We start from the raw sequence: 55,909 nt of genomic DNA on the forward strand, positions 1-55,909 counted from the left end.
TCGCCGGAGAGCTGAGGTGGAGTTCGGTCCGTAGCAGGCCGGGAGTCACGGTGCGGCCGGCCGCGGCGGCCCGGACCATTGCCGCGAGGGCGTTGAGGTCGGTGCGGTGCAGGGCATCCCGTTCGCTGACCGCCTCGATGTAGCGTTCGCTTTCGACGACGAACTCCTGCAACAGCAGCATCAGCCGGTCTGTGCGCGGTTCCACTTGGCCCTCCTCTTCATCGACCCCCTCCACAGAATAGTTCACTCAGCGGTTATCTCTAGCGTGGAACTACTCTATAGTGGAGCTTGTTTTCGCTGCCTAGATTCCGAAGGACCGATTGCCATGGCCCGCTGGTTCAGAATGCTCCTTCCCGCGTTGGCGGTGGTGGCCTGGCTGGCCGCCGCCAGCCTCGGCGGGCCAACGTTTGGCAAGCTCTCCGACGTCTCCACCAACGACCAGGCCGGATTCCTGCCCGCCAGCGCCGAGTCCACCGCCGCCGGCGAATGGCAGCAACGCTTCCGTGATTCCGACGCCGTGCCGGCCATCGCCGTCGTCGAATTCGCTGAGCCGATCCAGCCGCAGCAACTGGCAGACTACGCGCCGCTGGCCGAACGGCTGGCGAAAGCGGCCAGCCTGGACAGCGGCGCTGCCAATCAGGTGGTGGGGCCCATCCCGTCCGAAGACTTCGAAGCGGTGCAGTTCATCGTGCCGGTGCCGGAGAACCTGGATGCCGGCGAGGTGGTCACCGAACTGCGCGCGGTGCTGGCGGCCGGGCTCCCGGACTCCGCCACCGGCTACGTGACGGGCCCGGCCGGGTTCATCGCCGGCCTCGTCGAGGCCTTCGGCGGCATTGACGGGTTGCTGCTGGGTGTGGCGCTGGGTGCCGTCTTCGTGATCCTGTTGCTGGTCTACCGCGCGCTCCTGCTGCCGTTCCTGGTGCTGCTGACCTCCGTCTTCGCGCTCTGCGCGGCCATTTTGGTGGTGTACTGGTTTGCGCTGCAAGGCTGGATCCAGCTCAGCGGCCAGAGCCAAGGCATCCTGTCCATCCTGGTGATCGGCGCCGCCACCGACTACGCCTTGCTGCTGACCGCCCGATACCGCGAGGCGTTGGGGGAGCAGGAGTCGAAGTGGGCGGCAATGAAGGCCGCCTACCGCGGTGCGGTCGAGCCGATTGCCGCTTCCGGTGCCACCGTCATCCTGGCGCTGCTGTGCCTCCTGTTCTCCGACCTGAACTCCAACCGCAGCCTGGGCCCGATCGCAGCCATCGGCATTGTGTTCGCGGTGCTGGCGGCGCTGACGTTCCTGCCCGCGGTCCTGCTGTTGACCGGGCGCAGCGCCTTTTGGCCGCTCGTGCCCCGCCCTGGGCATCGCGCGCACACCGCCCAGCCCGAAAACCCGGTGGCCGGAACCGAGGGCCTGCGCGGATTGTGGCTTCGGGTGGCCAATCTGGTGGCCACCAGGCCCCGGGCCACCTGGATGGTGTCGGTGCTGCTGTTGGCTGCCGGGGCGTTGGGCGTGCTGCAGCTGCAGGCGCACGGAGTTCCGCAGTCGGAGCTGGTCCTGGTGAAGACGGATTCGGCGGACGGACAGGACGCTTTGGTCCGGCATTTCGACGCCGGTGCGGGCAGCCCGGCCGTCGTCGTCGCCGACAGCAGCAAGCGGGACGACGTGCTGGACGTAATCCGGGGCAAGGAGCGGGTTGCCTCGGCCGAGCTCTTCACCCGTGACGACCAGGTGGTGGAGCTCGACGGCCGGGTGATGATCAATGCCACACTGCAAGATGTGCCCGACTCCGACGCGGCCGAGGCCACTGTTGCCGACCTGCGCACCGCTCTGGACGCAGTCGATCCGCAGGCCCTGGTTGGCGGCGTCACTGCAGTCGCGCTGGATACGAGTGTCACGGCGCAGGCCGACCTGTTGAAGATCGCGCCGAGGGTGCTCGGCGTCATCCTGGTCATCCTGATCTTGCTGCTGCGCTCCATCCTGGCGCCGGTGCTGCTGATCCTGTCCGTGGCGCTGTCTTACCTGACCGCGCTGGGCGTCTCCGCACTGGTCTTCAACCAGGTCTTCGGATTTCCGGGGGCGGATGCCTCGGTTCCGTTGTACGGCTTCGTCTTTCTGGTGGCACTGGGGATCGACTACAACATATTCCTGATGACCCGCGTGCGGGAGGAATCGCTGCGGCTGGGAACCAGGCCCGGCATCCTGCGCGGCCTGGGCGCCACCGGCGGCGTCATCACCTCGGCCGGCGTGGTGCTGGCTGCCACCTTTGCCGCGCTCGGCGTGATCCCGATTCTGTTCCTGGGCCAGCTCGCGTTCATCGTGGCGTTCGGCGTCCTGCTGGATACGGTACTGGTGCGCTCGCTGCTGATCCCGGCGCTGTCGTACGACATTGGGCCTGCCATCTGGTGGCCGTCCAAGCTCGCCCGGAAAGAGTCGCGGCAGCGCCACCTGGTCGGAGCAGGCAGCGGGCACTCCGCGGGCTGAGGCCGGGCGGCGCGGTGCGCTGGCGCGCGGCGTGGGCGAGGGGTACCACCCGCGGCCCCGCCGTCGTCGTCTCCCGGCCGGCGCCAAAGTTGAGCGAGGTGCGCTCAACTTGGTTGACAAAACCGAGGTCCTGAGTAAACTTGAGCGCAGAAGGCTCAATAGCCGCCGTTCCCGGCGGCGGCCGTCGGATCACCCGACGACCCGGGCCGCCACAGTGAACAAGGCCGCCGCTGCGGCCGCAAAGGAAGGACACGCGTATGTCTCGTGCAGTAGGTATCGACCTCGGAACCACCAACTCCGTTGTCTCTGTTCTGGAAGGTGGCGAACCCACCGTCATCGCCAACGCCGAGGGTGGCCGCACCACTCCGTCCGTTGTCGCTTTTTCCAAGTCCGGCGAGGTGCTGGTCGGCGAGATCGCCAAGCGCCAGGCCGTGAACAACATCGAGCGCACCATTTCCTCGGTCAAGCGCCACATGGGCACCGACTGGAAGGTCGAGATCGACGGCAAGAACTACACTGCCCAGGAAATCTCCGCGCGTGTGCTGCAGAAGCTCAAGCACGACGCTGAGTCCTATTTGGGTGAGAAGGTCACCGACGCGGTGATCACCGTGCCGGCGTACTTCAACGACGCCGAGCGCCAGTCCACCAAAGAAGCCGGCGAAATTGCCGGCCTGAACGTCCTGCGCATCGTGAACGAGCCGACCGCTGCCGCGCTGGCCTATGGTCTGGACAAGGGTAAGGAAGACGAACTCATCCTGGTCTTCGACCTCGGCGGCGGCACCTTCGACGTGTCCCTGCTGGAAGTCGGCAAGGACGAGGACGACTTCTCCACCATCCAGGTCCGCGCCACCTCGGGCGACAACCGCCTCGGCGGCGACGACTGGGACCAGCGCGTGGTGGACTTCCTGCTGCAGCAGGCCAAGGCCAAGGGCGCCGACCTGTCCAAGGACAAGATCGCCCTGCAGCGCCTGAAGGAAGCAGCCGAGCAGGCCAAAAAGGAACTCTCCTCTGCCTCCTCCACCAACATCTCGCTGCAGTACCTCTCGGTCACCCCGGAGGGCCCGGTCCACCTGGACGAGCACCTCAGCCGCGCGAAGTTCCAGGACCTGACCAAGGACCTGCTGGACCGGACCAAGAAGCCGTTCCACGACGTCATCAAGGAAGCCGGCATCAAGGTTTCCGACATCGACCACATCGTCCTGGTGGGTGGCTCCACCCGCATGCCGGCAGTGGTTGACCTGGTCAAGGAGATGGCCGGCGGCAAGGAGCCGAACAAGGGCGTGAACCCGGACGAGGTCGTGGCCGTGGGCGCAGCCCTGCAGGCAGGCGTCCTGAAGGGCGAGCGCAAGGACGTGCTGCTGATCGACGTGACCCCGCTGTCGCTGGGCATCGAGACCAAGGGCGGCATCATGACGCACCTGATCGAGCGCAACACGGCCATCCCGACCAAGCGGTCCGAGACCTTCACGACAGCTGACGACAATCAGCCGTCCGTGGCCATCCAGGTCTTCCAGGGCGAGCGCGAGTTCACCCGCGACAACAAGCCGCTGGGCACCTTCGAGCTGACGGGCATCGCCCCGGCTCCGCGCGGAGTGCCCCAGGTGGAGGTCACCTTCGACATCGACGCCAACGGCATTGTGCACGTCTCCGCCAAGGACAAGGGCACCGGCGCCGAGCAGTCGATGACCATCACCGGCGGCACCGCGCTGTCCAAGGAAGACATTGACCGCATGGTCCGTGAAGCCGAAGAGCACGCTGCCGAGGACAAGAAGCGCCGCGAGGCCGCCGACATCCGCAACTCGGCCGAGCAGCTGGCCTACTCCGTTGACAAGCTGCTCGCCGACAACGACGACAAGCTGCCGGAAGAGGTCAAGACCGAGGTCAAGGCCGACGTCGACGCTTTGAAGTCTGCCTTGGAAAAGCAGGACAACGACGACGAGGTCAAGGCCGCGTTCGAGAAGCTCCAGACGTCCCAGTCCAAGCTGGGCGAGGCCATCTACTCGCAGGCCCAGGCTTCCGGCGCAGCCGGTGCCGACGGCGCTCCCGCCGGTGAGGGTACCTCCGGGGCCGGCGCGGACGAGGACATCGTGGACGCCGAAGTGGTCGACGAAGAAGACGAGAAGAAGTAACCATGGCGGAAAACGGTAACGAAGAAGAACACCAGTCAGAGCCGGTGAACTTCCGCGACAACCGCAAGATCGATCCGGAGACCGGAAAGGTCCGCGGAGCTGCTGCCGGTACCGGCAACGGCAATGCGGACCAGGCCGCGGGAAAGACTCCCGCAGCCGGTCAGGGTGCGGACGCGGACGCGCTGGCCCAGGCGGAGGAGATCCTCAACGGGGCCGAGGTCCCGGCGGGGGAGTCTGTTGCCCAAGGCACCACGTCGCAGGAAGCCGAGGAGCTCAAGAACGATCTGCTCCGGCTGCAAGCCGAGTACGTGAACTACCGCAAGCGGGTGGAACGCGACCGTGCGGTGGCCGGCGAGATGGCTGTCATCGGCGTGCTGAACTCGTTGCTTCCAGTCCTGGATGACATCGACGCCGCGCGCCAGCACGGCGACTTGGCCGACGGTCCGTTCGCGGCCATTGCCACCAAGCTGGACAACGTACTGAAGACCTACGGCCTGGCCCGTATCGAGGAGACCGGCGTGGAGTTCGACCCGAACATCCACGAGGCCTTGATGCAGCAGCCCGACGCAGAGGTGGAAGTCGACTCGGTCAGCCAGATCCTGCGCCTGGGCTACAGATCGGGTGACCGCGTGCTGCGCGCAGCCCAGGTAGTGGTGGCAGTACCGGCTGAATGACGCCCCCGGGTGCCATGACGCTTGAAAACAGATGACGGGTTGGTTTCCGGTCCGCCGGAGGCCAACCCGTCATCGTCCGGGCCGGAAGGCCCATAGACTTTGTGAAACTGAAAGGAGGCGCCTGCATGGCTAGCCAGGACTGGGTCGAGAAGGACTTCTACAAGATCCTCGGTGTCTCCAAAGATGCGTCTGACGCCGACATCAAGAAGGCGTACCGCAAACTCGCTCGGACGCACCATCCGGACACCAATTCGGGCGACGCTGCCTCGGAGAAGAAGTTCAAGGACGTCTCCGAGGCTTACTCCGTTCTGTCCGACCCGCAGGAGCGCGAGCAATACGACGCTATCCGGGCGATGGGCAGCGGCGCCCGCTTCAGTGCCGGCGGGCCGGGCGCGGGCGGGCCGGGTGCCGGCGGCTTCGAGGACATTTTCGGCAACCTGTTCGGCCAGGGGGCCCGCACCCGTACCAGCTCCGCCGGCAACGTGCCGCCGGAGTTCGCGGACCTGTTCGGCGGCTTCGGCGGCTACCAACAGCAGCCCCCGCGCAAGGGCGCAGACCGCACCGCGAGCACCAGCATTTCCTTTGCCGGTTCCATCAACGGCACCACCATCGGATTGCGCGAGCCCAGCGGCGAAGTCATCGATGTGCGGATCCCCGCCGGCATTAAGGACGGGCAGAAGGTCCGCGTCCGCGGCAAAGGCCAGCCGGGTCCGGCCGGCGCCGGCGACCTGATGGTGACCGTCAACGTCAAGCCGCACCCCTTTTTCCAGCGCGACGGCGACAACATCCGGATCCACGTCCCGGTGACCTTCCCGGAGGCCGCGTTGGGGGCGCAGATCGAAGTGCCGACGCTTGCCGGTGACTTCGTCAAGGTCAAGGTGCCGGCCGGCACGCCGTCCGGTCGGACGCTGCGCGTGAAGGGGCGCGGGGTCAAGACGTCGAAGGCCACCGGGGACTTGCTGGTAACCATCGATGTGGTGGTCCCGCAAAACCTTGGCAAGGAAGCAGAAGACGCGGTCAACGCCTTTGCGGCGGCGACAGCAGGATCGGACCCGCGCGGAAACCTTGCCGCCAAGGCACGGTTGTAGCGGGTCGGATTTTCAGCAGACCGGAAGGACCGGGCGGTAAACGCGCGCAGCGCAGGAGGGAGAGCACCGTGGGTATAGATGTGAATGCGCCGATTTTCGTGATTTCTGTGGCCGCCGAACTGGCTGACATGCACCCGCAGACCCTGCGGCAGTACGACCGCCTCGGCCTGGTCTCACCGTCGCGTCAGCGGGGCAGGCAGCGCCGCTATTCCCAGCAGGATGTGAATACGCTGCGCGAGGTCCAGCGGCTGTCCCAGGAAGGTGTCTCGCTGGAAGGGATTAAGCGGATTCTGCAGTTGCAGAATGAGGTTGCTGCTCTGCGGGCCCAGGTCCGGGATTTGTCCGAGGAACTGATGTCCAAGCAGCGCCGCGCGGACTCCAGCCGCGTGTTCGCCGCCGGGTTGGCCGGAGACGTGGTCAGTCTGGTCCGCGGCCAGCGGCCGCGTCCGCGCAGCCAGGCCCTGGTGGTTTGGCGCCCGCAGCGCTGATCCGTTCGCGGGCCGCCGCCCGCCGTGCCAGTTCCATGGCGCCGGCAATCCGAGCGGCCAGCGCTCCGCCCACCCCGGGACGGCCAGCAACTCCTCGACCGACGCCGGCCGCAGCCCGGCCAGACCTCCCAGTTTCTTCAGAACCGCCTGCGCTAGTTCGATGCTGCTGGCCGTGCGGGATCCGGAGCCGATCACCAGTGCCATCACTTCGGCGTCGCGCAGCCGGCGCAGTCCGAAACGGGCAAGGCGCTCGCGAGGCCGGTTTTCTTCGGGCATCTCGGCAATGCTGGTATGGCTGTTCATGGCTTCACGGTAAGACCGCAACACGCCGGCCCGGAGGCCCGGGCCGGCCGGTTGTGGACAGCGGCTGCTTGAACCCGCTGGTGTAGGCAAGCTCCCCTGGCAGGGCATACCCCAGCGCCGAACCGGGCAGTGCTTGCGGACGGGCGGCGACGGAATAAACCCGCAGCTGCCGTGCCCCTGTTTGGGCAGCTGCGGGCGGATGGTGGCGGGTATTACTTGATCATGTCCCCGTTGGGGGCGACCACGTACCAGACCTCGTTCACGTCCTGCCCGGTGGTGTCGCCTGGGGATTTGTCCTTGGCCCAGTAGTAGATGGGCATGCCGTTGAGGGTGACTTGGTGCATCCCGTCGGGAGTCTCGATGAGCCCCACCTTGGCGGTAACCCCGTCCAATTTCGGCTTTGTTTCAGCCAGTACCGGCGGCCAGGCCGCCAGGCACTCGCCAGTGCAGGCGCTCTTGCCCGAGTTGGGAACATCTTTGGTGAAGTAGTAGACGGTCATTCCCTTGCCGTCCACCACGATCTTGCCAAGATTGGTCTCCGCGGTGGCCAGCGTGCTGGCGGCGCCGGCCGTTTCGCCGCCGGTCTGCCCAGACATCTGCGGAGAAGGCGATTCGCTGGCCATGCCGGATTCGCTCGCCGGCGGCGCCTGCGTCGCTGCGGGCTCCTCGGTACCTGAATTGCCGCCACAACCGGCCAGGACCAGCATGCCAGCGGCCAGCAGGGCGGCCCGGGCTGTCTGTGTGAATTTCATGTGGGTTCCTTTGCCGTCTGCCGGGCGCTGCCCGGAGTGCGGTGCCGCGGGGTGCGACCCGCTATTGGAAAAGACGCCGCACGAGCCCACAATGGTTCAACGCCGGACGGACGGCATTTGTCGGCACCATGCTTCTCGGAACGGATGAACCGAAAGGCCGCCGTCGTCGTCGTACTGGGTAGAAGAACCGGCCCGGAGCCGCCGGCTTCTGACGGTGCGGTTTCCCGCTCAGGGAGGAGGCAGCCATGGCCCTTGATGACGAGGCCGTGGCCCGCCTGTACCGCGAGCACGCCACAGCGCTGCGGCGGTTCGTGCGCGCAGCCACCTCCAACGCCGACCAAGTGGAGGACGTTGTCCAGGAAACCATCCTGCGGGTGTGGAAACGCGGCCCGGAAACGGAGAACATGCGCGGCTACCTGTACCAGACTGCCCGGCACGTCATCATCGACGGCTACCGGCACCGCAGCCGGCGGCCGGAAGAGGCCGAACTGGGTGAAGACGAGCTGGCCGGCGACGAAGACCCGTTTGATCGGCTACTGCTGCGTGTGGTGATGGAGGAAGCTCTGGCGCGAATCAGCACGGACCACCGCAATATTATTGTGGCTCTGCACTACCAGCGGCTCACGGCTCCTGAAGCCGCGCAATCGCTGGGCATTCCGCTGGGCACAGTAAAGTCGCGGGCGTTTTATGCGGCCAAGGCTTTGCGGTCGGTACTGGATGAGATGGGGGTGGGTCAGCCGTGAATACCAGAGAGGAACAGCACCAACTGCTCGGCCTCTACATCCTGGGCGGGCTGGATCGTCATGAACGGGCGTCGTTCGAAGAGCATCTGGCCGATTGCCCGGAGTGCCGCCGGGAAGCCGCCGGACTGGAATCGCTGCCGGACCTGCTGGACGCACTGCCGCGCAGTGCGGCGCTGGACCTGGAGTCCCCGCCGCCGCATGAAGTCGAGCAGCGCACCCGCGAACTGGTGGATGAATTGGCCCAGCGGCGCAGGAAAGAACGACGACGATGGACCGGGCTGGTGGCGGCCGTGGCGGGGGTGTGCCTGGTGGCCGGGGCATCGGTCGGGCCGCTGCTGGCCCAGCAGCAGCAACCGCCGTCGGATACCTACACCCTGACTGCCGACGGCGGCCTGCAGGTTGACGTTGCGCTGGTGCCCAAGACCTGGGGGACGGAGATGGAAGTGGCTGGGCAGAAGCTGCCGGAGAGCGGCATCCTCACCCTGTGGGTGACCGGCAAGTCCGGCTACACCTATCAGGTGGCATCCTGGCAGGCCACTCCGGCCGGCCGGGCCACCCTCACCGCGGCCTGCGCCATGGACACCGACCAAATCGCCTTGGTGGAACTGCGCAACGAGTCGGATGCCACGCTGGCGGCGGTGACCACCAACTGAGCCCGGGCGGGCAGGAGCGGATCGGTTCCGGCGGGGATCAGTTCCGGCGGTAGGCGAGGTCGAAGATCATCCGACCCGCGTCGTGTGCCTTCTGCTCGAAGCTGGTCATGGTCCGGCCATCGAAGCGGGGTGCCCAGCCGCCAACCTCGTCCATGCCCTCACCGGTGCTGGCGTTGCCGGTGCTGACCGGGACCTTGCCCTCGCGGACCGGCGCGCCGCCCACTACCCCTTCGACGCCGCTCTCCCACACCTGGGTCAACGGGCTGTCGGGGCCGCTGCGCTCGCCGGCGTGCAGATTGCTGAAGTCCGGCGAGGCGTCGGCAACCCGGCGCATCTGGATGGCGTAGTCGGACCAGTCCGTGGCCAACCGCCAGATCCCGCCCGGCTGCAGTACGCGGGCGGCGAGCTGGACGAAGCTCTCCTGTACCAGCCGGCGCTTGTGGTGGCGGGTTTTATGCCACGGGTCGGGAAAGAACACCCAGAGCTCGGAAAGCGAGGACTCGGGCAGCATCGTGGCCAGGGCTTCCGGGGCGTTAACCTGCGCGACGCGGACGTTGGCCAGGTTGCGCTGGCCGATCCGCAGCAGGGTCTGCGCCAGTCCGGGACGGTACACCTCCAAGGCAAGGAAGTTCCGTTCCGGGTCCTGTTCTGCGGCATGGCAAACGGCTTCGCCCAGGCCGGAGCCGATCTCCACCACCAACGGGGCCTCGCGCCCGAAGGCGGCCGCCGCATCGAAAACGTAGTCCGGGTCCACGGTGGTGTCGCCGCCGTGCCGGGGGAGGTCGACGGCGAACTTCGGTGCGTAGTCTTCCCAGGCCTGCTGGCGCCGGCCCTGCAGCCGCGAGCCGCGGCGCACAAAGCTGACCGGCTGGGCGAGGTGGACGGGCGGCGTGAGGCGGGCACCGTCGTCGTACGCGGAAGAATCAGGGGTGGGGGAGTTGCTGGTCATCCCTACCAGCGTATCGCCAGTGCGGGTGCGGCCCGGCCGTGCTGTTAGACTGGGGCTACTCGAAAACGTCATTGCCGCGTTTTCCTGCGTCGATGAACGCTTTCATTTGCACCGCCGCTTATCCGTCTGACGACGTGACCCGGCTGATCCGGGGCGGTTGGCACTGTCTGATTTTTCTTCGGCGACCCTGGGCTAACCTGCCGCGGGGACACTGACCGGAAGACATTTGCACTTACTATGACTACTTTTGCTGCCCTTGGCGTGCCCAAGCCCCTCGCTTCGAAGCTCGCCGCCGACGGTATTGAAGCCCCCTTCCCCATCCAGACCGAGACGCTGCCCGATACGCTGGCCGGCCGCGACGTGCTGGGCCGCGGCCGCACCGGTTCCGGCAAGACACTGGCCTTCGCGCTGCCGCTGGTGGCTCGGTTGGCCGAGCGCGAAGCCGCCCATTTCCGCAAGCCGGGCCGCCCGCTGGGCCTGGTGCTGGCGCCCACCCGCGAGCTCGCGACGCAGCTTAACAACACCATCGAACCGCTGGCCGCGGTGCTGGGCCTGAACACCACCGTGATCTACGGTGGCGTTTCCCAACAGCGCCAAGAAAAGGCGCTGCGCGCTGGCGTGGACATCGTGATTGCCTGCCCGGGCCGGCTTGAAGACCTGATGAAGCAGAAAATCATCACGCTGGAATCGGTGGAAATCACCGTGCTGGATGAGGCCGACCACATGGCCGACCTGGGCTTCCTGCCCGTGGTGAAGAAGCTGCTGGACACCACGCCGGCCGGCGGCCAGCGCCTGCTGTTCTCGGCCACGCTGGACAACGGCGTGGACAAGCTGGTGCAGCGCTACCTGTCCAGCCCGCTGACGCACTCGGTGGACGACCCGCAGGCGGCGGTCACCACGATGGAACACCACGTATTCGTGACGCGCGACGCTACGGAAAAGAAGCAGGTGCTCAACAAGCTGGCATCCGGCACCGGCCGCCGCGTGCTGTTCACCCGCACCAAGCACCACGCCCGCAAGCTGGCCAAGGCCCTCACCGCTGCCGGCATCCCGGCGGTGGACCTGCACGGCAACCTCTCGCAGAACGCCCGCGACCGCAACCTGGCCGAGTTCTCCTCCGGCGACGTACGCGTGCTGGTCGCTACCGACGTGGCGGCCCGCGGCGTGCACGTGGACGATGTGGAACTGGTGATCCACGTTGACCCGCCCACCGAGCACAAGGCGTACCTGCACCGTTCGGGCCGGACCGCCCGCGCCGGTTCCGATGGCACCGTGGTGACCCTGGCCCTGCCGGCAGAGCGCCTGGAGGTCGGAAAACTGATGAAGGCCGCCGGAGTGGACGTGGCCTTCGAGAACGTCACGGCCTCCTCTGAGCTGCTGGCGAACCTGGTGGGCGAAGTCGCCGCACCGGTGGATCCGCAGCTGCGGGCCCAGCAGCAGGCATTGAAGCAGCCGCAGCGCGGCGGCGGTACTTCTACCGGCGCCAACGCCCAGCGCAAGCGTGCCCTGCGCACCGGTGGCGGCCGCAGCAACGGTGGCTCGCGCACCGGCGGAGCACCCCGCACCGGTGAAGCGCCCCGCACCGGCGAAAGGCGCCAGCAGGCCGGTGCCGCCCGCGGCGGTCGGTCCGAGGCCGGTCAGCGCCAGCCGTCACGCGGCGAAAACCGCGGCCGTTCGCAGGACGTTGCAGCCCCCAGCCACGGCAGCCACCGGAGTGCCTCCGCGAGTTCGGCTTCCGCCGGGCGGCAGGGCCAGACCGCCGGGGGCAGTCGCACCGGCTCGGGCGGGTCACGCTCCGGCGGTGCGGGCCGTTCGGGCGGCGCGCCGCGCACGGCCGGCGGTTCGCCGCGCGCTGCTGGCACCCGGCCGATCTACCGCTCGGAAACCCCGGCCGCCGAGCGTCCGGCCCGGCGTGGACCACGCCGCGCAACGGCGCCGTCGTCGCAGGAGAAGCGCCGGACCAGCTAGCCGGACCCCCTGGCCGGCCGCGTCGGCTAGCCGGACCGTCTAGCCAAGCCTGGCCCGACTTCGGAGCCCCACCACACTGACAAAGGCCGCGGGGCCGACCTTCCATCTGGCAGGGCGGCCCTGCGGCCTTTGTTCCGCCGTGGGGCAGTTGCGACCGGCGGCCAGATGCATCGCCGTCGTCGAGATGCATCGCCGTCGACCAGGTCCGGGGTTGCAGAGGGTGTCCTCGCGGAGGACCGCTGAACTGGTGCCGAACGCAGGGGCCGTGGAGGATGATGTCGACGCCGGGCCCTGACCTGGCGCTGGCTGGGTGCCTCCACCATGGGGTCCACACCCGCAGGCGTCGGGACGAAGGGTGTGCGCCGCCGGAAGTCAGGGCTCAGGGGCCGCTCAGGGGCATCCCGCATAGCGGCCGGCCGCCCCAGCGGTCAGAATGGTGGGATGAAGGCCCTTCTGAACGTTATCTGGCTGCTCTTCGGCGGCATCTGGCTGGCCCTGGGATACTTTCTCGCCGGCATCGTGTGCTGCCTGCTGATCGTGACGATCCCGTTCGGCATCGCGTCATTTCGGATTGCGGGCTACGCGTTGTGGCCGTTCGGGCGCATGGTGGTGGACCGAGGCGGACGCACCTACTTCCTATCCACAGTGGGAAACATCATCTGGATCTTCGTTGCGGGTATCTGGATCGCGATCGGGCATGTGTTGACGGCCATCGCGCAGGCCATCACCATCATCGGGATTCCGCTGGCGATTGCGAACCTCAAAATGATTCCGGTGTCGCTCACGCCGCTGGGCAAGGAGATTGTGTCAACCGACCGGACGTTCCGCGGTTTTGTTGCCGGGTATCAGCCGGGCACGGCTACCTGGCGCTGAGCTTTGCGGCTGGCCTAGCGGGCTGGAGGCAGGGCGGGGAGTACGCGTCGCTGACCAAGGGAGTGTGCGTCGCCTGCACGGCTAGGTGCGCTACTCGATCGTCATCCGGCGGCTGTCGCTGAGCCCCGGGCCGCGGCGGGCCGATGCGGGCACCACAAACCGCCGTCCTGTCACGACGGTGGGCACTATCCGGACGAGATTGTTCTTCTCACCGGACTGCCACGGGAACAGCGGCAGCAGGGCCGATTCCAGAACGTCGTCGATGCTGGTCAACCGCTGGGCGCTGCCTCGCGCCACCGCGCTCCATGCAACGCTGGTGTCCGGATTGAACCCGTCGACCTCCAGCACCACCTCGTTCGCCAGGGCAGCGTCGAGCTTGGTCCCCGGGGCGGAACGGAATACTAAGCTTCCGTGGTCGACGACGTAATTGACCGGAAAGATCTCCGGGTGCGACTCGACGATGACGCCGAGCCGGCCAAAGTCGGCGCTGCGGAACAATTTCCAGCAATCGTCCGCCGGCAACTGGGTGGTTGCTGACGGCATTTCGTTCGCGGTGGTCATGGCATCAGTGTATTGGTCCGCGGCGGGCCGGGACAGGGGCGGGACTCCGCCGAATACGCGCGGGTTTGCCGCCGCATAACCGGCTCGGAAATTCACGGCCAATGTGGTGCAATGCTCCCCATTATGTGTTGGAATTACCACACGAGCCGCACGCGGCTGAAGGGGACGGCCGGGCGCATCGATCGGTCAGTGGGGGAGACAGCGCCTGTGCCCATGAGGAGGAGGCTCTGCCATGTCCGAACTGACTTCGGATCTATCCGGCGAGTGGCGGTTCGATCCGGCGCATACCCGGATCGGTTTCTCCACCCGCCACGCTATGGTGACCAAAGTCCGGGGAGCGTTCAACGACATCGAGGGCGTCATCCACGCAGACGTGGACAATCCTGCCAATTCCTCAGTCCGACTCACCATCAAGGTTGCCAGCATCGATACGCGCAGCCCGCAGCGCGACCAGCATCTGCGGACCAACGATTTTTTCGATGCGCCGAACTACCCGGAGATCACGTTCGTCAGCACCCGGATCGATCAGGTGGAGGCCGGAAACTTCATTGTGAACGGCGACCTCACCATCCGCGGCGTCACCAAACAGGTGGCGGTGCCGATCGACTTTATCGGCGTGGAACGGGACCCGGGCGGCCAGCTGCGTGCAGGCTTCGAAGGCTCCCGGCGCATTGACCGCCAGGAGTTCGGCGTCAAGTGGAACACTGCGCTGGACTCGGGCGGCATGCTGGTCTCGGACCGCGTGATGCTGGAATTCGAGGTCTCCGCAGTCAAGGTGGAGTCCACCGCCCGGCAGTAAGGCACTTGTGACGCACCTCGCCCGGCTGGAGGCGGTCACCGTCGCCCGGGCCACCTGCGCAGGTGAGCGCGCCTGTTCAGTCTTCGGCCTGATAAACCGAGACCAGTGCTGCAAAGCCGCGCCCGCTGACCTCGGCCGGAACTGCCGAGCCGGCCACGGTGTCGTAGGTGTCCAGCGGGTGGCTGGTGCCGACCGCCGTCGCCTGCGCCTGACCTTGCAGCAGCATCAGGAACTGTCCATCGGCAACGGCCAGAGTCTGTTTCTTGGAGAGCTCGACGATCAACAGTCCCGCGCCCCAGGTCCCGCGCCGGGCCATGACATTCAGCGCGCGGCACGGTCCGGTGGGCAGGCTGCATTCGGCGCTGCTGCCGCCGTCGAACCGGAACGGCCGGAAACGTTCCATCTGGTGCTGGGCGCCGTCCACAGTAAGGAAGGCGACGTCGCCGTCCACCACGGTGAAGATCCGGTCCATGCCGGGGAATTCGGAGAAACTGCCGTCCGAACCGATGTCCGCCAGGCTCAGCCGCCATGCCGGGAGCCCGTCAGCGCCCACGGCGCCAGCCGCCACTTCCCGGGTCACCCCGCCGCCGTTCCGCCACCGCTGTTCCTTCAGCGACGCTGCAGGAATGATTTCCATGGGACTCCTTGTCCGGATGCTAAAGCTGCCGGTCCCAGTTCAGCACATATGCATCTTGGTAGCCGTCCGGGCCGCTGATGGCAGCCGCCGCGTTGCGTTCGAAGCCCAGCGACGTGACAATGCGGATGGACGCGGTGTTGTTCGGATGGATCAGCGCCAGGATGGGCGGCAACTCCAGGAATTCATTGACATGGACGACGACGGCGCCCACCGCCTCGCGCCCGTACCCTCGGTGCCACACGGCAGCGTCGAAGCGGAAATAGAGGTTCAGCACCGGCCGGCCGGACAGGGACACGTGCTTGACCCCGGCAAAGCCGATGGGGTCTTCGCGGCCGGGCAGGCGGACGGCGAAGTAACCCACGCCGTGGTTCTCCCACTGGGCTTCCCAGCGCTGGAAGAGCCCGTCGGCTTCCTCGTTCCATTGCAGCGCGTCCGAAGGATTGAAACGCGTGGTGCGCCGGTCGGAGAGGATGCGGAACATGGCGTCGATATCTCCCGGGGTCGGCTGGTTCAGCAGCAGCCGGGCGGTTTCCAGCATCGTTTCCATTGGCCGCCCACCTCGGTTCCGAATGTTCGAGCACGTCCCGCCTATAGCCTAGGCGCCCGGAGCCCTTCCGGGCAGGCCGTGGGAGCGACAGGATAGTAGGTGTCAACGGATCCCGCAGCCTGTGGATAACTTTACTTCGAAAGTTGAGTTGACTAGACTCAAGTTAGCTATTTTGACCAGTACCGCTGCGGCTGGCCAGATCCGTTACGGAGGATGAGGAGATAAGCGTTGGACGCTAAATTCACCACCAAGAGCCAAGAAGCGCTGTCGGCTGCTGCCATGAATGCGTCGACGGCGGGCAATCCGCAGATCGAGCCAGCCCACCTGCTCAAAGCCCTGATGGACCAGCGCGACGGCGTGGCCGTCGCCGTGCTGAAGTCCGCCGGCGCGGATCCGGATTCGGTGAGCGTGCAGGCGAGTACCTCGATCAAGGCGCTGCCGTCGTCGTCGGGGTCATCCGTGGCGCAGGCCCAGTATTCCCGGGGGCTGCTGCAAGCGGTCCAGGCGGCCCAGCAGGAGGCGGAGCAGCTGGGGGATTCCTATGTCTCCACCGAACACCTGCTGCTCGGGCTCTCGGCGGACAGCGGCGCCGTCGGGAAGATCCTGCGGGATGCCGGAGCCTCCCACGAGGCGCTGCTCGCTGCGCTGCCGGGCGTCCGCGGCGACCGGAAGGTCAACAGCGCGGACCCGGAAAATACGTTCCAGGCGCTGGAAAAATTTGGCACCGACCTGACCGCCATAGCGCGTTCCGGCAAGCTGGATCCGGTGATCGGCCGGGACGCGGAAATCCGCCGCGTGGTCCAGGTGCTCTCGCGCAGGACCAAGAACAATCCGGTGCTGATCGGCGAGCCCGGCGTCGGCAAGACCGCCGTCGTCGAAGGGCTGGCGCAGCGGATGGTCGCCGGCGACGTGCCCGAATCGCTGCGCGGCAAGACGCTGATGGCGCTGGACCTCGCGGCCATGGTGGCCGGCGCCAAGTACCGCGGCGAGTTCGAGGAGCGGCTGAAGGCCGTGCTGGAGGAAATCAAGAACTCCGACGGACAGATTGTCACCTTCATCGACGAGATCCACACCGTCGTCGGCGCGGGGGCTTCCGAGGGATCGATGGACGCGGGCAACATGCTCAAGCCGATGCTGGCCCGCGGTGAGCTGAGGCTGATCGGCGCCACCACGCTGGACGAATACCGCGAGAACATTGAGAAGGACCCGGCGCTGGAGCGCCGCTTCCAGCAGGTCTACGTGGGCGAGCCGAGCGTGGAGGACACTATCGGCATCCTTCGCGGGCTCAAGGAACGCTACGAGGCCCACCACAAGGTCTCGATTGGCGACTCGGCCCTAGTGGCAGCGGCGACGCTGTCCAACCGCTACATCTCCGGCCGGCAGCTGCCGGACAAGGCGATCGACCTGGTGGACGAGGCCGCCTCCCGGCTGCGGATGGAAATCGACTCGGCGCCGGAGGAGATTGACCAGTTGCGCCGCGCCGTCGACCGCCTCACCATGGAAGAGCTGGCGCTGGCCAATGAAACGGACGCGGCCTCGCGGGAGCGGCTGGAAGCACTGCGCGCCGACATGGCGGACAAGAAGGAACAGTTGGCCGGCCTCAACGCCCGCTGGGAAGCGGAAAAGGCCGGGCTGAACCGGGTGGGCGACCTCAAGGCCAAGTTGGACGAGCTGCGCTCGCAGGCGGACAAGTCGCAACGCGAGGGCGACCTCGCGGAGGCTTCCCGGATCCTGTACGGCGAGATCCCGACGTTGGAAAAGGACCTGGCCACCGCGCAGGCGGCCGAAGAGCAGGGCGGCGCCGGCCGCGACCAGATGGTTTCCGAAGAGGTGACCGCCGACGACATCGCCGAGGTGATCTCCGCCTGGACCGGCATTCCGGCCGGCCGCATGCTGCAAGGTGAAAGCCAGAAGCTGCTGCACATGGAGGAGTTCATCGGCTCCCGGCTGATCGGCCAGAGGACGGCGGTTGCCTCGGTGTCCGACGCCGTCCGGCGGGCCCGGGCCGGGATCAGCGACCCGGACCGGCCCACCGGCTCCTTCCTTTTCCTGGGCCCCACCGGCGTCGGCAAGACGGAACTGGCCAAGGCGCTGGCGGACTTCCTGTTCGACGACGAACGCGCGATGGTCCGGATCGATATGAGCGAGTATTCGGAGAAGCACTCCGTGTCCCGCCTGGTCGGTGCCCCGCCCGGCTACGTGGGCTACGAAGAAGGCGGCCAGCTCACCGAGGCCGTGCGCCGGCGGCCGTACTCGGTGGTGCTGTTGGACGAGGTGGAGAAGGCCCATCCCGAGGTCTTCGACATCCTGCTGCAGGTGCTCGACGACGGACGCCTCACCGACGGGCAGGGCCGCACGGTGGACTTCCGCAACGTGATCCTGGTGCTGACCTCCAACCTGGGTTCGCAGTTCCTAGTGGACCAGTCCATGGATCAGGAGAAGAAGCGCGAAGCCGTCCTGAACGTGGTGCACGCAAGCTTCAAGCCCGAGTTCCTCAACCGGCTGGACGACGTGATCATCTTCGACCCGCTGAGCATCGACGAGCTGTCCCGGATTGTTGACCTGCAGGTGGCCTCGCTCGCCGCCCGGCTGGCCGACCGGCGGCTGGTCCTGGAGGTCACGGACGCGGCCCGGGAGTGGCTGGCCCTGGCCGGCTTCGACCCGGCCTTCGGCGCCCGGCCGCTGCGCCGCTTGGTGCAACGGGAAATCGGCGACAAACTGGCCCGCGGCCTGCTGGCCGGCGAGATCAGCGACGGCGACACGGTGCTGGTGGATGCGCCGCAGATCGACGCCGAGAACGGGGCCGGCGGCCTCACCGTGCAGGCCAAGGTGGGCGCCTTCCGAAACGGCTAGCGCGGGCCGCTCCTGGAACAGAAAAGTCCGGCGACCGTCGCATCAGCGGCGGTCGCCGGACCTTTGTGGCAACAGGCTGACTAATCGACCAGGGTGCCGGTGATTTGCTCGCCTTCGGCTGCGATCTTGAAGCAATCGATCCTGCGGTCGCCCTGCGCCCAGGTTCCCTTCGACGGCATCCCGTAGGAGTCCTTGAGCTCGGGCTGGTCGGCTGCGGCGTCATTGAGGACGACGGCGGTGCAGACTTCCTGCGCCTTGATGTTCAGTGCGTCGGCACCCGGGAACTCTTCGTCGTCGCCGTAGGAGAACGTTCCGACCAGCTGGGCCTTGTGCGGGGTGTCGCAGGTGACCACGGTGGCGTCGCGCATCACGGCCTCGAACTTGGTGAAGCACTGGCCCTGCTGGAAGTCGAACGGGGAGACATCCTCGGCGACCACGCCGTCTGCATGTGCCGTCTCCGCCTGGCTCTGCGACGACGAGGGGCCGGCCGCCCCGCCGGCCGGCGAGCTGCTGGTCAGGCTGGATACGATGATGGCGATAATCACGACGGCTACAACGACCACTGCGCCGATGATGATCAGTGGCTTCCAGTCGATGTTCCGGCCCGATGCGGCAGGGTCGTCGCCAGCGGCAGGAACATCGCCGGCTGCGGCATCCGCACTGTTGCCGGGTGCGCCGCCGTCGGGGGTGGAATACCATTTCTTCTCCGGCGCGGAACCGTCGGCGCTCGCCGGCGCGGAGTCCCAATGCGACGGCGGGACCGCGGGTGATGTCGGGGGGACCGCGGGGGCCGAGGGCCGGACCGCCGGGGCCGACGGCGTGGCCTCCGGTGGCTGCGCCGCCGGGAGGGCCTCAGCGCTAGCCACGTCGTCCTGAAGGCCCGGTGACGCCCCGGCCGGCGCCGTGCCGCTGGCGTTGGGGCGACCGCCGTCGTCCCTGCCTCCGAATAACCGCTCGGCAGCTTCGACTTCTTCCTCCACCGCCTGCGCTTCGGCGGCAGCTTCCGCCAAATCCGCCTCGGCCGCAATCTCGTCGCTGATGTGCGCTTCGCCTAGGTGCGGTTCAGTCAGCTCGACTTCGTCGGCCGTGACGTGGAGCTCGGGATCAGGCACTTCGAGGTTCTCCGGGCCCTGCTGCGGAGACCTCCCGCGGTCGTCAGGCCGCTTGTCCTGTTCGCTCATGGGGAAACTTGCCTTCCGTGCGTGTTGTCCTCCGGGAGAAAAGGAGAACGGGTCAGGACGACTTTAGCCAACAATCCCCTTGCGTGGCACGATTTTGCCGTTTCCAGACGAGGAGGGAGTCGCTTCGCGGCGACTGGCGGCCCTGCCACGAGCAGCGTGGAAAACCATGTACCCTAGAGGTACGACAGAATTGATCAATTATTCCGGAGCCTCGTGCGCCTTACCGTGCGACCACCTCCGGATCGACGTACAAAGGGGGTCACGCCATGGGGCGCGGCCGTCAGAAGGCAAAAGCAACCAGGCAGGCCCGGGACATGAAGTATTACAGCCCGGCCACTGACCTCACTGCTCTCCAGCGCGAACTCGGTGCTGCGAAACGCCATACCTCCGACGCATTCTCCGATAATCCGCATGAGCCGGATTATTCGGTCTATGAGGACAAGTACGCGGATCAGTACGACGACGACGAGGATGAAGGCAGCCGCAACGTCGGTTAGCCAGCCTTGGGCGCTGTCCCGGTCGAAACCCTTCCGGCGGGACTTCCCGCCTGGTTCCACACGGCGAGGACCCGCCGGTGCTGTGAATCCCCGTCGGGACGCATGTCTACCAGCGCTGCCTGCGCCACCCGCACAACTGCACCAGGCTGAAGGCGTCCTTCTGCCTGGTGGCTGATGTGCGGGCGGAAGTTCTGGCGGGCGTGGTGCGGACTGAACAGATGGACATCCGTACCGAGTTCGTCGAGCAGGCGGTCATGCAGCTGCTGCAGTTGCGGATGTGGTTCCACCAGCGAGACCGGCACTGAATGGTTTCTGCCGAAGAAGTCGTCCGCTCCGGTGCGTACGTCAAACCCCAGCCGGCCGGAGAGTGCGCGGCCAATCCGCTCGGCGACGCCCTCGGCAGGCTCCCTGCTGTCGAAGCGCGCCAACGTGATGTGCAGCGGCCAGTCGCTCCTCCGGAACATGTGCCCGGCCCGCACCGGCCTGATGAACACCACCACCACGTACGCACCCATACGCCCAGTGTGCACCCGGCGTAGACGGTGGACATCGGCCAAAGCAAAACCGCCCCTGCACCGGTGAGCGGTGCAGGGGCGGTCCAGCGCCAGGAACGGCTCAGGCGTATGAATTGACCAGATGGACGGCGCCGCCGTCGACGCCCTTGGCGCCTTGGACAAAGTCGACACCGCCCAGCGAAGCGTCGACCGGGGCAACCTGCCCCATGACCCAAGCGGGCACGCCGCGCTCGTTCAGCCGCTGCAGGGCGGCGTCGGCTCCGGCGGCGTCCACGATGGCGACCATGCCGACGCCGAGGTTAAGCGTCCGCTCCAGATCGGCCTGCGGCACGTTGCCTAGTTCGGCGATGAGCTTGAAGATGGCAGGCAGTTCCCAGGTGGAGCGGTCCACCGTGGCCATCAGTCCTTGCGGCAGCACGCGAGCGAGGTTGGCAGCCAGACCGCCGCCGGTGACGTGGCTGAAGCCGTGGACGCCGGCCGCTTCAAAGCGGGCCAGGTCCAGGCAATCCGCCGCGTAGACGCGGGTAGGCTCCAGTAGTTCTTCGCCCAGCGTCCGACCGAGCTCGGTCACCTGCCGGTCCAGCGCCCAGCCGGCGTGGTTGATCACGCGCCGAACCAGCGAGTACCCGTTGGAGTGGATGCCCGAGGACGCCATGCCGATCACGACGTCGCCGTCCTTGACCCGCTCCGGTCCGAGCAGGGCGTCGGCCTCCACCAGCCCGGTGGCAGCACCGGCAACATCGTATTCGTGCTCGCCCAGCAGGCCGGGATGTTCGGCTGTTTCGCCGCCCACCAGCGCGGTGCCGGCCACCTCGCAAGCGGCCGCGATGCCGCGCACAATATCCGCAATGCGCTCGGGAACCACCTTGCCGCAGGCGATGTAGTCGGTCATGAACAGCGGCTCGGCGCCCACCACTACAATGTCGTCGACGACCATGCCGACCAGATCAAAACCGATGGTGTCGTGGATATCCATGGCCTGCGCGATCGCCACCTTGGTGCCCACCCCGTCGGTGGAGGTGGCGAGCAGCGGCTTGCGGTACTTCAGCAGGGCCGAGACATCGTACAGTCCGGCGAAACCGCCGACCCCGCCGATCACGTTGGAGTTGTGAGTGGCCCTGATGGCACCCTTCATCAGCTCAACCGCCCGGTCGCCGGCTTCGACGTCGACGCCGGCGCTGGCATAGGTGATCTGGCCCTGTTCGGGGGAGGTCATACTCGCTCTTTCTTGTCTTCGGCGGTCAGGAGGTTCTCCAGGTCCGAGTCCGGCCCTGGGTCGCAGGAGCCATGCTCCGGTTCGTCGCTGCTGCGCTCAAGCAAATTTTTGCCCAGGCGGTCCGCGGGCGGCAGTTCGATCGGATACTCGCCGGTGAAGCAGGCGGTGCACAGCTGCTCCCGCGGCTGCTGTGTGGCATCAATCATGCCCTCTTCGGAGATGTAGCCCAGGCTGTCGGCCCCGAGGGAGGCCCTGACATCTTCAACGCCGATTCCATTGGCGATCAGCTCGGCCCGGCTGGCGAAGTCAATGCCGTAGAAGCAAGGCCACTTGATGGGCGGTGACGAGATCCGCACGTGCACCTCGGCCGCCCCGGCTTCACGGAGCATCCGAACCAGGGCCCGCTGGGTGTTGCCGCGGACGATCGAATCGTCGATGACCACCAGCCGCTTGCCCTGCACGACGGACTTCAGCGGGTTCAGCTTCAGCCGGATGCCCAGCTGGCGGATGGTCTGGCTGGGCTGGATGAAGGTCCGGCCCACGTAGGCATTCTTGACCAGCCCCTGGCCGTAGGGGATGCCGGATGCTTCGGCGTAGCCGATGGCTGCCGGTGTTCCGGACTCCGGCGTGGGGATCACCAGGTCGGCTTCGACCGGATGTTCCTTCGCCAGCTTGCGGCCCATCTCCACGCGGGCGGCGTGGATGCTGCGGCCGTTGATGGCGGTGTCCGGCCGGGCCAGGTAGACGTACTCGAAGACGCAGCCGGCGGGCTTTTTCTCGGCGAAACGCTGGGAGCGCAGTCCGTTCTCGTCGATCGCAATGAATTCGCCCGGCTCAACTTCGCGGACGAAGGAAGCGCCGACGATGTCCAGCGCAGCAGTCTCTGAGGCCACCACCCAGCCGCGGTCCAGCCGGCCGAGTACCAGCGGGCGAACTCCCGCTGTGTCGCGGGCGGCATACAGGGTGCCTTCATCCATGAAGGTGAAGCAGAACGCGCCGCGCAGCTTGGGCAGCAGTTCCATCGTGCGTTCTTCGAGCGACTGGCCTTCCTGGCCGGCCATCAGCGCGGTTACCAGTGCGGTGTCAGTGGTATTGCCCTGGGCCATTTCGCCGCGCTCGGGCTTGCCGAATTTCTCCAGCACCTTCTCGTACAGCTCTGCGGAGTTGGTCAGGTTGCCGTTGTGGGCCAGCGCCACGGTGCCGGTGGCGGTAGCGCCCAAGGTGGGCTGTGCATTGGCCCAGGTGGAGCCGCCGGTCGTGGAGTAGCGGCAATGGCCGACGGCGATGTGCCCGGTCAGCGTGTTAAGCGTGGTTTCGTCAAAGACCTGGGACACCAGACCCATGTCCTTATAGACGTTGATGCGCTTGCCGTCGCTGGTTGCAATACCGGCGGACTCTTGTCCGCGGTGCTGCAAAGCGTACAGGCCGTAGTAGGTCATTTTTGCTACTTCTTCCCCGGGGGCCCAGACGCCGAAAACGCCGCAGGCATCCTGGGGTCCCTTTTCGCCGGGAAGAAGATCATGGGAGAGTTTTCCGTCACCGCGTGCCACCCGCTCATTCTCTCATGTGCCCGGCGGGCAGCATCACCGAGGTGATGGGAATTACGGCCGTCGGCCGGCAGGTTACGTCCGGCGTTCGCCTTCCGAATCGCCGTCCTGTTCACCGGCGGCAGCTGCGTTCCCGTCCCGTACCGTGGGCTGGCCGGGGACTTCCTCGCGGTGGGCGGGGGTGGCAGGCTCGTCCTGGCCCGGTGTACCTGGCCGGCCGGCGTCCAGCACGGGGCCTGCGGAGACTTCTTGTCCCGGCTCGGCGATGGCCTGCGCGGGCTTGGCACGCTTGACGCTGACCCGGTCAATGACCAGGAACAGCAGCGATCCGATCAGTACGCCGGCCAGCGCGAACAGCACGGCCAAAAAGGCGAAAATGGTGCCGCGGGTGAAGTCGGGGTTCTCCGGACCGGTGTAGGCGGAAATGGCGGCAGCAATGACGCCCAACAGTGCCCAGAGGAGGACGAAGGACACGAATTTGGGCGCCCGGCGGACGGTGACGTCCCGGCGTTCCGGATCAGCCTGCCGGTTGTCGCGGGCCGGTTCTTGCTCAGAAGTCATGCGTTCCAGCCTACCGGGCGAAGAGCGGCAGCCTATCCGCCAGTTCGGCCCGCAGGCCGGAGGCAGCCACCTTGCCCTCGGCGACGGCGCTGTCCCAGCCCAGCGCGCCCGTCACCAGGGCCAGCCAGGTAGCGGGGTCGGTTTCCACCACGTTCGGCGGAGTGCCGCGGGTATGCCGCGGACCTTCGATGCACTGCGCGACGCCGAACGGCGGCACCCGCACTTCCACGCTGTTGCCGGGAGCGCGCTCGGACAGTTCCTCCAACGCGTACCGCACCGCCGTGGCAGTGGTCTTCCGGTCGATGGCGCCCGCCCGCCACGCAGCCAAGGCGGCATTGCCCTCGGCAGCCGCGATCCGGCGTCGTACTCCCATAGCTGGTCCTCAGGCTCAGTCCAGCAGGGCGACCATGGGCGGTGCCAGCCGGAGCCGGCCAACAGGCTGGCCGCCGCCGAGCACCGGTTTGACTACTTCTTCCAGCACCGGACCGACCTTGTCCACGTCGATGGCGTCGCAGGCGGCCAGCAGGGTCAGCGCGACCAGCGAGCCGGCGCGGGAACTGCCGTCCAGGATCTTCACCGCCACCGACACCCCTGACGGGGTACCCATCACCATCACGCCTTCGGCGCCGGACTTGGCGATGATCTCCAGTTCCTCCATCACCACGGTGTTCTCCTGACCGCGGCCGTGGACGGCCCACGGGTAGTCCAGCATGGCGGTGGCGATGGTGGCCGCGCGGGCATCGGCGTTCTTGTCCGCAGGCGCTTTGGCGAGCTTGCCGACGGCCCGGGCGAGACCGGTCAGGGACAGCGCCGGAGCCGGGGCGCCGCACCCGTCGACTGCGATGTGCTCGATTTTCTCTTCGGCGTATTCCTCGAGGACTTCCATCACGCGGCGCTGCAGCGGGTGGTTCGGCTCCAGGTAGCTGCGGGTGTTCCAGCCGTTCTCTACGCAGGCCCACAAGAAGGCGGCGTGCTTGCCGGAACAGTTGAAAGCCAACCGCTGCTGGCTCCGTTCGGTGCGCACCAGCCAGCCGCGTGCCTGTTCGTCCTGCGGCCACGCCGGCGGGCAACGCAGATCTGCGTCGGTCAGGCCAGCGGCCTTGAGCATGCCCTCCACCACGTCCATGTGCTCCAGCGATCCCACATGGCTGGCACAGGCCAAGGCCACCTGGGCGCCGCGAAGCGGGACGCCGGACTGCATTGCGGCCAGGGCCTGGAAGGGCTTGAGCGTGGAGCGCGGGAAAACCGGGGCGGTGATGTCGCCGAGTTCGGTCACCACCGTGCCGTCCGCGGCCATCACGACCGCGGAGCCCAAGTGGCGGGACTCGATGAAACCGTTGCGTTCAACGACGGCCAGTTCCACGGCGTCCGCGGCTTTGAATGTCTCGGGCATGGACTTAGTTTAGGTCCGGCGCAACAACTTCGAGGCTCCGCCCCGCGCCAAGTAGGGTAGTTCTTTGTGAAGGTACTGGTGATCGGCCCCGGCGGCCGCGAACACGCAATAATCCGTTCCCTGTTGGCCGATCCGTTTGTGACCGAGGTCCATGCCGCCCCGGGCAACGCCGGCATCGCGCAGATCGTGCCCACACACGCGGTGGACGCCAGCGACCCGGCAGCCGTTACCGAACTGGCGCAACGGCTGGAATCCGACCTGGTGGTGGTGGGCCCGGAGGCGCCGCTGGCGGCCGGCGTGGCGGATCCGTTGCGCGCGGCCGGGATCCCGGTGTTCGGTCCCAGCAAGGAAGCCGCCCGGCTGGAGGGCTCCAAAGCCTTTGCCAAGCAGGTCATGGCCGCGGCGAACGTGCCTACCGCCATGGCTCATGTGGCCACCAACGCCGAGGAAGCAGCCGAGGCACTGGATGCTTTCGGCGCGCCGTACGTGGTCAAGGACGACGGCTTGGCTGCCGGCAAGGGCGTGGTGGTGACCGGGGACCGCGATGCCGCACTGGCCCACGCCCAGACATGCTTCGACGCCGGCGGCTCCGTGGTGATCGAGGAATTCCTGGACGGGCCGGAAGTCTCGCTGTTTGTCATTTCCGACGGCGAACGCGCCATCCCGCTGGTGCCCGCACAGGACTTCAAACGGATCTTCGACGGCGACGAAGGCCCGAACACTGGCGGCATGGGCGCCTACACCCCGCTGCCCTGGCTGCCGGCCGGATTCGTCGAAGAAGTCATGGACCGCGTGGCGCTGCCAACCATCCGGGAGATGGCCAACCGCGGCACACCGTTCGTCGGCGTGCTGTTCTGCGGTCTGGCCATCACCCGGCGCGGAGTGCGTGTCATCGAGTTCAACGCCCGCTTTGGCGATCCGGAAACCCAGGCCGTGCTGGCCCGGCTGCGGACGCCGCTGGGCGGACTGCTGCTGGCCGCAGCCAAGGGGGAACTGGATGACGCCGAACAGCTGGTGTGGTCCAAACAGTCCGCGGTGGCAGTGGTGCTGGCCTCGGGAAACTACCCCGGAACGCCGCGCACCGGCGACAGGATCCGCGGGCTGAAGAAGGCCAACGCCCTGGAGGACGTGCACGTGATCCACGCCGGCACGTCGCTGGACGAGAACGGCAAGGTGACGAGCGCCGGTGGGCGGGTGCTCGCCGTCGTCGCCTTGGGTGAAGACTTGGTGGAAGCCCGCGAACGGGCCTACGAAGGCATCGGCACCATCAGCCTCGAGGGCTCGCAGTTCCGGAGCGACATCGCCCTGTTGGCGGCGCAAGGCGCCATTACGGTGCCGGCATCGGCCACTGCCCTGCCCCCGGCCGAAGTACAGAGAGACTGAGGAACGCCATGGCATTCGCCCCCGAAGTGCTGGAACTGCCCGGCTGGAAGCATGTCTACTCCGGCAAGGTCCGCGACCTCTACGTGCCGGCCGTGGCCCAGCAGGTGGAGACCTCCAGTGAGGACATTGCCGCCGAGGGCCTGCTGGACCAGCGCAACGACACCGTGCTGGTGGTGGCCAGCGACCGGATCAGCGCCTTCGACCACGTGCTCTCCAGCGAGATTCCGGACAAGGGCCGGGTCCTGACGCAGTTGAGCCTCTGGTGGTTCGAACAGCTCTCCGCAGGAGACAGCCCGGTAGCCCACCACGTGGTGTCCACGGAAGTGCCCGAAGCCGTGGCCGGCCGGGCAATGGTCTGCAAGAAGCTGGACATGTTCCCGGTGGAATGCATTGCCCGCGGCTACCTGACCGGCTCCGGGCTGGAGGAGTACCGGCAAACCCAGACGGTGTGTGAGCTTCCGCTGCCCGCGGGCCTGATGGACGGCTCCCGGCTGGAGCCCGCCATCTTCACTCCCTCGGCCAAGGCCGAGGTAGGCGAGCACGACGAGAACATCACCTACGACGCCGTGGTCCAGACCGTGGGGGCGGAGACCGCCGGCCGGCTGCGCGAACTGACCCTGCAGATCTACACCCGCGCCGAGGAGATTGCCCGCGAACGCGGAATCATCCTGGCGGACACCAAGGTGGAGTTCGGGATTGATCCGACGACGGGGGACATCACCTTGGGCGACGAGGTGCTGACCCCTGACTCTTCACGGTTCTGGGACGCGGAAACGTACGAACCGGGCAAGGCGCAGCCGTCCTTCGATAAGCAGTTCGTGCGCGACTGGCTGACCTCGCCGGCTTCCGGCTGGGACAAAAACTCGGACACGCCACCGCCGGCACTGCCGGAGGAAATCGTGCAGAAAACCCGGGCCCGCTACGTGGAAGCGTACGAGCGGCTTACCGGCCGGAAGTTCGCCTAACCGGCAGGAAAGTCCGCCCGGTCTGTACGACCGCTTCCACACGGCCGGCGCCATCCGGCAGGCGGCCGGCCGCTCGTTCGGCCACCGTGAGGCGGGCGGCAGCTTCGGCGACTGCCGTCGGATAGGCGCTGGCCCCGCCGTCGTCATCCGGTCCCAAGGAGCGCAGCGCATCGGCGCGTTTCATGGCACGGAGCATGGCCGCGGTCTCCGGCCGCGCGACGTCCGACATGTCCGGATAATCAATGGCCAGCGCCGGATCCAATTCGTACGCCAGCCAGCGGGCGCGCGTCGCGTCGTGACGGGCGGCCGCTTCATGCCAATCGCGCGTGTCCTGATAGCGGACGGCTGCGGCAGCCCGGCGGGTAATCCGCCAGACAGCGGGGGCGGCGCAAGCAGCAGCGAGCAGCAGCCACAGCGGAACGGCCGGCGGGAAAAGTGCAGCGGCTGCAAGCACCACGGTCAGCGCGCAACACAGCCCGGAAAAGCAATACCAGAACGCCGTATCCGCGTCGGGGGAGCGGCGCAGGCCGCGTTCGACCGCATACGAGGTCAGGAAAACCACAGCCGCCAGCACCACGGTGGCTATGGCCAGCTGCGCGAACTGTGCGAGGAACATCTGCACCCCTGAGGCCGGAGTTACCTCTATTGCAGTACGGACGCCGTCGTCAGTCAATGGTGCGGGGTTGCCTCAGGCTGCGGGCGGGTCATCCGTGCCGCGGGCGTGGCCCTTTCGAGCCGCGGGCGTAACCCCTCGGTGCCGCGGGCGTCGCCCGTCCGGCCCGCCGGTGCGGGCGAGAGTGAGCCTTCGCTCCCAGGTCTCGGACTAACGCCCCATGTCTTGCGGGGCCGGCAGCGCCCTGACCTGCGGTTTCTTTCAACGCGCTGCCTCAAACATGGGAGCGGACGGGCTCAGGGCCTCGGCCGACGGGCTCAGGGCGGCTGACAGGCTCACGGCAGCGGCTGGCGGCCGGCGGGACGGCGCAGCGCCGCACCCAGGAGCGGGCGGGCGGGTCCCCCCGCCGTGTGGATCAGCTGTGCACGTGGATCAGTGGTCGACGCGACCGACGACGTCGTCCAACTGCCGGTACACCAACGCCTGCGGCATCGCGCTGATCAGCGACCGCTGGAGTTTCTGCTTCCAGGGCTTCTGCTCCCGGGCCATCGCCGCCATTTTGCGCGAGCCCTTCACCACCTTGGCGGTGCGCGGCGCCCGCGCCTGTTCGTAGCTGCGCAGGGCGGTGGTGATGTTCCAATCGGCCGCCAGCGCATCCGCCAGCGCGACAGCGTCCTCGAGGGCCTGGCCTGCACCCTGGCCGAGGAACGGCAACATGGGGTGCGCGGCGTCACCCACCAGCGTGGCATGGTTGCCGGACCAGGCAAGGGTCGGCTTCCGGTCGAAGAGCTCGTGGGCCATGATGTCCTGGCTCTTGGTGGCAAGGATGACCGCCCGCACGGCCGGGTGCCACGTCTCGAAGCGCTGCAGGGCAAGCGTGCGCCACAGGACGTCCCCGTCCTGCGCCAACGCCGTATTCGGCATCGTGGCATACCAGTAGATCAGCCCGCGGGGCAGCGGGATCATGCCGAAGACCTCTCCGTTGCCCCACGACTCACCCCACGGGAGCCATTCGGGATCAAGGTCGCCGATCGGGCAGACGGCGCGCATCGCGGTGATGCCCGAGGAGCGAGGAGCGCCGTCGCCCACCAGATCATGGCGGACCAGCGAGCGCAGGCCGTCCGCGCCGATCACCAGATCCGCGTGCATCCGGCCGCCGTTGTTCAGCATGACGGTCCCGCCGTGCGGATCGCGGCGGAACTTCACTGCCTGCAGACCCAAGTGCACGGTGTTGACATACAGCGAGTCGTTCAGCAGCGTGGTGAGGTCCGAGCGGTGGATGGCCCGCAGCGGGTGGCCGTACCGGTGGCGCATGTCATCGCTGCTGAAACTGGCGAGCACGTTGCCGAACTGGTCGTGCGAGCTGCCGCCGACCGGGAGCGAGGCGTCCTGGAAGCCTCCAAGCAAGCCGAGGCGCTCCAAGGCGCGCGTCCCGTTGGCCCAGATGGTTATTCCGGTGCCCAACGGCTGTAGCGTTCCGGAGCGTTCAACCACATGGACTTTCCAGCCGGTTCGCTGCAAGGCCCGCGCAGTGGCGAGCCCGGCGATTCCGGCCCCTACGATGAGCGCCGAGCGCTGCTGAGAAGCCATGGGTCCATACTTCCCGCTTTGGGTGCGGGTTCACAACTTTCCGGCGGTACAAAACTGGTTGGGGAGCGGAAAAGCAAGAACTCCCGCCGCTCCGAAGAGCAGCGGGAGTTCCTGTCACTGGTCGGGGTGACAGGATTTGAACCTGCGACCTCGTCGTCCCGAACGACGCGCGCTACCAAGCTGCGCCACACCCCGATACCGGTGCCCCGCCGTCGTCATGATGACCGCGAAAGCAACTGTTCAAGGATAGCGGAGACAGGTCCGAAACGAGAAATCGGCGTCCGGCTGCCTGCCCGGATCAGATCAGCGAATCCTTCCAGGCGGCGTGCAGTTGCGCGAAGCGGCCGCTGCCGGCGATCAGCTCCGCCGGGGACCCGTCCTCCACCACCTGGCCGTCATGGATCACCAACACGCGGTCGGCAATCTCCACGGTGGACAGCCGGTGCGCGATGATCAGCGCGGTGCGGTTGCCGAGCAAGGTCTGCAGGCCTTTTTGGACCTGGCGTTCGCTCGGGACGTCCAGCGAAGCGGTGGCTTCATCCAGGATCAGCACGGCGGGGTCCGCCAGGAAGGCGCGGGCGAAAGAGACCAGCTGGCGCTGGCCGGCGGAGACGCGGCCGCCGCGCTTGTTCACGTCGGTGTCGTAGCCCTCCGGCAGGGACAGAATGAATTCGTGCGCGCCGACGGCCCGGGCGGCATCTTCGATCTGCTCACGGCTGGCCTCCGGGTTGCCTAGGGCGATGTTCTCCGCGACGCTGCCGCTGAACAGGAACGCCTCCTGCGTCACCATGACGACGGCGCGGCGCAGGTCCTCGTTGGACAGCTGCCGCAGCTCAACCCCGTCCAAGGTGAGCGAGCCCGAGGTCAGGTCGTAGAAGCGCGCGATCAGTTTGGCGACCGTGGACTTGCCGGCTCCGGTCTGCCCGACGACGGCGATGGTCTGGCCGGCGGGAATGTCCAGATTCAGGTTCGGCAGCACCACCCGCCCGTCCCCGTAACCGAAGACCGCGTCGCGGAACTGGATGGCGCCGCGGGCATTCTTGAGCGGAACGGGGCTTGCCGGTGGAACCACGGTGGGTTCTTCTTCCAGCAACCCGGAGACCTTCTCCAGCGCCGAAGACGCAGACTGGAAGGAACTGTAGAACATGGCGATCTGTTCGGTGGGGCGGAAGACCTGTTTGGTGGCCAGCAGCACCGCCACCAGGGTGCCGATGGCAAGGTCGCCGTCCAGCACGCGGAAGCCGCCGGCCAGCAGCACCGCAGCCACGGTCAGGTTGCCGATGCCGTTCAACGCCGGCTGGAGCACGCCGAAATACTTGATGTTCCGAAGGGTTGCACGGCGGTAGTCGCCGGCGAGCTCGTCGAACCGTGCAGCGTTGTCCCGCTCGCGGCGGAAGGCTTTGACCGCCCGGATGCCGGTCATGGTTTCCACGAAGTGCACGATCAGCCGAGCGGACACCACCCGGCTCGCGCGGTTGGCCAGCTCCGAACCCTTCTGGTACCACCGGGTGACGAAACCGATGGGAATGGCGGCGACCAGAATGATCAAGCCGCTCTTCCAGTCCAATGCCACGATGCTGATGGCGGTGAAAACCATGAACATCACTCCGGAGGTCAGCTGGGTGACGCCATTGTCCAGCAGCTCCCGCAGCGCCTCCAGGTCGGAGGTCTGCCGGGAGATGATCCGGCCGGAGGTGTAGGTTTCGTGAAACTCCAGACTCAGCCGCTGGGTGTGCCGGAAAACCCGCATACGCAGGGCCAGCAGCATGGCCTGACTGAGCCGGGCAATAACGTAGGTGTAGGCCGCCAACAGCGAGCCGCCCGCGATCGCGATGGCTGCATAGGCGGCGCCGACCAGCACCAGCGGGCCGGCGTCGCCGCCGGTGAGGGCCGGCAGGGCGCTGTTGATGCCGAAGGCCACCAGCACCGGGCCGGCCGCGCGTGCGGCATTACTGACCACCACCAGCACAACGGACAGCACGAACAACCGGCGGTGCGGCGATACCAGCTCGCCCAGCAGGCGCAGCGAACGCCGGCGCACCGCCCTACGGTCGGCCTTGTCCAAGTTGATGGTGTCTTCGCCGGTCACTCCGGTCATGGAACTCATCGGGATTCCTCAGCATCCAGGACGTCTTCGACGGAGGGCTCGGCCGTCAGCGAGGCGATCACGTAGCGGTAATGTGCGTTGCTCCGCAGCAGCTCGGAGTGGGTGCCGACGGCGGCGATGCGCCCGTCCTGCAGCAATGCCACGCGGTCCGCCAGCGCTACCGTCGAAGGCCGGTGGGCCACGATCAACGTTGTTGTACCCTGCAGTTCTTGGCGCAGCCGCTGCGTCACCGCTTCTTCGGTCCGAACATCCAGGGCGGAGAGCGGGTCGTCCAGCACCAGCACGGCCGGCCGCGCCGCGATGGCCCGGGCCAGGGCGATCCGCTGGCGCTGCCCGCCGGAGAGGCTCAGGCCTTCCTCGCCGATCTTCGTATCCACGCCCTGCGGCAGATCAAAAGCGAACTGGGCCTGTGCCACCTCCAGCACGCGGGCCAGCAGATCCTCCGGGTTTTCGCCGTCGGGCCGGGCGCCCAGCAGCACATTCTCCCGGACCGAGGTGGAGAACAGTGTGGAGTCTTCGAAGGCCACCGACACCTGGCTGCGCAGTTCGGTGAGGGGGAAGCGGCGGATGTCCGTACCGTCCAGCAGCACGGCGCCGGCGGAAACGTCATACAGCCGGGGGATCAGTTGGAGCAACGTGCTCTTGCCCGAGCCGGTTATGCCCACCAGGGCCATGGTTTCGCCGGCGCGCAGATGTAGGTCCACGCCGTCGAGGACCGGTGCCGTGCCCGGCGCAGCATCTGGATACCGGAAGACGACGTCGGCCAGGCGCAGGTCCCCGCGGACGGAGCTCATGGGCTGGGGCTGCTCAGGATCCGTGATCGTGTTTTCCGTGTCCATCACATCGAAGTGCCGGTCCAAGGCCGTCTTGGCGGTCAGCGTCATGCCCATCAGGGACCCGATGGCTTCCACCGGCCCGGTCACCACGGCGGCGGTGGCAAAGAACGCGACCAACTCGCCCACGGTCATGTGTCCGCCGGCCACTTGGGTGATGCCGATGACCAAGGCAGCGCCCAGCACCAGGTCCGGCAGCGAAACCACGGTGGCCAGGAACTTGGACAGCGTGCGGGCCTTGACCAGTTCGGTCTGGCGCAGTTCTTCGGCCTGCCCGTGAAAGTTGTCCAGCGCGTACTTGCCCCGGCCGAAGGCCTTGAGCACGCGGATGCCGTGCACGGATTCCTCCACGGTGGTGGCCAGGTCTCCGGCCTGGTCCTGGCTGAGCCGGGAGGAGGCACCGAAGGCCGTCCGGAAGCGGAACCCCTGCCAGACAAGCGGCACGGCAGCGACCAAAAAGATCAATCCCAGCAATTGGTTCAGCGCGAACATCAGCACCAAGCCCACGATCACCGTCACAAAGGAGACCACCAGCATCAGCGATCCGAACGCCAGCCAGCGCCGGATCAGGCCTAGGTCGGCCATCGCCCGGGACAGCAACTGGCCCGACCCCCACCGGTCGTGGAAGGCGGCCGGTAAGTGCTGCACATGCTTGTATAGGCGGATGCGCATGCCCATCTCCACGTCCGTGGCCGGCGCGAGCGCGAAAACCCGCCGCAGGTACACCAGGCCCGCTTCGGCCAAACCAAGGATGGCTATGACGACGGCGGGGCCCCACACTTCGGAGGGGCTGCCTCCGGTGTGGATGGTGTCGACCAGCCCGCGGAGCACCTGCGGAATGGCCAACGCCACGAGGCTGGCACCAAGGGCGCTGAAGAACCCCATAATCAGCCGCGGCAGGATGGGCCGTACATAGTCGTTGAGCCTGGCGATGGTGCGCCAGAGGGACAGCTCAGTCATTCGTTGATTCATCGCCGTGGGTTTCGTAACGGGGGCGTGCCTTGTGTACCGCAGCAACCATCCTAGCGAGCGGCAGGAAACGCCGGTCACGTGCAGGCCCGGACGGGCACGTTCCGCGGGCCTCGCTTGCTAGTCTTGGCGAAACCATTCATCCGGGGGGAGCGCATGGACCTGACGGAAGTTGTCAACGGTATCCAAACAATGCTGTGGCAGTCGCTGCTATTCCCGGTGCTGCGGGTCGTCGCGGTCTGGCTCTTGGTGCTGCGGAAGCGCGTCGGCTGGCTGGTCCTGCTGGTGGAACCGGTCCTGTCGATGCTCATGATTGGAATGAGTGGCGGGTTCAGACTGTCTGCGTTCCTGTTGCCGCTCCTGGCCGTCTACGGCTGGTTGCGCTGGCGTCCCCTGCCAGCAGGCGGCGGAGTTTCAGTGCATTCGATCCAACGGCGGGACTGGCTGGCCACTGCCCTCCTGATGGTGCTGGCACTGGGTTTCTTCGGACTTGAGGTTCTGCCCATGTTGCTGGTGCATCTGGTCGGGGCCGCGGCAATCGCCGAAGCTTTCCTGATCACTGTCATCCCACTGCTGCTCTGCCTCGGCCTCGCACGCGGTGTGGCGGAAGCTTGGTGGTGCGGCATTCTCCTGTCCGTACTGGCGTTGACCAATGTGGGAACCGGAATGGGGGCCGACCCCCTGTTCAATCTGGCTGGCCTGCTGTTTACCGTCCTGCTGGGTGTGCTCCACGTTTACGGCCTGGCTACGTGGCGGGCTGCACGCACGGAGGCGGCAGCCTCCGATTAGCGTCCTGCGCCGCGCAAGCAGCAGGTGCATGTTCAGCCTAGCCGCAGCCCGGCTGTCGGGACCTCACCGGCGGATGGAGTAGGCGTCAGCGTCAGCAACACGGCCTCCGGGCGGCAAGCGAACCGGATCGGAGCCAGCCGGGACGTTCCCAGCCCCGCCGAGACGTTCACAGGCACGCTGCGCCCTTGGCGCTCCCAGTAGGTCAACCCGCGGGCGCGCCAGGTCGGTAGATCGCAGTTGGTGATCAAGGCCCCGTAGCCGGGGACGCAGACCTGGCCTCCGTGCGTGTGCCCAGCCAGAATCAGATCCGCGTCGCCGTCCGTGAAGCGGTCCAGCACACGCTGGTAGGGCGCGTGGGCCACGCCGATGCGCAGATGGGCCGCACTGTCTCCCGAGGTGGACCCGACGGGGAAGCCCACATAACGGTCCCGCTGCAAATGCGGATCATCCACGCCGGAGAAGTCCAACCGAACCCGGCCGACCACTAGCGACTGGTTCCGATTGGTCAAATCAACCCAGCCGGCAGTGCCGAAAGCAGCGTGCATCTCACGCCACGGCAGCTCCCGTGAACTGAGGTCCTTCGGCTGTTTCGAGGGTCCGGTGAGGTAGGAGAACGGGTTTTTCAGCACCGGAGCGTAGTAGTCGTTGGAGCCGGGAACGAAAACACCTGGCACCTCCATCAGCGGAGCCAACGCGTCCAACAGTGGTTTCACGGCTTTACGGTGGCTGAGGTTGTCGCCGGTGTTGACCACCAAATCGGGTTCCAACGCGATCAGCCGCGGCAGCCACTTCTGCTTGAGCAACTGCCCGGGGGCCATGTGGATGTCGGACAGGTGCAGGATCTTCAGCGACGCGTGGCCGGCAGGCAGGATGGGCAGCGTTTCTTCGCGCAGTCCGAAGAGGTTCCGCTCAATGAGTGAGCCGTAAGCGAGCGCGGCCCCGCCGGCGGCAGCAGCTCCAAGTGCCAGCTTGCCGGCGGTGCGGAGCCGTGCTCGCAGCGCTTCAGCGTCCACGGTCAGTCATCGTTCCCGTTGCGGTTTCCATTGCCGCCTCCGTTGCCATTGTCAGAGCCTCTGGAGTCGTTGCCGTTGTCGGAATCACCGGAGTCACTGCCGCCGTCGCTGTTGCCGGAATCCGAGCTCTTCTTATCGTCGGTCTCAACCTTCTTGGGCTGCGGCGGATAGAGCATGCTGCCGGGTGCGGCCCCGAAGCCACCGGTCTTGTACAGCCCCGCGACTTTCTCCATGTAATCGGTCCACTGGCCGCCCGCGATGGTCGCGCCGTCAACATAGCTGCGGGTCACGCCGTTGATCGGGATGTTGTTAATCGACTTGTAAGCGTGCGGGTTGCCCACCCATGAAGCAGTGGAGATGCCCTTGGTGTAGCCGACGGTCCAGGTGTACTCGGACTTGTCCGTGGTACCGGTCTTGGCAGCGGCGGGAACGCCGATCGGGTGAATCCCGCCGAGCCGGAGGTTGACCAGATTTTCCAGCGGGACGCTGACGGCGGCGGCCACCTCTTCGGAGATGGCCCGCTCACAGGACTTCTTCGGGACCTTGTATTTGTTGCCCGCGGCGTCCGTCACGGAGGTCAGCGCGATGGGCTTGCAGTAAACACCGCCGTTGGCGAAGGCCGCAAACGAGGCGGCCATCGTCATCGGCGAAACGTTGGTCGTGCCGATGATGAACGACGGATGCTCGATGCTGATCGGCTCTTTATCGGTCGCGGTGCGTACCCCAAGCCGGGTCGCCGCATCCTGGATGTCGCACAGGTCCAACTGCGCTGCCATCGCTGCCGTGGCTGAGTTGATCGACCAGGTTAAACCCTGGCTGGCGGTCATGGTTCGTTCATAGCCGGGCAAGGCGTTCCGGAACGGCCATTCGCTGAACCACGCGTCCGGCGGCAGGCAGCTGGCCTGCCACGGGTACTGCGCCGGGTATGAGGTGCGCCGCGCATCCACCGATGCGTTGAGCGCCTTGCCCGCTTCCAGCCAGGCGACCATGGTGTAGGGCTTCATCGTGGAGCCGGGCTGCCAGCCGTTGCCGCCGCCCATGTCAGCGTTCACGTTGTAGTTGAGCTCCGTGTTGGCCGCCCCGTCTTCCGGGCTGTATTTGGTGTTCTGGGCCATCATCAGGATCTTGCCGGTGCCCGGCTCGACCGAAACCATGGAAGAACCAACGCCGGACTTATCGCCCTTCGGGACTTCCTGCTCGATCTGCTTCTGGCCTTCCTTCTGCAGGCGGGAGTCGAGCGTGGTCTTGATGGTCAGTCCGCCGCGGGCCAGCAGCTTGGCGCGTTCGGTGGAGTCCGCGCCGAAGGCGTCCGACTTCATGATCTCGTGCTGGACGTAGCTGCAGAAGTAATCGGCGAAGTTGGCCGCCACGCAGCCGGAACGGACAGGCTTGAGGTTGAGGTCCAAGTCGCTGGCGACGGCTTCGTCGTATTCCGCCTTGGTGATCTTGCCCGCGCTGAGCATGGCCGCCAGCACGGTGTTGCGCCGCTCAATCGTGGCTTCCGGGTTGTTCACCGGGTTGAAGTAGTTGGGCGACTGCACCATCCCGGCCAACATGGCCGACTGCGGAATGGTCAGCTTTGCGGCGGAAACGCCGAAGAACGTCTTGGCAGCAGCTTCAATCCCGTAAACCTGGCCGCTGAACAAGACAATGTTCAGGTAGCCCTGCAGGATCTCTTCCTTGCTAAATTCTTTTTCGACGGCGATGGCCAGCTTCGCCTCGCGGAGCTTGTCGCCGATGTCCTTGGTGCCGCTGATGGTCAGCTCTTCGGCGCCCTTGCCCGCAGACGCCCCGGCGTCGATCAGCACGTTGTTCACGTACTGCATGGTCAACGTGGACGCTCCCTGCAGGTCGCCGCCCGCCAAGTTCGTCACGGCTGCACGCATGATGCCCTGCGGGTCCACGCCGTTGTGCTCGTAGAAGCGCACGTCCTCGATGGAGATGATGGCGTCCTGCATGTGCTGGGAAACCTTTTCCAGGCTGACGGGGACACGGTTTTCGGCGTAGAACGTAGCGATCAGCTTGCCGTCGGCGGAGAGGATCCGCGATGGCTGGGACAGCGGCTGGGTCTGCAGCTCGTCCGGCAGCTGGTCGAAGTACTCGATCGAGGAGGTTGCTCCGACACCGGCTACGGCAGCGGCCGGGACCAGCAGGCCTGCTGCCAGCACGCCACAGAGCGCACTGATACCCAGGAAGCCAACTATCTTGCCGAGGGTGGTCGCAGTGTCGAAGAAGGGGGATTTGCGAGCGGCCATGGGGTCCACTTTACAAGCAAGCGCTAGGCTTTCAGTCATGACCAAATGGGAATACGCGACAATTCCGCTCATCATCCACGCTACCAAGCAGATTCTTGATCAGTGGGGTGAGGACGGCTGGGAGCTGGTACAGGTGATCCCGGGCCCGAACGGGACCAACCCGGTCGCTTACTTGAAGAGGGAGAAGCAGTAGCCATGAGCGAAACGACCGAAGCCCGGAAGTCCGCCGTCGAAGAGCGGCTCGCCGGACTGGGCCTGTCCGTACCGGAGGTCGCAGCCCCGGTGGCCGCCTACGTACCGGCTGTTGTCACGGGAAACTACGTCTACACCTCCGGGCAGTTGCCATTTGTTAAGGGCGAACTGCAGGCCGTGGGCAAGGTGGGCGACGGCGCCGGCCAGGTCAGCGCCGACGAGGCCAAGAAGCTGGCTGCGACGGCCGCGGTGAATGCGCTGGCAGCGGTCAAGAGCGTCATCGGCAACTTGGACCGGATCACCCGGATCGTCAAAGTCGTCGGTTTCGTTGCCTCCGATCCCGCCTTCACCGGCCAGCCGGGCGTGATCAACGGCGCATCCGAACTGCTGGGACAAGTGCTCGGCGACGCCGGCGCCCATGCCCGCTCCGCCGTCGGCGTGGCAGTGCTGCCGATGGATTCGCCGGTTGAGGTAGAACTGATTGCCGAATTCAGCTAGTCCGCTTCGGGAGGAGCAACGGCTTTTCCCAGTGGCTCCGGACCAGCTGGGAGCGGCCCACAGCTGGTTCGAGCATGGGGAACGCACACCGCGGAAGCCGCGCCTGGCGTCCTCCGTGGTGCTGGTCCGGGATGGCCCGGCCGGAACCGAAACCTACCTCGGCTACCGGTCGGGTTCCTCTCCGTTGGGCACGGTGGCGTTTCCCGGTGGCAGCCTGGATGATGCCGACGGCGAGCCCGTTACCTGGTTCGGGCCGTCGCCGGCCAAATGGGCCGAAACCATGGGGATCAACGACCATCGCGTTGCCCAGGCCCATGTGGTGGCGGCCATCCGCGAACTGTTCGAGGAAACCGGCGTGCTGCTGGCCGGCCCGGACGAGTCCAGCCTGCCGGAATCCACCTCCGGTGCTGACTGGATGCGCACCCGCGAGGCGGTGGCCGGCCAGGAAAAGTCCTTCGCCGAGGCCCTTGCCCGGCGCGGGCTGGGCGTGCGTACTGACCTGCTCAAGCCGCTGTCCAACTGGCTGAGCCCGGACTTCGCCCACCGCCGCTTCGACACCCGCTACTTCGCTGCCGCCCAGCCGGCCAACCAGCCGCCGTCCCTGCTGGAAAGCAAGGGCATGTGGGCGGCCTGGCTACCGGCTCAGGAACTGCTGGCGGGGCGGGAAACCACCGCGTTGGGCGACCTGGTGGGCCAGCCCGACACACGGGGACTCACCTTCAGCGAGGTGACGTCGCCGGCGGTCGAGGTCATCGTGGAGAAGATCGCGTCGGCTCGCGGCTGCATTGCCTACCTCTCACACAAGCGCCCGCAGCGGAGCTACCACCCGGAACTAGTGCTGGTGAATGGGGTTCCGATGCTGCAGGTTGCGGCCAGCGCCGCTGCCGAAGGTGGAGCCGTTCAGCGGGGCCGCTGAGCGCACACCGTCCACCACCGGCCGCCCGGCTGTTTCCCCAGCCGAAGGTTGCCAGTCCCGTTCCAGCCCGGCCGGCCGGCACCATCAAAGCAGCCAGTACGACGGCGGGGGCCCACCTTATGGTGAGCCCCCGCCGTCGTGCTTTTGAAATCAGCGAGAACGCTGGCGCAAGCGCTGGATGTCCAGGATGACCACGGCGCGTGCTTCCAGCCGCAGCCAGCCGCGCTGGACGAACTCGGCCAAAGCCTTGTTCACGGTTTCGCGGGAGGCGCCCACCAGCTGAGCCAACTCTTCCTGGGTCAGCTCATGCGCCACGAGGATGCCATCCGTGGCCGGGCGGCCGAAGCGGTCGGCCAGGTCCAGCAGGGCCTTGGCAACCCGGCCCGGGACGTCGGAGAAGACCAAGTCGGCCAGCGAGTCGTTGGTGCGGCGGAGGCGGCGGGCCAGGGCCTGCAGCAGTTGCGCCGACACCTCGGGACGGGTCTCCAGCAAGCCACGCAGGTTCTCGTTCTTCAACCCGGCCAGGCGGGTTTCAGAAACAGCCGTTGCCGAGGTGCTGCGCGGGCTCGGGTCGAACAGTGCCATTTCGCCGAAAAGCTCGCCCGGGCCGAGGATGGCCACCAGGTTTTCGCGGCCGTCGGATGCAGTGCGGCCCAGCTTGATCTTGCCAGAGACAATGAAATAGAGCTGGTCGCCTTGGTCACCTTCGCGGAACACCGAAGCGCCGCGAGAGAGATCGACCTCGGTCAACTCGTCGGTCAGCGCTGCAAACACGTCGTCGTCAAGGGTTGCAAAAAGAGGTGCGCGGCGAAGGATCTCTACGTCCATGAATTCTCCAATGTAGTACTGTTCGGCGTGATCAGGCTGCTCTCCCGTGGGGGCACTGGCTTCCATTTTGCCGTATGTAAAACGGTTGTGACATCTTCCACAAGGCTTTTCGCTCCCAGAGGACGGGAAAACCGGCGGCATCGCGGGCCGCGCAGCGTCTACCGGAGTGGACAACGGCCGGGCTGCCTGAATAATTCCCGCAGGTTGACGGCTTAGACTATTGCACATCCGACCCGCTACGGAGAATGTGTGATTTTCGGCCTGACCATCTTGGACGTCGTCCTCCTGCTAATCCTCCTGTCCTATCTGGTGTCAGGCCTGCGCAAGGGGTTCGTGGTCACGCTCGGCGGCATTGTTGGCATCATCGCCGGAGGGGTGGCGGCGTTCTTCGCGATCCCACTGGTCAGCCAGTGGGTGCCGGACAGTGCATGGCGGCTCACCGCAACTATTGCCGTGGCGGTGTTGTTGGTGGTGCTGGGACACGCCCTCGGATCGGGGATCGGCGCCAGCATCCGGCGGCGGATGGACTTCCCGCCGCTGCGGCCGGTGGATCGCCTGCTGGGCGGCGCCATGAACCTGGCCGTGACCGCGTTGGTGATCTCCATGCTGGCGTTCAGCCTGGGCACCATGGGAGTGCCGTTTATTTCCCAGCAAATCGCCTCGTCCAAGGTGATCGCGTCCATCGAGCACCTGACCCCGAATCCGGTGAAGGCCTGGGCGGCCCAGGTGCGTTCCGTCGTGGTGGCAGACGGCATCCCACTGGTGCTCGATCCGCAGGCGCCGCAGGAATCGGCGCAGGTTCCCGACGCCAGCACGGACACCCCGGCGCTGAACCAGGCATCGGCATCGGTGCTGCGGATCGCCGGCACGGCCTTTCAATGTGGACAGAACCAGACGGGTTCTGGCTTTGCGGTGGCGCCGGACCGGGTGATGACCAACGCGCACGTCGTGGCCGGCGTCAACGAACCGGTGGTGGAGATCCCAGACGGGCGGGTGTTGCCCGGCCGGGTGGTGTTCTTCGACCCGGTGCGCGACCTGGCCGTCATCGCCGTGGACGGTTTGAACGTCCGGCCGCTGCCCCTGGGCGGCGAACTGTCCGAAGGCGACTTCGCGGCGTTCCAGGGATACCCGTCCGGTGGCCCGTTCCAGAGCAACCCGGCCACCGTCCAAGGCCGTTCGCAGGTTCTGGTGCAGAACATTTACGGCGCCGACCCGTCCTCGCTTCAGGTGTACACCTTGGCCGCGGACGTGAAGCAAGGCAACTCGGGCGGACCGCTGCTGGACGCCGACGGCAACGTTGCCGGTGTGGTGTTCGCAAAGTCCACCCAGAACGTGCCGGTGGGTTATGCGTTGACGCTGGCAGAGGTCCAGCCGGTGGTGGACGCGGCACGTGGCTACCAGGAGACCATCTCCGCCGGCCAGTGCGTGACCCGCTAATGTTGCCGGGCTAGAGGACTCCGGCGAGGTATTCGACCGCCAGCCGGTAACCGGCGATGCCCGCACCCGCGATCACCGCGTCTGCCACACCGGAAATGTAGGAGTGGTGGCGGAACTGCTCGCGCTTGTGGATGTTGGTGATGTGCACTTCGACCACCGGCAGCGCAACGCCGGAGAGTGCGTCCCGGAGCGCCACGGAAGTATGGCTGTAGCCGCCAGGATTGATGATGATGGCGTCGGCAGTGTCCCGGGCAGCGTGGACCGCGTCGATGAGCACGCCTTCGTGGTTGGACTGAACGCACTCGACGGTCCAGCCGTGCGCCGTCGCGGCCTCGGCCGCCAACTTCTCCACATCCGCCAGTGTGGCAGTGCCGTACACCTCGGGCTCGCGTGTGCCGAGCAGGTTCAGGTTAGGGCCGTTCAGTACCAGCACGCGGCGGGATCCGGGAGTGTCTGCAGTCATGCCCTTACTATGCCTCAATCGCGCCGCCGGCGAGATCTCCTGTTACGCGAGGTCCGGCCGATTCCCCAAGGTTGGCGTGCGGAGGTCCCTGCCGGGCACGAAGGTTTCTGCCGGGCCCGACAGTCCCCGCCGGCGCAGGCGCGGAGCTTTTTCACTGGCGCAAGCCGGGGGCTGCCCGCCGACATAGTCAGCGGGCAGCCCCCGGTTTGCGGCCGGGCTGAGCGTCAGCCCTTCAGCGAGGCGGCAATCTGCTGCATGACGGTGTTGTCGGCCAAGGTGGTGGCGTCGCCGACTTCGCGTCCTTCGGCGACGTCCTTAAGCAGCCTGCGCATGATTTTGCCGGAGCGGGTTTTGGGCAGTTCCGGCACTATCAAAATGGTGCGCGGTTTGGCGATCGGGCCGATCTCCTTGCCCACATGGTTGCGCAGGGTGGCCACGATGTCCGGGTCTTCCGCGGCGCCGCCGCGCAGGATGACGAAGGCGACGACGGCTTCGCCGGTGGTTTCGTCCTTCGCGCCGACGACGGCGGCTTCGGCGACCGCGGGGTGGGAGACGAGGGCGGATTCGATCTCGGTGGTGGAGAGCCGGTGGCCGGAGACGTTCATCACGTCGTCCACCCGGCCGAGCAGCCAGATGTCGCCGTCGTCGTCCTTTTTGGCGCCGTCGCCGGCGAAGTACATGTTCTCGAACCGGGACCAGTAGGTTTCCTTGAACCGTTCCGGATCGCCCCAGATGCCGCGCAGCATGGCCGGCCAGGGCTCACGGATCACCAGGTAGCCGCCGTGCCCGTCGGGGACGGAGTCTCCGAGTTCGTCCACCACGTCCACGGCGATGCCGGGCACCGCGACCTGCGCGGAGCCGGGTTTGGTGGCGATGACGCCGGGCAGCGGGGCGATCATGTGCGCACCGGTTTCGGTCTGCCACCAGGTGTCCACAATCGGGGCCTTGTCGCCGCCGATGACGCGCCGATACCACATCCAGGCTTCGGGGTTGATGGGCTCACCGACGGAACCGAGCAAGCGAATGGAGGACAGATCGAACTTGGCGGGGATGTCTTCGCCCCACTTCATCATGGTGCGGATCGCGGTCGGCGCGGTGTAGAGGATGGAGACCTTGTACTTTTCCACAAGCTCCCACCAGCGGCCCTGGTGCGGGGTGTCCGGGGTGCCTTCGTACATGACCTGGGTGGCGCCGTTGATCAACGGGGCGTATGTGACGTAGGAGTGGCCGGTGACCCAGCCGATGTCCGCGGTGCACCAGAACACGTCGGTTTCCGGTTTCAGGTCGAAGACCACCTTGTGCGTGTACGCGCACTGGGTGAGGTAGCCGCCGGTGGTGTGCAGGATGCCCTTGGGCTTTCCGGTGGTGCCGGAAGTGTAGAGGATGAACAACGGGTGCTCGGCGTCGTGCGGCACCGGGGTGTGCTCCGCGGACGCAGCCTCCACGGTGTCCGCCCACCACTGGTCGCGGCCCTCGTGCCAGTCAACCGGTTCGCCGTTGCGCTTGACCACCACCACGTTGGTGACCGTGTGGCCGGGGGCGGAGAGCGCCTCGTCTACGGCGGGCTTGAGCGGGGACGGCTTGCCGCGGCGCCAGGTGCCGTCGGCGGTCACCACCAGCTTCGCTTCGGCGTCGTCGATCCGGGAGCGCAGAGCGTCGGCGGAGAAGCCGCCGAACACCACCGAGTGCACCGCGCCGATCCGGGCGCAGGCCAGCATGGTGATCACCGCTTCCGGGATCATCGGCAGATAGACGGCAACCCGGTCACCCTTGGCCACGCCGAGGGATTCGAACGCGTTGGCAGCCTTCTTCACTTCCTCGGTCAGTTGCGCGTAGGTGTAGGTGCGGGTGTCGCCGGGCTCGCCCTCGAAATGTATCGCCACCCGGTCGCCCAGGCCGTTCTCCACGTGCCGGTCCAAAGCGTTATAGGCAGCGTTCAGTTCGCCGCCGACGAACCACTTCGCGAACGGCGCCTCGGACCAGTCCAAGGCCTGGCTGAAGTCCTTGTCCCAAGACAAAACCTCGCGGGCCTGCTGGGCCCAGAACGCCGGACGGTCCGCCTCGGCCTCCGCGTAAACACCCGGCTGGGCCACCGCTGCCTCGGCGAATTCAGCGCTTGGCGCAAACCTGCGGTTTTCCTGGAGCAGGTTTTCCAAAGCATCGCCGGCGGCGGTGGAAGTCTGCGTTCCGTTGGCTTCAGACATAAGAAGGCCCCTTCGTTTTGCTGCGGTCGTTGCATGCTCCGGCTTCTGTCAGCCGGGCGCATCTGCTGCTTTTCAGCCTAATCCTTTGCGCGCCTTCCGCAGTGTTGACCGTCACAATGCGGGATGCAAAAGGTCTTGAATCTGCGCTGAACGGCACATGCAAGTGCGTTCGACGGCGGTGATCCGGCTAGTGAAGGGTTGGTTCCTTGACTACGCTGAGACCAGCGCCAGAACGTTGCACAGTGGGCTTGGCCCGCTCTGCAGCCGCAACGACCCGGAGGATCGACGATGTCACAGAGCTCCCAGACCCACGCCACGGCAGGAACAGCGGTGGCCGGCCCATTCACCGTGCGAGACCTGGTGGTGGGCGCCGGCGTCGTTCTGCTGTTCCTCTCCTCAGTGTTGCCTCTTGAAGTCCTCCGGGGCATCGGTGTGAACCTGTGGAATTCGGCCGGACTGTTCCAGCTGGCGCTGGGCATCCTGCTGCCTGCGGTGGTGCTGGTGCTCTTCGTGGTGCGCCGATTGGCCCCGCAGACACCGCTCCGGATCGGTTCTTTGTCCGTTGACCAATTCGCCTCTGTGGTGGCATCGCTGGGCTTGGCCTTCTACTTTTTGACCATCGTCACCGTCTACAGCGTCAGCGGAATAATTGGATTCATCGGTGCCCTGGTGCTCTTCGCCGGGACCGTCTGCGCACGCTGGATCCCGCAGCTTGCCGTGGATTTTGCGGGCCGTCCCGAGACACCCGCCCACCCGGTGGCGCGGGATGCCATCCCGGCTGCCCCCAAGCCGAAGGCGCCGAAGACTGCCGCTCAGGGTGCCGGCGCGGCTGCCGGCGCGCCTGCCGCGTACGGGATGGAAAGCGGCCTGCCTGCTACCCACGACCAAAGGGTTTCCGCCGGTGCAACCGGTGCCTATCGAGCCGCAGCTCCGGCCGCGGCGGGCTGGGACCAAAACAGTGCGGCACAGCCGTCCACCGGCCAGTTCGCCGCGCCCGCCGGCAACGGAGCAGCCGGGGTTGCGGGTGCTGCCGCAGCTGCCCACGTAACGCAAGAGTCGGAAACAGCCACTGGCACCTCGACGCACACCACGGGACGGGAAACCGCCGCCAGCCCGGCCGGAGTCCAGCAAGCCACGGAACTCGCAGCCGACGACTCCGTCGCGCCGGGTGCCGCAGACGGGGAGGCCGTGGGGATCCCGGTCACTGACGACTCGAGCGGCACGGCAACCACGCGGGCCGCTGCCCACGCTGCAGGCGGTATCGCCCGCGACGTGGGGTACTCTGCCAAAACGGTGGTGGGAAGCCCCAACCCGACCGACAACGGTCAGCGGACCCCGGAGACTGCCGGAGCGGGCACCGCCGAGCCACAGGATGGCGGCAACGGCGCGGCACCGGTCCGCAGTGCTGATGCGCAGGCAGGGACAGCTGTCCCTACCGCAGGGGCGGTAGGCGGGGCCGCCGCAGAACCCAGCGGAGCCGGAACCGGCGCGACTGCCGCCACCGAGCCGAGCGCGGCCCGAACCGGAGCGACTCGTGCCGACGCCGTCCCGGAAACTGCGACCGCGGCGATGCCGTCCGTCGCAGCGAAGGGCACTGACCGCCCCGCCGACGCTGCCTCGGCGTCGTCTCCAATCAGCGCCACGCGTGAACACTACGAGGAAGCCGAGGAGGAGTACGAAGCCTTCTGGTTCGCCGTCGGACGCACCCGCCCGGTCTTGGACGAGAGCACCGGGCAGGTCATGTTCACCGTCGAGCCGGGGTCATGGATCCTGGCGCTGCAGGACCGGGGGGATGAATTCCTGGTCCAGCACACGGACGGCCGGGTGGGCGTCTTGAGGGACCTGACAAACATTGAGCGTGCCTGACCGCGCGCCGGCCACCCGCCGGCGCAAGACCGAAGAATCCCTGCTTGCACGCAAACGCCGGGCCCGACGGATTAACAAAGAGCTCGCCGAACACTACCCCTATGCGGTGGCAGAGCTCGATTTCAGCAACCCCTTCGAGCTGCTGGTGGCAACCATCCTGTCTGCGCAGACCACCGATGTCCGGGTCAACATGACCACGCCGGCGCTCTTCGCACGCTACCCGGATGCCCGCGCGCTCGCCGAGGCAGATGAGACGGAACTGCAGGAGTTGATCAAGCCCACCGGTTTCTTCCGTGCCAAAAGTCAGAGCTTGCTCAAGATGGCCGGCCAGATCGTCGATGAATTCGATGGCGAGGTCCCGGGCAAGCTGGACGACCTGGTCAAGCTCGCCGGCGTCGGACGCAAGACCGCCAACGTGGTGCTCGGCAACGCCTTCGGCATCCCGGGGATCACGGTGGACACGCATTTCCTCAGGTTGTCGCGTCGCTTCGGCTGGACCGATTCCACCGACGCCGTCAAGGTGGAATTCGACGTGGCGGAGCTGTTTGAACCCAAGGACTGGACCATGCTCTCGCACCATGTGGTCTTTCACGGCCGTCGCGTGTGCCACGCCCGCAAGCCGGCCTGCGGCGCCTGCCCGGTGGCCCAATGGTGCCCTTCCTATGGCGAAGGGGAAGTTGATCCGGAGAAAGCCCGGAAACTGCTGAAATATGAACTGGCGCCCGGCCGGGAAGAACTCTTGGCCCGGATGATGGCCGGTGAGACCCGCCAGGAGCTTCGCGCCGCAGGCTTCCCGCTGGGAGCCTGACAGTGAGCGCCAAGAAGGATCTGCAGCGGCTCATGGAGCTGCCGATGGAACAGCGGCTCTCGGTCCGTGAACGCGAGCGGTGGTACAACGCCGCCTTGGACGCGGAAACGGTCCGGCCGGCAGCGGTGCTCCTGCTCTTTGGCGCATTGGACGATGCGCCGGCTCACTTTCACGACTCCGCCGTACCGGACGACCTTGACGTGCTGTTCGTGGAGCGCGCCGCCAACCTCAGCTCGCATCCGGGCCAGGTGGCCTTTCCAGGTGGCGGTATTGATCCCGACGACGACGGTCCTGTTGGCGCCGCGGTGCGCGAAGCGGTGGAGGAGACCGGGCTGGACGCCACCGGGGTGGAGGTTCTGGGGGTCCTGCCGGACATCCCGCTGTCGGTCAGCAACTTCCTGGTTACTCCAGTCGTGGCCTGGTGGGCTTCTCCCTCGCCGGTGGCCGTGGTGGATTTCGCCGAGTCCGCACAGGTTTTCCGGGTGCCGGTGGCGGACCTGCTTGACCCTGCCAACCGGCGCATGTCGGTGCTCCGGCGCGGCGGCCAGGTCTTCCGCAGCCCGGCGTTCCTGGTCCACGGAGTGGTGGTCTGGGGCTTTACCGCGATCCTGCTGAGCCATCTTTTTGATGATTTGGGGTGGACTTTGGACTGGGACACGTCGCGGGAGATCCCGGCCCCGATCGCTCCGCGCCCCGGGGACGACTGACGCTATCCCGCCTGCCTGGCTCAGGCGGAACCGCGCGCGGCGGGGGAGCAGGCGCAGGCGGCGGGGATGGCCGGGTGGTACTGCCAACCGACGGCCGGAAGGGGGCCGTTGGTTTGGCGGTGGTTTGCTGGCCAGAGGCCGGACCTGGCCCACGGTCTGTGCGCGGCGACGGGGACGGTGCGGGTCCCGGGCGCGGCTCCGGCGATGGTGCGGGTCCCGGGCGAGGCGACGGCGTGGGTGCGGGTCCCGGGCGTCGCGCCGGTGATCGATTGTCCCATGCGGGCGGCAGCGAGCTACCGCCGCCGGTGCCCAGGACTTGCTTCAACCACGAGTCCTTCGTCGTCAGGGTCCACGCGCTATCGGCCCGTTGGGCCCAGTTGTAGGCAGTGAAGACGGAAAAAACGAACGGCACCATCCTGCCCGGCTTCAGGACGGAAGTCACAGGGTTCGCTATCGGCACCGAGGAGAGAAGCCGCGGCGCCAGCTGCGCAGTCAGCCGGCGTTGGGCGGTCTGGCCGGCAAGCTGAAGGACCAGACTTTCCGGTCCGGCGGCCAGCACCCCGAGGATGGAGTCTCCGTGGCGGCGCGCCAGGGCCCGTGCCGACGCCGTGTTCTCGGAGGCGAGGGCGATCTTTGCCCGGGTGGCTGCCTTAACCATCCCCTGAGCTGCGAAGGCCGTGGAGGAAGCTAGGATCCCGCGCATCCGGTGTGACGCCGTGGCGATCCGTGGCATCGCTGCTGCACTCGTGCCGGCGGCCCGCGCCGATGCTGCCCCCAGCGCACCGACCACCGAACGGAAAATGGATGCCGCAGCAGCCAGCCGGGCAGCACCGGCGGCGCTGGAGATCCAGACCGTGAGCCCTGCGCTGACCGGTGCCAGCGCCAGGCTCACACCCAGAGTGAGCGCCACATCGCGGGTAAAAGCGGTCGCCTCCTCAACCAGTTGCTGATGCGCCAGTTGCACCGCGCCGGCGTACTCGTTGCAGCCCTGGGCGAGGGCGTCGCAACCGTCCGCCAGCACGGACGCGCACGTCGTCAGCTCACCGTGCGCGTCGTGCAGCAGCAGCACATCCGCCCCGCGAAGGCCGGACAGCGCACCCGCCGCCGCTTGGTCTGCAGCAGTCGCATGTTCTCTGGTCGCTCTGCCGATGTCCTGCCAGACCCCGGCTGTGCTGCGCAGTGCTGCGGCATCGCCGGATGGCCACCGCACGCCGGCGGCGCCGGCGATCAGCTGCCCAAGTTCCGGAAGCAGCGGGAACTTGCCGCCGACGGCCGAAGCAGGCAGCGGGAGGCAGCGCTCGCCGTGCGGGGGCACCGGATGTTCGAAGGTTGCGGTAGATCCCGCGGCTGCCTGTTCCGCAAAGCGGTAGAGGGCAGCGGCGCACTGCGTGGCGGAGTTGAGCCGGCCGTAGGCGGCAGCAAGTCCTTCCAGCCCGCGCAGCAGTTGCGCGGCCTCTAAGTCGTAGGCATGTCCCCACAACGCAGCATCGGCCTCCCAACCCGACATCGCAGCGCCCACACCCAACCGGCCGTTTGCCGCTGCCCGCACGTCCTCGAAGCCTGTGGCGGCCCTTCCCGCCGCCCTGGCGGCCTGCTCCAAGGCGGCAGTGTCGATGGTCAGCACTCCCATCCGCATCCCTCCTCCAACACCGCCGACCTGTTCACCGTGGGAACGACGCTACGGCGGACAGCGAGGGCCGACCATGGCAAAGATGGGCATTGTGGATAACTCCACCCGGAGCGGGGCAAAGGATCTACTTAGCGTCGGCGTAGGAATCGACTACGGCCACACTGACCGGGAATTCCACTGGGATCCGGCCAAAGACCAGGCGAGTGGCCGCGGCGGCCGACTCTTCGACCAGCCGGCGGGCCACATCCGCCCGGTCCTCGTGGACATGCAGCATGACCTCGTCGTGCAGGAAGAACACCATGTCCCCCACAGAGGCGCCCTCGGCAGCGCAGGCGCGCAACCGGCGTCGTAATTCCGCCAACCAGCACAGTGCCCACTCCGCAGCGGTGGACTGCACCACGAAGTTGCGGGTGAAGCGGCCGCGGCTGCGAGCCAAGCCATCGGCGCGTCGCTGCTCCTCCGCGGTGGTAGTCCGTTGAGCGGCCCGCCACCGGTCGGACGGCGGAGGGCAGCTGCGGCCCAGATAACTACTGACCACTCGCCCCGCTTCGCCGGCCCGCGCCGCACGCTCGACCACCGCGATGGCCTGCGGATATGTGCGCGTGAGCTGGGGCATCAGCCGGCCGGATTCACCGGTGGTGGCCCCATACATGGCACCCAGCATGGCAATCTTCGCCTTGGACCGGTCACCCCCGAAGCCCACGTCGGCAATACCCTGGTAGAGGTCCCTGCCCCGCCCTGCCGCTGCCAGGGCGGAGTCCTGTGCCAGTGCAGCTAACACACGGGGTTCCAATTGGGCTGCGTCGGCGACGACGAGCTTGTGGCCGGGATCCGGACGGACGGCATCCCTGATCTGGCCCGGTATCTGCAGGGCGCCACCGCCGCGCGACGCCCAGCGCCCGGTGACCACGCCGCCCACCACGTACTCGGGCCTGAAGCGGCCGTCCCGAACCCAGGCATCGAGCCACGCCCAGCCGTTGGCCGTGAACAGGCGGGAGAGTTTGCGGTATTGCAGCAGCGGTTCGATCGCGGGATGGGAATGTTTTTTCAACTCCCAAGAACTGGTGGTTTTGACCTCGATGCCGGCCCGGTGCAGGGCGCGGATGAGCTGTTGCGGGGAGTCCGGGTTGAAGCTGGGATTGGCCAGCTCCTTTCCGAGCTTGACGGCGAGCTCCTCCAGTTTTTTCGGCCGCTGGCCTTCCCCCGGCCGCGCACCCAAGTGGGACGAGAGAATGTCCAGGTGGATGTCTTCGCTCCACGGCACGCCCAAGTGTTCCATTTCGGTGGCGATCAGGGCGCCGGTCGATTCGGCCGCCAGCAGCAGCTGCAGCCGGCCGCGCTGCGGCGAGGCAGCAACAGCGGCGAGCTGGTTCTGCAATTCGGCCACCAGGTCTTCCAAAGCAGTCCCTGTGGCCTGCGGTTCGTCGAAGAGCGTGAACTGGTCCGGGGACTGCGGCAGCGGCGGCAAATGGCGGGGCAGTTCGTCGTCCTGGTGCGCAACCGGCTCCTCCCGGAGCGCGCGGATGTATTCCGTGTCGGGAGCGTAGACGGACAGCGCCAGGATGCTGCGGACCAACGCCAGATCGTGGCTCCGGTCCACGCCCGCCCCGGCGGCGAGCAGCGGCAGATAAGCATCGCGGGTGGATTCGAAAACCCAGCGAGGTGCCTTTGCATCGAGGCTGCGGACCGTCTCAGCCAATTTCCCGGCGGGCACGACGGCGGGTGGCCCGGCGGGTGCGCCGTGCGCGTCGGTGCGCTGCAGGTACGCTTCGGGTTCCGTCTCCGCGGGCACGGCAATGTTCCGCGCTGCCGACGCCAGGACAATGTACACGCCTCAATTCTCCCCTGACCTGTCCTCCACACCGGTGCGGCAGGCCGCCGCGGTACACATCGGCCGGCACTATGGGCCGGCAGCGGCCGGACTCACGGGACGATCGGATCATGCCAAGACACCAAACGGTCAAGGAACGTGCGCCTTGGAGACCGGCGGAAGCGACCGACGTTGTGCTCCTCGGCGGCACTGATCGGCTGCGCGATGAAGTCGCACGGATTGCTGCGGCGGCAGGGCTGGCACTCCGCCCCGACGGCCCGACGGGAGCGCCGGTGACCGCAGCCGGAGCCACCCCGGTGCTGTTGGGAACCGGGTACGCCCGGGTGCCGCGGTCCACCACGGAAGTCATCGTGGTCGGTTTCATCGATGAGGCGCCGGCTCTCTGGGACTTGGCGGCTTCGACGGCTGCCGGCAGGGTGGCCGTGCTGCCCGACGGGGCGGCGTGGCTGGCTGAATACTTGAGCCGAACGTGGCGGCGTGAGGTTGCGGGAAAGTTGGTTGCCGTGCACGGAGCCAGTGGCGGAGTGGGGACTTCGGCGCTGGCAGGATGGCTGGCCGCGGCGGCATCGCGTGCTGGAACAGCCACGGTGCTGGTTGATGGTGACCCGCTGGGCGGAGGGCTCTCGTCGGCACTGGGCGCCGCCGACATCCCAGGGCTGGTTTGGCCGGATCTGACCGAAGCGCAGGGCACGGTGAACCCGGTGCAGCTGGCGGCATCGCTGCCGGCCATAACCGGCTTCTCCCTGCTGTCATGGCCCGGGGCAGGGGAAGCAACCCTGCCGGAGATGCCGGCGGTCGAGACGGCGGCTGCGGTCATGTCAGCTGCCGCCGGCGCTTTTGGCTTGGTGCTGGTCGACGCCGGACGGTTGGGGACGGCTCCCGACATCGGGCTGCCAGCGGACGACATCGTTCTGCTGACCAGAGCAGATGGCCGCTCGCGCCGGGCCGCGGTGCCTGCGGCGGCCGCTGCAGCCGACACCGGTGCCAACGTACACGTGGTGGTCAGAGGGCCGCTGCCTGCCGGGACGGACGAGCAGCTGATCGCCGAGGGGCTGGGCATGCCGCTGGCCGGGTATCTGCCGCATCTACGGGCGGTGCCGGCTGCCCAGCGCGACGGCCGGCTGCTGGAGCTGGCGTCCAACCGGCGGATCCGTTCGTTATGTGCCGGCGTGCTGGAGCGGCTGGATAGCGGACATCCACCGGGGAGACTGCTGTGACTGGCGCTGGCCGGGGGCGCCGGGCCGCGCCGGCGGAGGCCCGCGGAATCAGCGTGGCGCCCTTCCGCAGTGCCGTGTTGTCGGACCCGTCGCCGGTGACCGGGGTGCGACTGGCAGCGGCGGTCCAATCGAGCGGACGGCTGTTGGGAACAGCCGGCACCCTACAGGCGGTCGACTCATTGTCCGCGGAGCTGCGCGGACTTGGGCCACTGCAGCAGTTGGCCGATGCCCGGGTGACGGACATTCTGGTGAACGGCCCGCACGACGTGTGGACCGACGGCGAGGGAGGCCTGCGTCGGGCCGAGGTCGCCTTTGGCAGCGATGCCGATGTGCGGGCCCTGGCCGCACGTCTGGTTGCGGCCGGCGGCCGCCGACTCGACGACGGGAATCCGTGCGCCGACGTACACCTCGCGGGCTACCGGGTCCATGCCGTGCTGCCGCCGGTTTCCACCGGCGGCACACTGCTGTCGATCCGCCTCCACCGGCCGCACCGCTTCGCACTTTCGGAACTGCTCGTCGCCGCCCCGCAGTGGCAGCCTTACCTCGAAGCCATTGTGCTCCGGCGCCTGAATTTCCTGATCTGTGGAGCAACCGGATCCGGCAAGACCACGTTGCTCGCGGCAATGCTGGGGACGGTTTCTCCTCAGGAACGGATGGTTTTGGTCGAGGACGCAGCCGAACTGAATCCGGCCCATCCGCATGTTGTGGGTCTGCAGAGCCGGACCAGCAATGTGGAGGGCACGGGGGCGGTTGGCATGGCGGAGCTGGTCCGGCAGGCCCTGCGGATGCGCCCGGACCGGCTGGTGGTCGGAGAGTGCCGAGGGGCGGAAGTCCGGGAGTTCCTGGCCGCGATGAATACCGGTCACGCCGGCGCCGGGGGCACCATCCACGCGAATGCTGCGGCAGCCGTGCCGGCACGGCTGGCCGCCATGGGCGCGCTCGCAGGCATGAACGCCGACTCGATTGCGCTGCAGGCCGCAAACGCACTGGACCTGGTGATCTCGATGCAGCGGACCGACACAGGGCGTTGCGTGCAGGAAGTCTGCCTGCTGCAAACCACCGATGCCGGCCGTCTGCGCACCATCACGGCACTGGCTGCCGACGGCGCCAGCGTCCGGCATGGCCCTGGCTGGGACGAACTCCGCGGACGGTTGTTTCCGTGACTGCGCTCGTTGTCTTCCTGCTGATCGCGACCGCTTGCTTGCTGTTGTTGCCGTGGAGGCAGCCCGGCCCAGCGGACGCGGATGGAGGCTCCCGGCGCAGGCAATTCAGCAACGGCGGGCGACGGCAAGCCGCCGCGGCCCCCTTGGACCAGTTGCCGCTGTTCGTCCGGCAGTTGGCCGCGCTGCTGCGTGCGGGGCGCGCCCCGGCACAGCTGTGGCCGGACATGCTCGCGGTCTACGCTGGACTGGAACCGTCTGGCGGCGAGCCGCAGGGCAGCCGAAAACCCGACCGGAGGGGGTCAGCACCCGGGGAGCCGACGGGAGGATCCGCGCTCTTGCTGCCCAAACTTCGAGCGGCGGCCCAAGCCGCGGAACTGGGACTGGGCATCGGACCGGTTCTGCGCCGGCAACAGCCGACCGCCGGCGGCAGGCGGGTGGACGTTGCCTCTGCCGCGGCGCAACGCATGTGGCAGGACCTCGCCTCCTGTTGGGAGGTGTCCGAAAAAACCGGGGCGCCCCTGGCGCTGCTGCTGGAGAATTATGCGCGGCACCTGCAGGATCGGCTCGATGGCAGGGCGGCGCGCCATACTGCGCTGGCGGGACCGAAGGCGACGGCCACCCTGCTCGCCTGGTTGCCGCTGCTGGGACTCGGCCTCGGAACCGCCATGGGAGCCGATCCCATCGGCACGCTGCTGCTGTCGGCATCGGGGTGGCCGGTCCTGGTCATCGGAGCAGCGCTGATGATTGGCGCCCGCCTCTGGTCGCGCGAGCTTGTCCAACGTGCCGCCGGACAGGATTCCTTGTGATCCCGGTCCTGACGGCCGTCCTGCTCTTCGGCGCCACCTTGCTGCTGTGGCCGGGGCTGTCCGGAGAAGGGCCAACCGCTGCCGGGCGGGCCACGGGCAGGGAGCGGGGGAGCGGCAGTGCGGATGAAGCGGATCCGGCCCTGCATTTGGACTTGCTGGGAGCCATGCTGGCCGCCGGCCTGTCCCTGCCGCACGCGGTGGCTGCCCTTGCTGCCACCGCTCGCGGACCGCAGCAAACGGCTTTGCAACGAGTCGCGTCGGCACTACTGCTGGGCGTGGAGTGGCAGGAGGCCTGGGCACTCGGGGACCGCGGAAGCGGGCTGGACCTGCTCCGCGACTCTTTACGCTTCGGTGCCGCTACGGGCGCTCCGTCTGCAGCAGTGCTCTTTGCCCAAGCCGACCAGTTGCGCCGGCGCCGGCGACAGGAAGACCAGCAGCGGGCGGCCGCGCTCGGCACCAAGCTTGTCCTCCCGCTGGGCCTGTGCGCGCTTCCCTCCTTCATCGCGCTGGGTGTTGTGCCGGTGCTGGTCGCCCTCGTGCCCCGGTTTTAAGCATTCCTCCACAGTGCAGCCGGGACCGCAGGTTGTGCACCAGCAGCACACGAGCCCTGCCGGGACGGCGGCGTTCTCCGCGAAGCTCGAATAACCGCAATCCGGCGGTCACACCCAGGAGGAAAACATGTCATTATCACTGGCACATCTGCGGGAGCGGACAGCACCGAACGGGTTGCCGCTGGACCCGGCGCCGGCGGAAGGACCCGAGGCGGAACAGGATGAAACAGGGCGTTTGGCGGACGTGATTACGTTCCCGGACGGCAGACGCAACGGACGGGCCAGGAAGACCTGGCGCCATCTGGGCGGTTCCGACGCCGGGATGGCTACCGCCGAATACGCGATCGCAACACTGGCCGCCGTCGCTTTTGCCGGTCTCTTGGTCCTGATCCTGCGCAGCGGAGAAGTCCGCGGCATGCTCACGGGCCTGGTGGAACTGGCCCTCACGGCGGTCTGACAGATGCGGAGCCGCTGCAGACCCGTCAGGCACCGGTGGTGCGGCCGGACCGCCGACGGTCGGCGCACCGGTGAACGCGGCAGCGTCACGGCCGAATTCGCCGTCGCCCTGCCGGCAGTTGCCGTCGTGCTGGCGTTCCTGTTGGCGGGGGCGGCAGCCGGGGCTGCCCAGCTGAATCTGGAGAAGGCGGCGCAGGCGGCGGTCCGCCAACTGGGACGCGGCGAGACGGCGGCAGCAGCCGCGCACACCGTTCGGTCCATCGCCGGGGAAGGAGCTGCGGTGGCGGCAGACAGCAGCGGCGGCTGGGTTTCCGTCCGGGTGACGGCCTCGGTGCCCGGCCCCTGGCCGGAGTTCGGCGGCTGGACACTGAGCGCGGAAGCCACCGGCCCGGCCGAGCCAGGCGGCGGGCCGGTGGATCCGG

General features: G+C 67.2%; 53 protein-coding genes, 1 tRNA gene and 1 pseudogene (2 of these 55 only partly in view). 29 read left to right on the plus strand and 26 right to left on the minus strand.

The genetic code is table 11. The features are described from left to right. Positions 1–205 carry the 5' end (the start) of a MarR family winged helix-turn-helix transcriptional regulator gene (locus AC5RW2_RS10575; RefSeq protein WP_493962441.1) on the minus strand. It extends 350 nt beyond the left edge of the window, so only the first 205 of its 555 coding nucleotides appear in the window; it begins with the start codon at positions 203–205; its stop codon lies beyond the left edge, outside the window. A gap of 120 nt (positions 206–325) precedes the next feature. On the opposite strand from AC5RW2_RS10575, the gene AC5RW2_RS10580 reads away from it, so the two are divergent. The 5 genes from AC5RW2_RS10580 to AC5RW2_RS10600 all read left to right on the plus strand — a co-directional run bounded on the left by AC5RW2_RS10580 (position 326) and on the right by AC5RW2_RS10600 (position 6,849). Further along, positions 326–2,470: an MMPL family transporter gene (locus tag AC5RW2_RS10580; protein WP_493962440.1), complete on the plus strand. Its 2,145-nt coding sequence runs from the start codon at positions 326–328 to the stop codon at positions 2,468–2,470. Positions 2,471–2,727: 257 nt separating this feature from the next. Further along, positions 2,728–4,599, plus strand: a complete 1,872-nt coding sequence (gene dnaK, locus AC5RW2_RS10585; RefSeq protein WP_493962439.1) for a molecular chaperone DnaK — start codon at positions 2,728–2,730, stop codon at positions 4,597–4,599. Between the two features lie 2 nt (positions 4,600–4,601). Then, positions 4,602–5,273, plus strand: a complete 672-nt coding sequence (locus AC5RW2_RS10590) for a nucleotide exchange factor GrpE (RefSeq protein WP_493962438.1) — start codon at positions 4,602–4,604, stop codon at positions 5,271–5,273. Between the two features lie 125 nt (positions 5,274–5,398). Continuing rightward, on the plus strand, positions 5,399–6,361 hold the full coding sequence (locus AC5RW2_RS10595; RefSeq protein ID WP_493962437.1) for a DnaJ C-terminal domain-containing protein: 963 nt from the start codon (positions 5,399–5,401) through the stop codon (positions 6,359–6,361). Between the two features lie 128 nt (positions 6,362–6,489). Next, positions 6,490–6,849, plus strand: a complete 360-nt coding sequence (locus tag AC5RW2_RS10600) for a heat shock protein transcriptional repressor HspR (protein WP_493962797.1) — start codon at positions 6,490–6,492, stop codon at positions 6,847–6,849. 81 nt (positions 6,850–6,930) lie between these two features. On the opposite strand, the pseudogene AC5RW2_RS10605 reads toward AC5RW2_RS10600, so the two are convergent. After that, positions 6,931–7,260 (minus strand): annotated as a pseudogene (locus AC5RW2_RS10605) (UPF0758 domain-containing protein); the annotation flags it as partial. A gap of 104 nt (positions 7,261–7,364) precedes the next feature. Then, complete coding sequence (locus AC5RW2_RS10610; protein WP_493962436.1) at positions 7,365–7,904, minus strand: COG4315 family predicted lipoprotein; 540 nt, start codon at positions 7,902–7,904, stop codon at positions 7,365–7,367. A 245-nt stretch (positions 7,905–8,149) separates the two neighbouring features. Here AC5RW2_RS10610 and AC5RW2_RS10615 point away from each other — a divergent pair, with 245 nt between their 5' ends. Then, positions 8,150–8,647: a sigma-70 family RNA polymerase sigma factor gene (locus AC5RW2_RS10615; RefSeq protein WP_493949254.1), complete on the plus strand. Its 498-nt coding sequence runs from the start codon at positions 8,150–8,152 to the stop codon at positions 8,645–8,647. Next, the gene (locus tag AC5RW2_RS10620; protein ID WP_493962435.1) at positions 8,644–9,300 is read left to right on the plus strand and encodes an anti-sigma factor family protein; all 657 of its coding nucleotides are present in this window, start codon (positions 8,644–8,646) and stop codon (positions 9,298–9,300) included. The genes AC5RW2_RS10615 and AC5RW2_RS10620 overlap by 4 nt, the downstream gene beginning before the upstream one ends. A 37-nt stretch (positions 9,301–9,337) precedes the next feature. On the opposite strand, the gene trmB is transcribed toward AC5RW2_RS10620, so the two are convergent. Continuing rightward, entirely contained in the window at positions 9,338–10,249 is a 912-nt protein-coding gene (gene trmB, locus AC5RW2_RS10625; RefSeq protein WP_493962434.1) for a tRNA (guanosine(46)-N7)-methyltransferase TrmB, read from the minus strand. Positions 10,250–10,486: 237 nt separating this feature from the next. Between trmB and AC5RW2_RS10630 the strand changes: the two genes are divergently transcribed. Both AC5RW2_RS10630 and AC5RW2_RS10635 read left to right on the plus strand, forming a co-directional pair. Then, the gene (locus tag AC5RW2_RS10630; RefSeq protein WP_493962433.1) at positions 10,487–12,217 is read left to right on the plus strand and encodes a DEAD/DEAH box helicase; all 1,731 of its coding nucleotides are present in this window, start codon (positions 10,487–10,489) and stop codon (positions 12,215–12,217) included. 441 nt (positions 12,218–12,658) lie between these two features. Next, on the plus strand, positions 12,659–13,090 hold the full coding sequence (locus AC5RW2_RS10635) for a YccF domain-containing protein (RefSeq protein ID WP_493962432.1): 432 nt from the start codon (positions 12,659–12,661) through the stop codon (positions 13,088–13,090). 90 nt (positions 13,091–13,180) lie between these two features. On the opposite strand, the gene AC5RW2_RS10640 is transcribed toward AC5RW2_RS10635, so the two are convergent. Continuing rightward, positions 13,181–13,651, minus strand: coding sequence for a pyridoxamine 5'-phosphate oxidase family protein (locus tag AC5RW2_RS10640; protein ID WP_493962431.1), 471 nt, complete (start codon positions 13,649–13,651; stop codon positions 13,181–13,183). 232 nt (positions 13,652–13,883) lie between these two features. Here AC5RW2_RS10640 and AC5RW2_RS10645 point away from each other — a divergent pair, with 232 nt between their 5' ends. Then, positions 13,884–14,450, plus strand: coding sequence for a YceI family protein (locus AC5RW2_RS10645; protein WP_493949260.1), 567 nt, complete (start codon positions 13,884–13,886; stop codon positions 14,448–14,450). Between the two features lie 76 nt (positions 14,451–14,526). Here AC5RW2_RS10645 and AC5RW2_RS10650 read toward each other — a convergent pair whose 3' ends face one another. Both AC5RW2_RS10650 and AC5RW2_RS10655 read right to left on the minus strand, forming a co-directional pair. Further along, positions 14,527–15,087 carry a HutD/Ves family protein gene (locus tag AC5RW2_RS10650; protein WP_493962430.1) on the minus strand — a complete coding sequence of 187 codons (561 nt, stop codon included), beginning with the start codon at positions 15,085–15,087 and terminating at the stop codon, positions 14,527–14,529. Between the two features lie 19 nt (positions 15,088–15,106). After that, positions 15,107–15,634, minus strand: a complete 528-nt coding sequence (locus tag AC5RW2_RS10655) for a GNAT family N-acetyltransferase (RefSeq protein WP_493949262.1) — start codon at positions 15,632–15,634, stop codon at positions 15,107–15,109. Between the two features lie 228 nt (positions 15,635–15,862). Here AC5RW2_RS10655 and clpB point away from each other — a divergent pair, with 228 nt between their 5' ends. Continuing rightward, positions 15,863–18,487 (plus strand): ATP-dependent chaperone ClpB, encoded by a 2,625-nt coding sequence (gene clpB, locus AC5RW2_RS10660; protein ID WP_493949263.1) that lies wholly within the window; start codon positions 15,863–15,865, stop codon positions 18,485–18,487. Between the two features lie 80 nt (positions 18,488–18,567). Here the strand turns inward: clpB and AC5RW2_RS10665 are convergent, their stop codons facing one another. After that, positions 18,568–19,668, minus strand: coding sequence for a septum formation family protein (locus AC5RW2_RS10665; RefSeq protein WP_493962429.1), 1,101 nt, complete (start codon positions 19,666–19,668; stop codon positions 18,568–18,570). A 266-nt stretch (positions 19,669–19,934) separates the two neighbouring features. On the opposite strand from AC5RW2_RS10665, the gene AC5RW2_RS10670 reads away from it, so the two are divergent. Continuing rightward, positions 19,935–20,165: a DUF3073 domain-containing protein gene (locus AC5RW2_RS10670; RefSeq protein ID WP_493939162.1), complete on the plus strand. Its 231-nt coding sequence runs from the start codon at positions 19,935–19,937 to the stop codon at positions 20,163–20,165. Here the strand turns inward: AC5RW2_RS10670 and AC5RW2_RS10675 are convergent. The 6 genes from AC5RW2_RS10675 to AC5RW2_RS10700 form a co-directional block, all read right to left on the minus strand. Further along, on the minus strand, positions 20,162–20,680 hold the full coding sequence (locus AC5RW2_RS10675; protein WP_493962428.1) for a 2'-5' RNA ligase family protein: 519 nt from the start codon (positions 20,678–20,680) through the stop codon (positions 20,162–20,164). The genes AC5RW2_RS10670 and AC5RW2_RS10675 overlap by 4 nt on opposite strands. A gap of 100 nt (positions 20,681–20,780) precedes the next feature. Further along, positions 20,781–21,896: a phosphoribosylformylglycinamidine cyclo-ligase gene (purM, locus tag AC5RW2_RS10680; RefSeq protein ID WP_493949267.1), complete on the minus strand. Its 1,116-nt coding sequence runs from the start codon at positions 21,894–21,896 to the stop codon at positions 20,781–20,783. Next, entirely contained in the window at positions 21,893–23,446 is a 1,554-nt protein-coding gene (purF, locus tag AC5RW2_RS10685) for an amidophosphoribosyltransferase (RefSeq protein ID WP_493962427.1), read from the minus strand. Before purF ends, purM begins: the two co-directional genes overlap by 4 nt. A 72-nt stretch (positions 23,447–23,518) precedes the next feature. Next, entirely contained in the window at positions 23,519–24,004 is a 486-nt protein-coding gene (locus tag AC5RW2_RS10690) for a hypothetical protein (protein ID WP_493949269.1), read from the minus strand. A gap of 10 nt (positions 24,005–24,014) precedes the next feature. Next, on the minus strand, positions 24,015–24,377 hold the full coding sequence (locus AC5RW2_RS10695; RefSeq protein ID WP_493962426.1) for a sterol carrier family protein: 363 nt from the start codon (positions 24,375–24,377) through the stop codon (positions 24,015–24,017). A gap of 15 nt (positions 24,378–24,392) precedes the next feature. After that, positions 24,393–25,397: an asparaginase gene (locus AC5RW2_RS10700; RefSeq protein ID WP_493962425.1), complete on the minus strand. Its 1,005-nt coding sequence runs from the start codon at positions 25,395–25,397 to the stop codon at positions 24,393–24,395. Positions 25,398–25,463: 66 nt separating this feature from the next. Here AC5RW2_RS10700 and purD point away from each other — a divergent pair, with 66 nt between their 5' ends. After that, the gene (purD, locus tag AC5RW2_RS10705) at positions 25,464–26,780 is read left to right on the plus strand and encodes a phosphoribosylamine--glycine ligase (protein ID WP_493962424.1); all 1,317 of its coding nucleotides are present in this window, start codon (positions 25,464–25,466) and stop codon (positions 26,778–26,780) included. An 8-nt stretch (positions 26,781–26,788) separates the two neighbouring features. After that, positions 26,789–27,745: a phosphoribosylaminoimidazolesuccinocarboxamide synthase gene (locus AC5RW2_RS10710; protein WP_493962423.1), complete on the plus strand. Its 957-nt coding sequence runs from the start codon at positions 26,789–26,791 to the stop codon at positions 27,743–27,745. Here the strand turns inward: AC5RW2_RS10710 and AC5RW2_RS10715 are convergent. The 5 genes from AC5RW2_RS10715 to AC5RW2_RS10735 all read right to left on the minus strand — a co-directional run bounded on the left by AC5RW2_RS10715 (position 27,723) and on the right by AC5RW2_RS10735 (position 33,848). Beyond that, on the minus strand, positions 27,723–28,361 hold the full coding sequence (locus tag AC5RW2_RS10715) for a hypothetical protein (RefSeq protein ID WP_493962422.1): 639 nt from the start codon (positions 28,359–28,361) through the stop codon (positions 27,723–27,725). The genes AC5RW2_RS10710 and AC5RW2_RS10715 overlap by 23 nt on opposite strands. Positions 28,362–28,790: 429 nt before the next feature. Next, positions 28,791–29,948 carry an FAD-dependent oxidoreductase gene (locus tag AC5RW2_RS10720; RefSeq protein ID WP_493962421.1) on the minus strand — a complete coding sequence of 386 codons (1,158 nt, stop codon included), beginning with the start codon at positions 29,946–29,948 and terminating at the stop codon, positions 28,791–28,793. Positions 29,949–30,066: 118 nt separating this feature from the next. After that, positions 30,067–30,143 (minus strand) — tRNA-Pro (locus AC5RW2_RS10725). A gap of 103 nt (positions 30,144–30,246) precedes the next feature. Next, the gene (locus AC5RW2_RS10730; RefSeq protein ID WP_493962420.1) at positions 30,247–32,055 is read right to left on the minus strand and encodes an ABC transporter ATP-binding protein; all 1,809 of its coding nucleotides are present in this window, start codon (positions 32,053–32,055) and stop codon (positions 30,247–30,249) included. Further along, on the minus strand, positions 32,052–33,848 hold the full coding sequence (locus AC5RW2_RS10735; RefSeq protein WP_493962419.1) for an ABC transporter ATP-binding protein: 1,797 nt from the start codon (positions 33,846–33,848) through the stop codon (positions 32,052–32,054). The genes AC5RW2_RS10730 and AC5RW2_RS10735 overlap by 4 nt, the downstream gene beginning before the upstream one ends. Before the next feature lie 165 nt (positions 33,849–34,013). Between AC5RW2_RS10735 and AC5RW2_RS10740 the strand changes: the two genes are divergently transcribed. After that, positions 34,014–34,646, plus strand: coding sequence for a nicotinamide mononucleotide transporter (locus AC5RW2_RS10740; RefSeq protein ID WP_493962418.1), 633 nt, complete (start codon positions 34,014–34,016; stop codon positions 34,644–34,646). 32 nt (positions 34,647–34,678) lie between these two features. Here AC5RW2_RS10740 and AC5RW2_RS10745 read toward each other — a convergent pair whose 3' ends face one another. Both AC5RW2_RS10745 and AC5RW2_RS10750 read right to left on the minus strand, forming a co-directional pair. Continuing rightward, positions 34,679–35,659: a metallophosphoesterase gene (locus tag AC5RW2_RS10745; RefSeq protein WP_493962417.1), complete on the minus strand. Its 981-nt coding sequence runs from the start codon at positions 35,657–35,659 to the stop codon at positions 34,679–34,681. A gap of 2 nt (positions 35,660–35,661) precedes the next feature. After that, positions 35,662–37,914: a transglycosylase domain-containing protein gene (locus AC5RW2_RS10750; RefSeq protein ID WP_493962416.1), complete on the minus strand. Its 2,253-nt coding sequence runs from the start codon at positions 37,912–37,914 to the stop codon at positions 35,662–35,664. 37 nt (positions 37,915–37,951) lie between these two features. Here AC5RW2_RS10750 and sp36 point away from each other — a divergent pair, with 37 nt between their 5' ends. From sp36 to AC5RW2_RS10765, 3 genes are read left to right on the plus strand one after another with little or no spacing between them, the layout of a single operon-like run. Further along, positions 37,952–38,107, plus strand: coding sequence for a Sp36 family protein (gene sp36 / locus AC5RW2_RS10755; RefSeq protein ID WP_493939147.1), 156 nt, complete (start codon positions 37,952–37,954; stop codon positions 38,105–38,107). 2 nt (positions 38,108–38,109) lie between these two features. Next, a complete protein-coding gene (locus AC5RW2_RS10760; RefSeq protein WP_493949281.1) occupies positions 38,110–38,604 on the plus strand; it encodes a RidA family protein in 495 nt (164 codons plus the stop codon). A gap of 31 nt (positions 38,605–38,635) precedes the next feature. Next, a complete protein-coding gene (locus tag AC5RW2_RS10765) occupies positions 38,636–39,520 on the plus strand; it encodes an NUDIX hydrolase (RefSeq protein WP_493949282.1) in 885 nt (294 codons plus the stop codon). Positions 39,521–39,670: 150 nt separating this feature from the next. On the opposite strand, the gene AC5RW2_RS10770 is transcribed toward AC5RW2_RS10765, so the two are convergent. Next, positions 39,671–40,348 (minus strand): Crp/Fnr family transcriptional regulator, encoded by a 678-nt coding sequence (locus AC5RW2_RS10770; RefSeq protein WP_493939227.1) that lies wholly within the window; start codon positions 40,346–40,348, stop codon positions 39,671–39,673. Positions 40,349–40,600: 252 nt separating this feature from the next. Between AC5RW2_RS10770 and AC5RW2_RS10775 the strand changes: the two genes are divergently transcribed. Further along, positions 40,601–41,785, plus strand: a complete 1,185-nt coding sequence (locus tag AC5RW2_RS10775) for a MarP family serine protease (protein WP_493950066.1) — start codon at positions 40,601–40,603, stop codon at positions 41,783–41,785. A gap of 10 nt (positions 41,786–41,795) precedes the next feature. On the opposite strand, the gene aroQ is transcribed toward AC5RW2_RS10775, so the two are convergent. Beyond that, on the minus strand, positions 41,796–42,248 hold the full coding sequence (gene aroQ, locus AC5RW2_RS10780) for a type II 3-dehydroquinate dehydratase (protein WP_493949283.1): 453 nt from the start codon (positions 42,246–42,248) through the stop codon (positions 41,796–41,798). Positions 42,249–42,472: 224 nt separating this feature from the next. Then, a complete protein-coding gene (gene acs / locus AC5RW2_RS10785; RefSeq protein WP_493949284.1) occupies positions 42,473–44,452 on the minus strand; it encodes an acetate--CoA ligase in 1,980 nt (659 codons plus the stop codon). 288 nt (positions 44,453–44,740) lie between these two features. On the opposite strand from acs, the gene AC5RW2_RS10790 reads away from it, so the two are divergent. The 3 genes from AC5RW2_RS10790 to AC5RW2_RS10800 are packed head-to-tail and all read left to right on the plus strand — an operon-like array spanning position 44,741 to position 47,833. Then, positions 44,741–46,318: a hypothetical protein gene (locus AC5RW2_RS10790; RefSeq protein WP_493962415.1), complete on the plus strand. Its 1,578-nt coding sequence runs from the start codon at positions 44,741–44,743 to the stop codon at positions 46,316–46,318. Next, complete coding sequence (gene nth / locus AC5RW2_RS10795; protein ID WP_493962414.1) at positions 46,311–47,126, plus strand: endonuclease III; 816 nt, start codon at positions 46,311–46,313, stop codon at positions 47,124–47,126. Before AC5RW2_RS10790 ends, nth begins: the two co-directional genes overlap by 8 nt. Positions 47,127–47,128: 2 nt before the next feature. After that, on the plus strand, positions 47,129–47,833 hold the full coding sequence (locus AC5RW2_RS10800; RefSeq protein WP_493962413.1) for an NUDIX hydrolase: 705 nt from the start codon (positions 47,129–47,131) through the stop codon (positions 47,831–47,833). Positions 47,834–47,853: 20 nt separating this feature from the next. Here the strand turns inward: AC5RW2_RS10800 and AC5RW2_RS10805 are convergent, their stop codons facing one another. Continuing rightward, a complete protein-coding gene (locus AC5RW2_RS10805) occupies positions 47,854–48,111 on the minus strand; it encodes a hypothetical protein (RefSeq protein ID WP_494073906.1) in 258 nt (85 codons plus the stop codon). 671 nt (positions 48,112–48,782) lie between these two features. On the opposite strand from AC5RW2_RS10805, the gene AC5RW2_RS10810 reads away from it, so the two are divergent. Further along, the gene (locus AC5RW2_RS10810) at positions 48,783–49,292 is read left to right on the plus strand and encodes a hypothetical protein (RefSeq protein ID WP_494073907.1); all 510 of its coding nucleotides are present in this window, start codon (positions 48,783–48,785) and stop codon (positions 49,290–49,292) included. 295 nt (positions 49,293–49,587) lie between these two features. Here the strand turns inward: AC5RW2_RS10810 and AC5RW2_RS10815 are convergent, their stop codons facing one another. Continuing rightward, positions 49,588–51,294, minus strand: a complete 1,707-nt coding sequence (locus AC5RW2_RS10815; protein WP_493962411.1) for a bifunctional 3'-5' exonuclease/DNA polymerase — start codon at positions 51,292–51,294, stop codon at positions 49,588–49,590. Between the two features lie 110 nt (positions 51,295–51,404). Here AC5RW2_RS10815 and ssd point away from each other — a divergent pair, with 110 nt between their 5' ends. The 6 genes from ssd to AC5RW2_RS10845 all read left to right on the plus strand — a co-directional run. Further along, positions 51,405–52,511, plus strand: coding sequence for a septum site-determining protein Ssd (gene ssd / locus AC5RW2_RS10820; protein WP_493962410.1), 1,107 nt, complete (start codon positions 51,405–51,407; stop codon positions 52,509–52,511). Then, complete coding sequence (locus tag AC5RW2_RS10825; RefSeq protein WP_493962409.1) at positions 52,508–53,674, plus strand: TadA family conjugal transfer-associated ATPase; 1,167 nt, start codon at positions 52,508–52,510, stop codon at positions 53,672–53,674. The genes ssd and AC5RW2_RS10825 overlap by 4 nt, the downstream gene beginning before the upstream one ends. Further along, positions 53,671–54,480, plus strand: a complete 810-nt coding sequence (locus AC5RW2_RS10830; RefSeq protein WP_493962408.1) for a type II secretion system F family protein — start codon at positions 53,671–53,673, stop codon at positions 54,478–54,480. The genes AC5RW2_RS10825 and AC5RW2_RS10830 overlap by 4 nt, the downstream gene beginning before the upstream one ends. Next, complete coding sequence (locus AC5RW2_RS10835) at positions 54,477–55,031, plus strand: type II secretion system F family protein (RefSeq protein WP_493962407.1); 555 nt, start codon at positions 54,477–54,479, stop codon at positions 55,029–55,031. Before AC5RW2_RS10830 ends, AC5RW2_RS10835 begins: the two co-directional genes overlap by 4 nt. 127 nt (positions 55,032–55,158) lie before the next feature. Further along, the gene (locus AC5RW2_RS10840; protein WP_493962406.1) at positions 55,159–55,488 is read left to right on the plus strand and encodes a DUF4244 domain-containing protein; all 330 of its coding nucleotides are present in this window, start codon (positions 55,159–55,161) and stop codon (positions 55,486–55,488) included. A gap of 3 nt (positions 55,489–55,491) precedes the next feature. Continuing rightward, positions 55,492–55,909, plus strand: partial view of a TadE family type IV pilus minor pilin gene (locus AC5RW2_RS10845; RefSeq protein ID WP_493962405.1) — the 5' portion only. 26 nt of this gene lie beyond the right edge of the window; 418 of the gene's 444 nt are visible here — the first part of the coding sequence; it begins with the start codon at positions 55,492–55,494; the stop codon falls past the right edge of the window.

The organism is Arthrobacter sp. B0316-1-20 (genome assembly GCF_059091865.1).

Bases quoted from the DNA above. Each gene is read 5' to 3' on its own strand.
- AC5RW2_RS10650 (WP_493962430.1), bottom strand. From the start codon at position 15,087: ATGGAAATCATTCCTGCAGCGTCGCTGAAGGAACAGCGGTGGCGGAAC.
- AC5RW2_RS10730 (WP_493962420.1), bottom strand. From the start codon at position 32,055: ATGAGTTCCATGACCGGAGTGACCGGCGAAGACACCATCAACTTGGAC.
- AC5RW2_RS10735 (WP_493962419.1), bottom strand. From the start codon at position 33,848: ATGACTGAGCTGTCCCTCTGGCGCACCATCGCCAGGCTCAACGACTAT.
- AC5RW2_RS10580 (WP_493962440.1), top strand. From the start codon at position 326: ATGGCCCGCTGGTTCAGAATGCTCCTTCCCGCGTTGGCGGTGGTGGCC.
- AC5RW2_RS10740 (WP_493962418.1), top strand. From the start codon at position 34,014: ATGGACCTGACGGAAGTTGTCAACGGTATCCAAACAATGCTGTGGCAG.
- AC5RW2_RS10715 (WP_493962422.1), bottom strand. From the start codon at position 28,361: ATGTTCCTCGCACAGTTCGCGCAGCTGGCCATAGCCACCGTGGTGCTG.
- ssd (WP_493962410.1), top strand. From the start codon at position 51,405: ATGCCAAGACACCAAACGGTCAAGGAACGTGCGCCTTGGAGACCGGCG.
- AC5RW2_RS10595 (WP_493962437.1), top strand. From the start codon at position 5,399: ATGGCTAGCCAGGACTGGGTCGAGAAGGACTTCTACAAGATCCTCGGT.
- AC5RW2_RS10805 (WP_494073906.1), bottom strand. From the start codon at position 48,111: ATGGGACAATCGATCACCGGCGCGACGCCCGGGACCCGCACCCACGCC.
- dnaK (WP_493962439.1), top strand. From the start codon at position 2,728: ATGTCTCGTGCAGTAGGTATCGACCTCGGAACCACCAACTCCGTTGTC.
- AC5RW2_RS10695 (WP_493962426.1), bottom strand. From the start codon at position 24,377: ATGGGAGTACGACGCCGGATCGCGGCTGCCGAGGGCAATGCCGCCTTG.
- AC5RW2_RS10665 (WP_493962429.1), bottom strand. From the start codon at position 19,668: ATGAGCGAACAGGACAAGCGGCCTGACGACCGCGGGAGGTCTCCGCAG.
- AC5RW2_RS10675 (WP_493962428.1), bottom strand. From the start codon at position 20,680: ATGGGTGCGTACGTGGTGGTGGTGTTCATCAGGCCGGTGCGGGCCGGG.
- AC5RW2_RS10710 (WP_493962423.1), top strand. From the start codon at position 26,789: ATGGCATTCGCCCCCGAAGTGCTGGAACTGCCCGGCTGGAAGCATGTC.
- AC5RW2_RS10750 (WP_493962416.1), bottom strand. From the start codon at position 37,914: ATGGCCGCTCGCAAATCCCCCTTCTTCGACACTGCGACCACCCTCGGC.
- AC5RW2_RS10610 (WP_493962436.1), bottom strand. From the start codon at position 7,904: ATGAAATTCACACAGACAGCCCGGGCCGCCCTGCTGGCCGCTGGCATG.
- AC5RW2_RS10840 (WP_493962406.1), top strand. From the start codon at position 55,159: ATGTCATTATCACTGGCACATCTGCGGGAGCGGACAGCACCGAACGGG.
- AC5RW2_RS10645 (WP_493949260.1), top strand. From the start codon at position 13,884: ATGTCCGAACTGACTTCGGATCTATCCGGCGAGTGGCGGTTCGATCCG.
- AC5RW2_RS10810 (WP_494073907.1), top strand. From the start codon at position 48,783: ATGCGCCAGTTGCACCGCGCCGGCGTACTCGTTGCAGCCCTGGGCGAG.
- AC5RW2_RS10790 (WP_493962415.1), top strand. From the start codon at position 44,741: ATGTCACAGAGCTCCCAGACCCACGCCACGGCAGGAACAGCGGTGGCC.
- AC5RW2_RS10635 (WP_493962432.1), top strand. From the start codon at position 12,659: ATGAAGGCCCTTCTGAACGTTATCTGGCTGCTCTTCGGCGGCATCTGG.
- AC5RW2_RS10655 (WP_493949262.1), bottom strand. From the start codon at position 15,634: ATGGAAACGATGCTGGAAACCGCCCGGCTGCTGCTGAACCAGCCGACC.
- AC5RW2_RS10640 (WP_493962431.1), bottom strand. From the start codon at position 13,651: ATGACCACCGCGAACGAAATGCCGTCAGCAACCACCCAGTTGCCGGCG.
- AC5RW2_RS10630 (WP_493962433.1), top strand. From the start codon at position 10,487: ATGACTACTTTTGCTGCCCTTGGCGTGCCCAAGCCCCTCGCTTCGAAG.
- AC5RW2_RS10700 (WP_493962425.1), bottom strand. From the start codon at position 25,397: ATGCCCGAGACATTCAAAGCCGCGGACGCCGTGGAACTGGCCGTCGTT.
- acs (WP_493949284.1), bottom strand. From the start codon at position 44,452: ATGTCTGAAGCCAACGGAACGCAGACTTCCACCGCCGCCGGCGATGCT.
- trmB (WP_493962434.1), bottom strand. From the start codon at position 10,249: ATGACCAGCAACTCCCCCACCCCTGATTCTTCCGCGTACGACGACGGT.
- AC5RW2_RS10690 (WP_493949269.1), bottom strand. From the start codon at position 24,004: ATGACTTCTGAGCAAGAACCGGCCCGCGACAACCGGCAGGCTGATCCG.
- AC5RW2_RS10670 (WP_493939162.1), top strand. From the start codon at position 19,935: ATGGGGCGCGGCCGTCAGAAGGCAAAAGCAACCAGGCAGGCCCGGGAC.
- sp36 (WP_493939147.1), top strand. From the start codon at position 37,952: ATGACCAAATGGGAATACGCGACAATTCCGCTCATCATCCACGCTACC.
- AC5RW2_RS10720 (WP_493962421.1), bottom strand. From the start codon at position 29,948: ATGGCTTCTCAGCAGCGCTCGGCGCTCATCGTAGGGGCCGGAATCGCC.
- aroQ (WP_493949283.1), bottom strand. From the start codon at position 42,248: ATGACTGCAGACACTCCCGGATCCCGCCGCGTGCTGGTACTGAACGGC.
- purM (WP_493949267.1), bottom strand. From the start codon at position 21,896: ATGACCTCCCCCGAACAGGGCCAGATCACCTATGCCAGCGCCGGCGTC.
- AC5RW2_RS10615 (WP_493949254.1), top strand. From the start codon at position 8,150: ATGGCCCTTGATGACGAGGCCGTGGCCCGCCTGTACCGCGAGCACGCC.
- AC5RW2_RS10590 (WP_493962438.1), top strand. From the start codon at position 4,602: ATGGCGGAAAACGGTAACGAAGAAGAACACCAGTCAGAGCCGGTGAAC.
- AC5RW2_RS10600 (WP_493962797.1), top strand. From the start codon at position 6,490: ATGCACCCGCAGACCCTGCGGCAGTACGACCGCCTCGGCCTGGTCTCA.
- AC5RW2_RS10770 (WP_493939227.1), bottom strand. From the start codon at position 40,348: ATGGACGTAGAGATCCTTCGCCGCGCACCTCTTTTTGCAACCCTTGAC.
- AC5RW2_RS10760 (WP_493949281.1), top strand. From the start codon at position 38,110: ATGAGCGAAACGACCGAAGCCCGGAAGTCCGCCGTCGAAGAGCGGCTC.